Source organism: Methanolobus sp. ZRKC4 (genome assembly GCF_045291305.1).
In the GTDB taxonomy this organism is placed as follows: domain Archaea; phylum Halobacteriota; class Methanosarcinia; order Methanosarcinales; family Methanosarcinaceae; genus Methanolobus.
In genome coordinates this window covers 2,650,247-2,707,917 of the sequence record NZ_CP146983.1, presented here as the reverse complement: position 1 = coordinate 2,707,917, position 57,671 = coordinate 2,650,247, and the positions used below count along the sequence as shown (strand labels likewise).

Below are 57,671 nucleotides of genomic sequence, written 5' to 3'. Positions count from 1 at the left end.
GCAGAAGAACACTAAGAAGTTACCTGAAGAACTTCTGAATCAAGAAGAAGTTATGCGGATGATAGAGGTTGCCCGCAATTCCAGAGATAGAGCTATGGCTGCATGTTGGTATGATGGAGGAGCAAGAGTTGGTGAGAGTGGGAACCTCAAACTTAAGCATGTGATCTTTGACCAGTACGGTGTAGTTGTGATGGTTGGGAAAGAGGACGGTAAGACAGGCATGAGAAGAGTAAGGCTTGTGTTCTCTGCTCCATATCTGGCTGAATGGATAAACGACCATCCGGATAAAAATAACCCGAATGCATATTTATGGATCAACCTGGGAACTAAGAATTATGGTGCTCAGATGAAATATGATTCTATTAGAAGAGCCATTATTAGATTGGCCGAGAGAGCTAATATTGAGAAGCGGGTTTTTAATCATTTATTCAGGCATTCAAGAGCAACGGAATTAGCAGAACATCTGACACAGGCACAGATGGAAGACCATTTAGGATGGATACACGGCTCAGATATGCCGGAAATCTATATTCATATGTCAGGTAAGCAGTTGGATGAACCACTGCTTAAGATGGCCGGTATTATCAAAGAGGAAGATGAAAGCAAGACTTTAAAGCCTGTTATTTGTACGAGATGTAAGACCATGAATGGTCCTACTTGTGATTTTTGTTCTTCCTGTGGGATGGCTCTGACCATTGAAGCATCTAAGAGTATTGAAAAGAGAAGATCAGATATCTCTATGGCCTTGATGGAGCTTGTTGAGAAGGATCCGGAAGTTGCTAAGGTGTTGAGGGGTGTGATAGAATAAAAAAAGTTATATCCAATCTAACTGCATAAGTATATTTTATGCATGTAGTAAAAGATGACCAAAGCAGTGACAAACTAACTAGATATCAAAAACTAGAAATTGTTTTTGCAGTATTTATGATACTATTAACAATTATTGCATGTATAACAGCTTATACCGCTAATGAAAAATCTGATGAAGCTCTTGAATATCAAAAAATGATTGCTGAATCTACCTTAAAGGTGAGTTCTTTAAAGTTTAATAACACTACAATTTCGATGGCTTTGCTTAACAATCAATACGCAGCTTATCCTGCGTATTTGGTTAATGCAAAGGTAACTTTTGAGGGAAACGCAGATCCAATAGCTATTATTCCTATGAATGAGGAAAATCAGATTATAAAACCTGGGGAATATACAAGTATTGATTTATCCCTTAATAATTTAAATGAAGTGTCTGATGATATTTATCATATTCAAATTGAATTTTCCTATTACGATTTTACAGGAGAAAGTAGAGAAACTATCATGAATCCATATTGGATAACTGTTGAAAATCACAATATTACATCTGTTGAAATTGGCTTACCTCTATCTGATATTTAAATCCAACCATAATAAGCACTATATTGAAACTCTGCCTATGCGCTGCCAAAGGCGGGCGCTTGAATCGCTGGTTTTTGCCTAGGCACAGTAGCCGGCATTCTGAAAGGATGTGTAGTTATCGATTTTATTTTGTTATATGATGCGGAAGTATTAAGGAATTAGAACGTAGCAGGGAGTTAGGTTATCTTTGGGAACGGGCAGTTCTTCAACTATTCAAGAGCTTTTGCCAAAAGGTACATTCCGACTAAAATTAATCCAAGTTTGATTAATTCATCAAGAGAATCATTTTGAGCAGATGGTTGATCTTTTACAATTAATCTCTTTAATTCCATTTGTTCTGTAGGAGCAAGGTTTGAGTAATTGGATTTACCTAATAGATATTCCATCCTTTCAAACTCATTTGGTGAAAGCTTCATTCTTTTTTCTCCTTGAACACTTTTTGGACTCTTTCACTACCTACTTCAGAAATAATATTTTTCATAATGTCTAGTGATTTTACTTCTTGTTCAACTGAAATGAGCCTCGGTTCTAATTGTAAAACTGGTTCAAGCTTTGTTTCCATTTTAGATAACCTTGATTCATATTGCACTATAAACAATATAAGTCCAGCCACTATAGTTAAAATTGCTACACCTGCTTCTATTACGCCCACGGTGAGTTCCATCTTATTTATATAAAATAATAATATTATTTAACTGTATTGGTATTAGTAACGTCCCTCAATAACCTCGCAGGTGCACCAAACTTCATCTATTACAAGGGTTCTGGACTTCATCTTGTAGAGAATGATCTGGAAGTTGCGAAAATTTTAAGAAATATAATATGATATTTATATTTAGGTGAAAGTATCTCAAAAAAATATTATCCTAAAAAAAGAAAATATCATTCAAATAAAAAAGAGAATGAATTTATTTATAGAGCATTAGGATTGATTTTAGCAATTTTTGCAATAATGAGTATTGTAGGATATATACTAGAAAACTATTGGCAATATCTAATAATGATAATGTTTTTTTTAGGTGCTTTTGTAATTGGAAGACACATTTATTATAATTTTTTAATTGTCGATGTAAACAATAAAAAACCCCCTGTTTATTATGAATCTTCAAAGAATGAAGAAAATATTAAAAAGGGAGATGATTTTGAAAAATTTGTTGTTAATCTATTTCCTGAAAATAAGTTTACTATTGTGGAATGGACCACAGATAGTATGAGAAAACATAACAGGTATGTTGAAGCAGATACAAGACCTGATCTTTTAATTCGACATAATTTAAGTGGTGATGAATTCTATATTGAATGTAAATATAGGTCTTATGCATTTGAAAATAAAATTACCTGGACAAATAAAGAACAATTGAAAAGATATCAGGATTTCGACAGAGAAAGAGAAGCACCTGTTTTTGTTCTTATTGGACTGGGTGGAAGTCCAGAAAAACCAGATAATTTATATTGGATACCTCTTGAAGATGCTAAATATACTGAGCTTTATATCAGTTATATGAAAAAATTCCAGAAAAGCAGAGAATATTTTAATTAAAATTGTACTCTAATTTTTAATTCAGTTTTGGGTAGTTACCTGCCGCCGCCATCAGGCGGGCGGTTTGTCGCTTGCCATGATGTCGGTGCGGCAGACGGTAAATTAAGTTAATGGGTCAAGTTCTTCAGATGTATCATAGAGGTTCAAAACCTGCGAGACATCAAAGTAATAAGATTTAGGCATGAAATTATAGAAACCCCATTTATCTTTTGTAATTGATTGAACTTCTAACATGAGGGGTTTTCCTGTTTCATCTTTTTGAAAGACTTCGGGGATTAAGATAGCTTGCATTCTGTCACGGAAACGAGAGTCTAAGAGGTCCATGGACTGCATGTTAAGATATGCGTTCATGTCACGTTTTGCAAGTTTTGAGAGGATTACAGAGCCTTTCATGTTGGTTTTTGTACCAAATGCCCGGGAATCGAAAGTATACCATGCTTCGTCCATGACAAAGGTACCGGACTGCATAGAATCCATTTGTTGAATAGATGTTATGCGAGTATGTGGGAATTCAAGATGATAGTTTGAATAGATCGGTATACCTTGAAGATGATCCCGGTAGGCAATAGCAGTCATTAAGGCGGTTTTGCCTGCTGAATACTCACCAATTATTGAGAATCTACCGGTTTTGATACGTCCTGACATTGTTTTATCTCCTTGAGAGATTCTATTGAAATTGAAAATGATAGAAATACCACTATGGAATAAACAACGATCCTATAGGGATCAGGAGTAATTGATAGATATGAATAACTAAAATCAATCACTGCTACCCCGATAAAACCAAAAGCAAAAGCAAGACCTGCAATTGCTTTAGTTAGGTTTTCTTTATGATTTTGCACGGTATCATTTCCCGATTAAACCTTTAACACTTTCAGTAAAGGACCTACCTTGAACAGAGGGATTCAGGGATAAAGTTCCCTGGAAGATATCCCTTATGTCATGCCTGCCGTGTGCATTCTTTGATACGTTTAACTTGATATAATCACGGACAAAATCAAGAATAAAATCACATGTATCAGGAAGGAACATTTTTTTGACAAGAAGAACTTTTGCAAGCTCATCTATTTGAGAATTATTCAGGTTTGAAACTGCGAGCCAGGCATCAGGATCATCCGGGAAGAGTTTTTCTATACTTTCCCTTATGATAATTGCATGGTCATCTACAGGAACCTCTTTTTCCTGCATGTCATGAAGCAGGATATCAGAAAAGGGAACGTTTGAGCTCATAGCATCATCCCTATTAAGAAGAGTGTTGAAACGATGAAAGCAGTAATGGCTATACCAAGTATGAAACCTATGACTGCGAGGGTCATGTTTGGACGGACAACACGATCAAAAAGACCAGCTTTGAGGATACCTTCAACCTGTTCGCCGGATAAATAATCCTGTCCTGATTGGTCAGGCCTTAGAGCAGATGCACGATTATATGATGAAAATATAACTTTTTGTTTTGCCGCTGGGTCAAAATAGGTACCTTTCCTATTAAGGTAAACTGTTTTTGCTATTGCCGGAACTTCAACGCAATCCAAGGAAGCTGAAAACTCACCGTTGTATTTTCGCAGGTTGTTGGAAACATCAAGATACCAGACAGTAACCCGATTATCCTTATCAGCTCTTCTGGCTGAAAAGAGATCCTTAAAGAAATGAGATAGACCTGAAAAACTATAATTCATTCTATCAATCCCTTTATTTTCATGGATGCTTCCATTTTGTCTTTAGCCTGCTTTACAGTCCGACCATGGACGGACATTATTTTATCATGATCTAATCTTAGTTCCATTTTGACACGTTCCATTAGTTCACCTCTTCATAGTGGTAATATTGCATTTGCAAGTGAAATAATTAAATTAATTAAGAATTTAAAAATCTGAATTGGAAGAAGGAATGAATAATACATTCCTTTGAAATAGCCTTCAATCATTCCAAAAGTACCTCTATTAGATTGAAGAATGCCATAGAATAGGCCTACAACATTGGCCAGGATGAAATATGACCATGTGGAAAATAGCATGAATGTAAGCAAGAATGATAGAATATCCCACATGAAAACAACATATGTAAGAGCATTATAAAGGACCATATCAGGGTCCATAAAGCTAATTCTATTATAGAGCCACTGAATCCAACCTGGAAGCTCTTCCCCTTCCTGAGTAAGTTCATCATCTACTACTTTTACAACACAGTATGAAGATGCATTGTTATTAATTTCTGTTAAATCAAAAGTAACCGCAGTAAGCGGAGACATAGTAAGATTTACAGAAGCACCTGTTGTATATTGATTTAAAAAGCTCCGATCAATACGCGATACTTGAAGTTCATTAGGTGTTACGGTAAATCGAGCATAATTGGTATGTAAAGAACTATATGTTTTTGAAACAAGAACATTTGAATTATTATCCTTTATTTCATATGTCATAGAGTCAGTAAAGAAAAAAAGCCAGGACGGATTTTCTTCAAAATCAACAGAAAAAATTAAATCACGCTGACCTTCAGTATACCAAAAAGTAACAGGAAGTTCAAACGAACTATTTGACTTAAAATGAAAATCAAGATACTCATAAACATCATCTGATGAAGTCAAAAAAGTATCATAGTTTGAGTTTGGAATATAATTCTCATCTGAATCTAAAGGAGAAAACCCATAAACAAGACCTGTAGGTTTATAATCAGTCACATCTGCACAGATACCATAATAATCATGGCCTGCGGTATCTTCAAAGGTTAATGTTTCAGCAGATGCAGGGAGCAATAACAAAGCTATTGCAAGTAGAACTAATAGAATTTGTTTCATTTACTCACCTGCGAGATCCTAAAGCAACCATGAAAAAGACCATGAACATTAGGATCCACATGAGAGGACCTAACGTAAGTGACAATTGTTTTGCATCGTCCTGGGTAAATTCCCCATCTCCATCTAAATCTAATAACAGGGGATTGTCTGAAGATGAATCAGACGAATCATTTACGGGTGATGTATAATTAGCATAAAAATACCCACCATATAAACCATCTGATGTATACGTTACCATATTATCGGCATCTTCAGCATAGATTACACCGTTCGATAGCAGAACAATACCAGCTGACCGACTGGATAAAGTATCAATTGTAGAGGATGACCACGAATTGGAATAATTAAGACGCATTAGGTCTTTTTCCATAGTATAATAGACATCCCCGTTTGACGCAACGGCTATTCCAAGTGTTTGCATAGGAGTACTGGTAGATGAAGAAGTATATTTTGTAGATGAGGATCCATCCGAGAATAAACGAATATATTTTGGAGTTGTTGCGGTATATGGATAAGAATCATCGTAAATTATGCCGTCTGGATGCATCCCCACTGTATAAATTGCATAGTTGCCAGATATTCTTTCAAATAACAACGACTTTGAATAATAAGGTGCAGCCAATAGGAACACCTGACCATCAGAGCCTGCCATGTTGTTCACACAAACATAGAGATTATCTGAAGAATCGGGCTTAATTTCAGTAACTTGTGTGTCTGCTAATGTTGTAAGTTTGCCAGAGGGAGTCGGGTCATTTTGCAAAGAATATAAATCAATCGGACTTGAAATCGACTTATGCCAGATTACACCTGTATTATCATCAAATACAATAGTACCGTCTGACAACATGCAGGCAGCATTAACAGTTCCATTATAAATTAGTAAGGTACTGGACTCTTCCTCGACATAATAAACCTTCACTTCTGTACCTGTATATTCATCTGAAGCACCACCTATTAAAAAATTCACACCGTCATAATCGGATACAAATGTAATAGACGATAATCCAAAACCAGATGCAGGAATCGATGTTGCACTTGTCAGAGAAATAGACATCAAAAGCAATGCAATAAATAATATTTGTTTTATAATCTCACACCCTTACGATAGATCAGCACAAGACCAATGACAATAAGAGAGACAAGCATTAACGCAAAGACAACAGGAATATAAGCCATAGTCCAGCGAGCACCCTCTATAGGATCAGTAATTAAAGAAACTGTATTTGGTTTCACAAAAATCTGATAGTTTAAACCAGACTCAAGTAGAAGTGTTTCTGTTGTGTTGAAATCGCCTATGTAAGTTCCATTTGCATCATAAACAGTATAGACATAGGAGTCAAGAGGGTCCGTAAAGGTAACAGAACCCGCAGAAACCACAGGGGAACAACAAACTAAGAGCAAAGCAAATAATGATATTAACCTCATACGGACACCTCAAGATTTTAATTTCATTTACGTGAATAGAGAGAATTAAAGCGACCAAATGAAGACCATTTACTATTTTTCTGACTCTTGCGTTTCACTTTAGAACGCAAAGCAGAAGAAAAAGAAACAGGCTTCCCACTAGGCTTAGAAGCTTTCTTAGGTCGCAAAACACGATACTTTACTAGACTAGATTTAGCCATATTTTACACCTCGAAAAAGAAAGAAAAAGAGTGAATGAATCCACCCTTATCTGAACCTCATACCCTGAAGGATATTATCAAACAGGCCAGTAACGAACCTAATTACAGCCATACCAATTATGACACCAGCTATTGAGATAATAAGAGCCAGTATGTAAGGCATGAGAGTTGCAGCATCCTGAATTATAGGACCCACGTCTGCAATTGAACTGTTTGTTTCTGCGGCTGCTGTGGAGACTGTTGATACAACTGCTGCACCTGCAGCAACTACTTTAGTTTTGTACTCATTGAATTTTGATTTAAGTTCCTGATACATGTGAAACACCACCCTTTAGAGAGGAAAGGATGTCAGGGATCTTCAAGCCAAGAAGCTCAAGATCATCGGCAAAAATCGAGAAGTTCTCATATTCATCTTTGAACTTATTGTATTTGGACAACTGAGCCCACCTGACAGTAGAACCGTCATCTTTTTTCTTTTCAGAAACAGCTACACTTATTCCAGGAAGGCGCACTCTATCGCCTACCTGACGAATCCCATAGTTATTGAAGTCTGACATAGTTATCAATGGGAAGTCTGAAAAAGAGATATTTAAACATTTCAAATTTTTATAAATTTATGCATAAGTTTAAGAATAAAATTATGTATAAAAAGTAGCTCTGAAAATAAGACAGACTGAATTATTGCATAAATCAGCCTTTTAGTAAATGGCTGATGTGTCAATACAACACTGTGCCGCATTCACACTGGGTGAAGAGATTACTTGCAATATTACCTACGAAAACGAGCATACAGCACGCTGGTTGCTGCGCTTCGCTTGCTATTCCGCTATGCGAAAAACCAGCCGTGCGAATTGCTCGCCTTCTGGTGTTTTGGGATTGCCTCTATTGGGGGAAGGGGTATACTATGCATACTGTAGGTTTTCGAGGAACCCCACTTAGTAACAATAAACTTTTTTAGTAAAATTTATGTATTCCAATGGACTCTTAAAAGTTATGGTACGGGTAAATTGGACTAATGATGAACAAATAATTGCATTGTATTACTATTTAAAAGGTGCAAAGGCAGATAAAAATGATAAGCTGGTAAATGAAATATATCATTTGTTGCCAAATGGACATTCTTTGAATTCAGTAGCCCTTAAAGTTGGAAACTTTAGGTATCTGGACCCTTCTAACGAAGGTGGTTTAAAAAATGTAACTAAATCTGATATTGAAACGTGGGACAAATACTTTAATAATTTTGTTGAACTTGAAAAGAAGGCAAAGGAGATTATTGCAACACTAAAAAAGCAAATGTACACTGATCTACCCAACCCCATAGAAGCCGAAGCTATGTTATTACCTGAGGGTTCCAAAACAACCATTTCAGTAAATGTTTATGAAAGAAATCCAAAAGCAAGAAAAGCCTGCATTGATCACTATGGTACAAAATGCCATATCTGTGGTTTTGACTTCGAGAAAGTATACGGATTAATCGGTGACGGGTTTATTGAAGTTCATCATAAAGTTCCGGTTTCTGAAATAGGTGAATCCTACCAGGTAAATCCAATTGAGGATTTGATTCCTGTTTGTTCTAATTGTCATTCAATGTTACATCGAAAAAAAGATAGGACAATGGAAGTGAATGAACTTAAGCAGATCTTAAATCAATAAGATTTTGCAATATTATTTTTATTTTAATTACCATAAACCTCAATTTCCAGTGGATTTGTTCAACTTGAATATCTAGCTAAAAATCGCATTGCATGACAGCCGTGGCACACACGCCTTAATCGTGTACCTAAGGGAACATAGGAAAAAAGCCACGGGCGCCGCGAAGCGGCGCAAATGCTGGGTAGGTTGGGTTTTTTAATTGAAGTACTGTTTTTTAGAAACGCCATCGGCTATTTTCAGAAAAGAAAAAAGAGAAGAAAATAACAGTACCACAATATAGAAAGATTGGAGTAGAAATAATGGAGTAAATAAGATTTATTTTCTTCCGATTAGTCAAACTAATAGGAAATTTATTTCCGCACCTGCAACTGATGTGAGTAAAACCGAGATAGTATAAAAGGAAAATGGCGTTTTTTGAGTGTGTCGTTGGAAGTTGCAAAAGTGTTACTGAATAATACTTTTATACCAGAAGCCGGTTTACTTTCCATACAAGTGTTCTTGAACGACTACCAATAAAATGATATAGTTTACAATTATACAAAGCTGTTAAGTGGTGCTCATGGATTTAAAAAAACTAGTAGCAGTTGGACTACTATTATTAGTAGTAGTTGGGATATTATTAACGGCAGTAGTTGTATTTGTTGGATACGCTTATTTCGGTGAAGTTTCTATATCAAGCAGTACAGAGAGCGCTACCATCCAGAATATATCTGAAAATTTTTCTTTCATGTTGTTCAGGAGCGGGTACTCTTTTTTCAAGTAATGATCCCCTTTCTCCCATATTCATGCTGTTTTTTCCCTTTGATGGGTACGGATTTAAAAAGAATGTATACGCCCAGGATGCTGAAAAAACATTTATAGCAGCTACTAAAAACCACTTTTTACCATCTTTCAAGCTTGTAGCAGCCATTTGCACTGCACTCAAACTATCAGTCAGATATTTTTAAAAGTATATTGGACTAATCCTTCATAGTGTCCTTTATTATGGGTTATCTTCATCCTTGTTACCTTTACTTGGCAGTTTAGGATAACTTATAATCAATAAAAACTTTTAGATATCTATGGACTTAAGCAACAAAGCACTGAAAAAAGTAGCTATCAATTTAATTATATTATTAGCGGCATTTATTTTTATAAATATATTCTGTTTAGCTATAAAACATGCATTATATGGATAACTTCCTTTACTTGGCAATTACGGAATAGTAACTCCACAGGCAATACAATGTAAAATCATTATCAAGAAAATTATAAACGAGATGATTACAATTTGAAAATAATCCCATTTAGGTAATCGGAAGGAAGTAAAAACAGAAACTAATTGCTGCAATCGAGGACTAAGCCATGGCCAGAAAACTAGCAAATAAAGAAGTGCGATCAAGCCAAGAAAACCAATAAGCGAGAAGTAAAAAACAGCTCCATCATCATACATAGTTAACGAATCATTAAAATATCTATATGATGAAGTAACCAAGAAATTACCAATCAAACTAAATAATGCACCTATAGCTATTCCAGCCAAAGCCAAACGTACTTCTTTTTTTGAATCAGAGTTATCCACGTTTCCCATCCAGTGCACTTATGACAGATTCTTATAAATCACTTCCTTTATTTGGCGGTTTAGGATAATGTCAACTGTTAAAAAAACCGCGAGAGTATTTATGTTGACAAATTCTACTTCTGTTGATTCAATATGAATAATACTGATCTTACACTATGGACCCAGATAATTTTAGCATCATCAACAATGGTTTTAGTTGGTATAACTGCATATTATGCAGTGACAACAAATAGAATATTAAAAGAATCAAAGAGAGACAGAAAAGTTTCTTTAATTAAAAACCAGCTTTATGAGTTTTATTACCCTTTAAAATATTTACTGGAATATATGTTTTTCAATGTACCAGAAAAAGGAAAAAATAAGAGAGAGTTGCGAAGAGCCGAACCTATAAACAACAGGTTTCTGATGGGTAACAATCCAATATTCACTACGGTTGTGAAAAATCGAGGACATGCATTGCATACTGAAACACAAAATAGTCTCGATGAAGTTTTAGAAATAATACATAAAAACGAGTCCACTAGGGACGAAGATCATCACAAGCATTACGATAAACTATATGAGTGTGTCAATGAAGATATTAAAAAATTAAAGAATGAACTTGAAAAGGAAATGAATTAAAAACTTCCTTTATTATGGGGTTTAGGCAGTTACACCAGACTGAACAAATTCAGATAATGATAGTTGTTTAGGCACTGGTTGATCTGCCTTATATATAGTTTCCATCTTGAGAGGATATTTTTTAAAATAAGCTGCTGCTCTCGAATTAGCTTTTAATTCATTTCCGATTAGCAGAGCACCATAAACATTAGTGTATCTCTCAAGAACTGAACAAAAACTAGGAATTGGGATCCCATCAAGAGTATGAGCACATCCAGCCGATCTTAAAAAATATCTGACTTCTTCCTCATCCTGACGAGATCTCTTAACCACGTTTCACACTTCCTTTATTATGGGTTCTTGGAAACCCTAAGTTTGTTCATAAATCTATTCAAATCCCATAGCTTACGCTCTTCAAACAACACGACTATACCTCACAGTATTATGATTAGATCTTACAGCAATCTTACGAGTAATGCCAAGGTCTTTAAGTTCCTTTGCAAGTCTTTTAGACTGCTGATAAGTATCAACAACCAAGGGTTCAAGATCAGGATAACGTTTGGGTTTGATAGGTTTCAGGTTCTTATTACGTTCCTTAAAAGGACGAATGACACCAGAATCTACAAAAACATTACCAAATATCTTTTTGAAACCTAGATTTAATGATGAACATAGATTTATAAGAGGGTCTTTAACGGACTCCCATACACGTTTTGTTTTGAAAAATACTTTAGTACAGTGCTCCCGGACAGTATCGAGGATTCCCTCAGTTCGCCAGTAATTGATATAACGCCAGAGGGAACGCTCCGGGATTTCTGTTTGTTCCTGGATGTCGCGGAAGTCTGCGCATCCTTCAGATTGAAGGGCAATAAATGCGAGGGCTTTGATAGCCTGCATATTCTTACCAAAGTCGATGTTCTCATCTTGAGAAGATTGATTATTGTAGTCCCATTTAGGGAGATCATAACGATATTCAAAGACCTTTTCAGAATCAAAGTAATTATCTGATACATATTCGATTGGAGATACGAACTTAAGAAGAGAAAATAAGAGCCGGTCAAGGTCTTTTTTTAGTGATAGAAATTCTGAAATAGAAGGGTTTTGACTTGTAGCTGATTTAAGGAAGACTTCGAGTTTAGGATGTCTTAGAGGGTCCTCAGGACGACGATCAAGGAAATTGAGAATACGGTAGGATTTGACGCTGTGGTGATATTCTGTTTTAATATTGGCTGCTGAAAAATCAGGATCATCCAGTTTATACATGTCGTATTTACCGGATGTTAAATTTTTAACGAGTTTAGAATCACCACGCATGGACGATTCGTTTTCTATTGCCTGAAGGACACCTACCATATCATGCTCATGTCGTTCATGATAACGGACATGGCGAGCCATTTGATAGATACGAGAACGTGAGCGGTCTATCATGTGTTGGAAGCGTGAAGCTCCTAAGAAATCCATGAGTTCAAAGATGATATCAAAGTGTTCGTCAAGGTCAATATAAGAGGACTGGATATGAATCTGAGCACCCACAGAAGGAAGATTAAGAATCTTTCCTGTTTTTGTTTTAGTACCCGGACCAAACAACGGTTTAATAGTGTAATTGCATTTACTTGCACCATCTTTAGCTTTCCACTGAATATAATATTCGAATGCTAATTTTTTAGTTTTGGGATTGATTAACCCACCGGGTTTAGAGAATAATTTGAAATTGCGCTCGCCTATTTTGATATAGTGATTATAGCTATCAGTAACGTTGTTAGAGTAGTAACTAACCATTGTATAATAGAAGTCCAGGTCTGTTATATGGAAGAAACAGCCGAACTCATGAGTAATGGGTTCAGCGAATTTCATCCTTGATCTATAACCGGACGAACTATACCGTATGAGCCGGAATCATCATAGCCAAGCTCGAAACGGACACAATCTACTTTGAGATTACCTTCAAGGTCACGCAGACCAAGGGCAAAGGCAAGTTCAGAGGGAATAGTGACCCAAAGGCCACTACCGTTATTATCCCGAAGGCGATATTTTGCTTTAGCCATGAAGGACCACCGCCGTATTACTTACTGTTGCAAGAAGGCCAATGAAGGACACTGCATAACGGGTAATATTCCAGTATGGACGCTCAGCAATTTTATAGACCTTGTATAGAAGGAACATGAAGCCGAGCTTTAGGGGAATGAGTGAAAGGATACCATAAGAATTGAATAAGTAAGATAGCACTGGATTTCCTTCGTAGAATAGGCCGGTTTGCAGTGCGTAGATAGTGGTGATGGTGTCCCCTATGATAAAAAGGAGAACAGGGAGTTTGATGTCTTTTAGAAATGACATTAAGCAGACACCCCCGTTTTAAGATTAGATTGGAAATATGGAATAACTATTCTATTTCCAGAGGATGTTTTGAAGATGCCAGGAGCAACACAGCAAACAATCTCTTCTTTAGTTGTGGAATCCTGTCCGAAAGGACGAAGGAAAAGACGGGACATTTAAAGGACTCCTGCAAGATGTTGTATAGTCCTTGCTACACGTTTATCCCAATCAGAACCAAACTTTGCATCGTTGTCGATGAGTTCTTTTTCTGAATCGTAAATTATGCCTGCTACCTTACGGGAACAATCTGCAATCAAGAGAGCACCCCCACGGCAGAAAATACACTATGGTTACATTGTAACCTTTGGCCGTGGGGAGAGCTTGCGCTATGGAGTTTATGATCTATACTAAAAACAGTTTCACTTCTTGTATTTTCTTTCATCTTTTATGCACCTTCCTCATTTATTACCCGGTAACTACCCGGATAAGTTCGGTAACTAATCGAACAACAATTAATTGATAAAGTAACTATATATATAAGTTTCTAATTAACTATTAATTAGGCTGTGGTCCTCAAGCCTAACTAACTTGAAACTGCCTTTCATCAGGCAGATGCACCACCACAGCCTAACTCGCTTATTGAGCCTACAGGTAAAATAAGTTAAGCAAGCAAAGTGAAAGTAATAAAAAGAGTTAGATAGATATGTATGGGCTCTCCAGGGGCTTACTTCTTTTTCGGGTACAAAACTCTTTAATTCTTATCTTACAATTTTTTCAGCTATATATTGTAAAATATCCATTACCATGCAGAGCTCATCAGCCTCACGGTTTTAATCTTCAGATAAGATCCACGTAGCTGCCCCAATAAGATCCATATCAGAACCATTAACTAAGAATTTGTCTTCAGAAACACGTTCAACGAGATAAGATCCAAAAAAGTGCTTCTCACCAAATGGAAGTTTGTTCAATTCGCTTATTACTTTATCCATAAAAGTAATATGTATCAAACTTTATAAATATTTGTTCGCCATTTGTACGACAATTACCCTTTATTTTAGCTGGAACGATCTATACTAAAAACAATCCATAAACTCGTATTCCTAAAATAGGTCATGCCTTCAATATCACATTGTTTAACAAACTTTTTGATTAACTGAATATTAGTATCACATCTTTTTCATCAAGCCCAGAAATATTTTTTTGAGATTGTGATTGTAAAGTCCATAGTGCATAATTGATTTATGGGCTTATAGCCTTTAGACAAAAATACTTCAAGAGGCTTACTTTTTTCAATATTGGATATAGCAGAAACTTTGAAATACTGTTTAAGATTGTGATATTATCAAAGACAAAACCAAGACTTTAAAGCCTGTTATTTGTACGAGATGTAAGACCATGAATAATCCTACGTGTGCTTATTGTTATTCTTGTGAAATGACTCTGACCATTGAAGCATCTAAGGATATTGAAAAGAGAAGATCGGATATCTCTATGGATTGAGGGAGCTTGTTGAGAATAATCTGGAATTTGCTAAGGTGTTAAGGAGTGTGATCGGTTTCAAAGATAATCACAGAAGCTCTCAAAGCTTAGATTATGGCCAATTGGTTTCATTATGATTCGAGCTTTTAGCTTCATATAGAAGCCATATGAAAAGAACTAAGTACACCTATTGCAAAATTTGTATACGTAAAGGTTATTGATATGAACGAAACAAAAAATTTTAGTGATATGGAAAAATCATGGAAGAACGTGTTAGAACAACTAAGTCCAGAAGGCAGTGATTTTCTTACGGTTGGCATAAAACCCAGGAAGAATGACAAGTACTTCAATGCTAGAGTTGAAGAACAGCAAATCGTTGTAGACGTTGCCAAGATGCACGAGAAATCATCAGATATTAAGGCAGAGAAACATATCGATTTCAATCAATTCAAATGCGTTGCGAGCAAGTATAACAAATACATATCTGGTGTTAAGGGTATCAGACCACAGATGGTAGATGAATGCGGTCAGAACACTTCGTACCTGATATCACTGATTCATCATCTGTTGTGATATCCAGTTACTTTTTCTTTGCACATTTTGGGCAGGTTTTGTACCACATGAACCATTTCATTATTTCAAATACCTGTTAATCTGCATGTTTTTCAAAATCCTCGCACCACTTTTGCATATCCCTGTACCTTTCTGTCAAGCCTTTTCATCATCCCGCCAAGATTAATTGGCATATAGAATAATGTGCGAACTCTGTCCTTGGTAAATTTCGTGCATATCCATTCTTAATCAAATACTACTTCTGCCCTTATCGCACATCCATCACAATTTACAGATAGAAAGACATACAAACAAACAAAAACACTCATGGAGACCGATGAAATGAATATTCGAAAAATAAGAGAAGAGGATGTAACTAAGATCGAGAAATTTATATCGTTGTGTAAGCCGCTTGATCAGCATTCGACTTTTACTTATTGGGTGCTTGCCAGGTACTTTGATAACACATGTTTTGTTGTAGAAGAAAATAATGAGATTGTGGGATATGTATCAGGAGTAAAGAGTAGTTCAAAACCAGATGTATTCTATATATGGCAAATTGGGATTTCACCAGAGCATAGGAAAAAGAGACTTTCATCACAACTTATTAAAACCGTGGTTGAAGCTGCTGTCAGCTTAGGCAGCAGGTCGATACAGGTGTCAATTGACCCGGAAAACAATTCAAGTTTTGGTGCTTTTTTGAGATTCGCAGGAGATAGCGGGTTGCAAATAAACAAAATTGATGAACTTGAGTTATTTGATCAGGCAAATAAGAAAGACATCCATGAATATATTTATGAAATGTAACTATTCAGCCTACCACAATTAGCCTATTGATACTGATTTAATCAAAACGGAGATGTTTGCTCACTAACAACCTAAGAATCAAAAAAGCAATCAATGGCAACAATCAAAATTAATGATCCTAATAAAATGTAGGTCTCAACTTTTTGTCAAGATTGCTATTGATAGTGTTTTTATCAGGCTGAATAGTTACTATGAAATTAAGATTGAAGATTTGATCGATTCATAATTTTCATGGCTGGAGAAGTCACGGCAGTTCTACCGAGAACCAGCAACCAGCCAGCCAGAGATAATTACCTTTCATCTCATTCGTTAAATACATTTTTGATAAAAATTTGAATAGATAATCTGAAAAATCAGTTTGTATCTGCTTAAAGTAGTAAATAAATGCAAATGATTATTAATTAAAGAATGGTAGTTGTATTTGGAATAAAGAAAATATAATTAATGTTGTGCTTTACAATATGAGTAACTGTTAATCAGTTGAACCACATTATAAAATATGCCTGTCTGAGAAATGGTCACAAACAATGATGGTGCAGTTTACATTCGATTTAATGCCTTAAATAAAAAAATGATCATGCTATAGAACTGATGAACACTAGCCATGAAAGGGGCAATTATGAAAAATGATGAATGCAAACCGACATGTGAAGAAATGAGCAGCAACCCTTCCGGATACAGGGCATTGTTTGAAAATAATCATGCGGCTATGTTGCTGATAGATCCTGTCAGTCTGGACATTGTAGATGCAAATAACGCCGCATGTGACTTTTATGGATGGTCCCGTGAAGAGATTACCTGCAGAAGAATATTCGACATCAGTACTCTGCCTGGACAGGAAGTTATAGCTGAGATCGAAAAAGCAAAAAATGATAATCAGGCTCACTTTTTATCTGAGCACCAGATTGCAGATGGTTCTACACGTAACGTCGATGTTTATACCAACCCCTTAATAATTAAAGAGGATTTCGATATTCCCTCATTTTAGATCATTAAAGTATTCAAACTCAATTATATCCTCTCATTTTTTATCATTTTGTTTATTTCTCTTCATTAATCCTTATTTTTAGTATAGCTCCCGCTATCCTAAATTACTCCTTTGGTTTTTAGTGTCCTCAATTGATGCAGATTAAAACAAAAAGCTGTCATCAACATTTTTGCATTCACTCTTTCTACAGTTGTAACAAGAACCTTTCTGGTTTTAAATATTTCTTTTGTCACTGCATACACTCTTTCGCAAGGGACTCTTTTCACACTTATTCTTTCATTTCTGAGGATATCCATTATTCCTAAAGGATGTCCTCTTACAGCTCGTTGCATTGTTGCTGCAAAACCTTTTGCTATTGCTCCAAAATATCCTTTATCTCTATACACCACTTCACCCTTTTCAGACAGATCAACCTGTGAATCGTGAAGTGATGCAGTTGTTGTCTCAAATCTTCTGATTAGTTCATAATCCTTATCAATAATTGTATGAAGTTTGTATCCAAAGTGAGATTTACCATTTTTCTTAGTCCAGGTTCCATCTTTGCTTCTTCTTGTTTTCGCATCTTTTCCTCTGAGTACATCTGCTTTTGCATGTCCTGGATCTGAGTGAATAAAAGTTGCATCCTGGATCATTCCTTTTTTAATCTTCAAACCAAGAGCATCAAGCTGATTCTGCATTTCATCCCACACCGCTTTTTCTTTACCATTGTCGATAATTCTCTTCCTGAATGACCAGACAGTTGTACTGTCTGGTACATATTCAGGAAATCCCAGGAATTTCCTAAAGGATATCCTGTCAATACACTGCTTTTCAAGCTCAGCATCAGAAAGACCATGCCATTGTTGCAGAACAAGCATCTTGAACATTACAATAACATCAGCTTCAGGCCGTCCGCCTGAAGCTGTTCTGTTTATGTACATTGACTCCAGAATAGGGCGAAAAGGCTTCCAATCTACTAAATATTCAATTTCAGCAAGCTTATCTCCGACAGATTGGAGACGCTTATATTCTTCATTTAAGGCAAAATCAGTAAAAGAATCCATAATAGTAAATTTGCTTTGCTATTATTTATATTTTATTAAATTGTATGGGTATTGATGGTAGTTTATCGAAATCCTCATCTATATGAATTAAGTTGCTTTGAGGGTCAAGGTTATTTGCAAAAATGAAAAAGGTACAGTTAAGACGTTTCGAATGTAATTATCTCATCTCTTTTAAATAATTGGCAAGTTAAATATAGCATTAAACAATTAGTATAGTTTGTAATTTATAATTAAGATTATTAATTTCATGTTTGTATCTAATTTAGCAGGTGTTATATTGTGAATGGTTTTAAGAAAGTACTTTGTATTCTTTTGATAGCTGCACTGTTGGTGGTGGCTGCTGGCTGTGTCCAGTTTGATGACACATCCACAGATGATGATCATAGTGAACAGGTCGATGAAACATTAGATCAAATAATTGAAGACGATCAGAACGAACTATTATCCCAGAAAGAGAACAGGATGTCACTGGTCAATTCTGCTATTGAGTTAATAGATGAAAAAGGAGAGCTGGCATTTGATGATTTCAGGGAAAAGGACAGCCCGTGGTATCACAATGATTCTTACATCACCGTCTGGAATACTGAAGGAATACGTATTGTGTTCCCTCCAAAAGTAAGCGGTGAGGGGGAAAGTGTGCTCGATCTTGAAGATTATAATGGTGAGCCTTTAGGCAGAATGTTCATTGACACTGCTTTAAGCGAAGAAGGAGAGGGATGGGTAAATTACTACTGGCCAAGACCAGGCGAGACTACCCCTTCCAAGAAGTCCGCATTTGTCAAGAGGACTTCTATCGGTAACCAGACATACCTCGTGCATTCCGGTCTTTATGTAGATGACTATGTTTACAGCAACATCCTTGAAGATGGAAGCGATGAACATTTCGTGCGCTTTGGAGATGTTTCTCTTGGTAATGTTCTCCATCCGGCAATGGTTGACAGGGACCTGGATGTGGATTACAGTATTGCTCATGTAATGATAAAACCGGGCGGTTCCATTGAGCTTCACCTGATGAAGAATCCTGAGGTATATTATGTTCTTGCAGGTGAAGGTATGCTCTATATAGAAGATGTACCGTTTGAGCTAAGTGAAGGGCAACTTGTCCTCATACCTGCAAACTCAAAGCAGCATACGGAAAACACCGGGGATGTTGATCTTGAGTTCTTAGCTATAGACCAGCCTGCATGGGCAGCGGAGAATGAGGTAATATTTGAGTGATTTTTCACTCTACTTTTTTAGTGGATTTATTTTGATCTTTATTTGGTGCTATCTTTATTGTGGTCAATTTGATAGCATTTTATTTTATTTTATTTTATTGTAACTATTCAGCCTGGCACGATTTGCCTATTGGTACTGATTTCATCGAAATAGAGATGTCTGCTCACTAACAATCTAACAATCAAAAAAGCAATCAATAGCAACAATCAAAATAAATGATCCTAATGAAATTTACGTTTCAACTTTTTGTCAAGATTGTTATTGATAGCGTTTTTATCAGGCTGAATAGTTACGAATTAAAAAGAGATGTTTCTATAAAAACGGGGTTATAGTCGGAAATATTCCGGCACAGAACAAACATATGGGGTGAAAATATGGCTACAATGCCGATAATGGATAGTGTATACACTATGATAGACCAGTTGATAGCTTTCCTTCCTACTTTAATAGCAGTTATAGTACTGCTGATCATTGGACTGATAGCTGGAAAGGCAATTGGAAAAATAGGATCGAAGATACTTGACAAGATTGGGCTTGACGAACTGATAGACAAGACATCTATAGGAAAAATGATATCACGAACGCAGATCACAACCGTAGAATTCTTTGAAGCTGCCATAAGGTGGTTCATCTACTTGATATTTGCAGTCATAATCATAGATCTTCTAAACATCCAGATAGTTGCAGATTTTATCACAACGATAATACTCTATGTACCACTGATACTTTCTGCGATAGTAATACTTATAATCGGACTGCTAATAGTTGATTTCTTTGCAGACCTTATAAAGAATGTACTGGTTGCATCCGGGCTTGACGAGCATATATCAAAGACAAGTTTTGGAAGCGCAATGAGTTCAAGTAATATGACGATTTCGGGAATCATATCCGGGATCGTAAGGGCATTTGGTTACCTTATATTTATCACAGCCGCTCTTAATATCCTTGAACTTTACATGATAGCAGCAGTTATAGAATCAATCCTGAACTACCTGCCAAATCTCTTTGCAGGAGTAATAATACTGCTGATAGGACTACTGGCTATTGATCTCTTTGCAGACTACATGGGAAGCATGCTTGAGAAAATGAATGTCGAAGGAAGTAACATATGGATTCCGGCTCTTCGCGGATTCCTTGCATTCGTTGTGATAATGCTTGCTCTTGATGCAATGCTCATAGACACAAGCATCTTCTACCTGTTTGTTGGTCCACTTGCCTGGGGACTTGCTGTTGTTGTAGCCTTCAAGTGGGGAATCAAGGAAGCTCTGGTTGAGTATGCAAAAGCAAAGAAGTAGATAAAACAACCATTTAAAAAATAGATACACATTGCTGGCACATTCCTGCCAGCTTCTTTTTTTACCAGTGTTCCTATGTGAACAAAAATCTTTTATTGCTGTGACTCAATCCTGAACTTATAATTCTTAGCAATGATGAGTACCATGTTATCCAGAAAAGTTGAAAACATTCCGCCTTTTTACGTTATGGAGATACTGGAAAGAGCACAGGAACTTGAGAGAGAAGGCAGAGATATAATCCATCTTGAGATCGGGGAACCCGATTTTCCTACTGCACCACATATCTGCGAAGCTGCAACATCAGCTATGTGTACCGGGAACACTAAATACACCCATAGCCAGGGTCTGCTTGAACTAAGGCAGGCTATTGTAGAGAATTACAAAAATAAGTTCGACGTAAATATCACTCCTGAACAAGTGATGATCACATCAGGCACTAGTCCTGCAATGCTTTTACTGTTCATGGCACTTATTGATCCCGGTGACGAAGTCATAATGTCAAATCCGCATTACGCATGTTATCCCAACTTTGTAACAACCGCAGGAGGAGTACCTGATTTCATTTATACCAATGAAGGAAATGGCTTCATGTTACAGCCGGATGAAATTGCCGCACACATCAATCCGAAAACAAAAGCGATACTTATCAATTCACCATCCAATCCAACAGGTCAGGTCCTGCCTGAAGCAACATTTAGAGAACTTGCAAAAGTTGCCGGAAAAGTTCCAATAATTTCCGATGAGATATACCAGGGACTTGTGTATAAAGGAGAAGATCATACAATTCTTGAGTACACAGAAAACGCTTTCGTACTCAATGGCTTCTCAAAACTTTATGCAATGACAGGATGGAGACTTGGATACCTAATCACCCCAAAAAAACACATAAGGACACTGCAGAAAATGCAGCAGAACTTTTTCATATCCACCAATACCTTTGTTCAATATGCAGGAATTGCAGCCCTCCGTGGTCCTCAGGATAATGTAAAGAAAATGGTTTCCACTTATGACAAAAGACGCCGCTATCTTTTAAAAAGGATCATTGAGGCAGGCATGGAAGTCAAAAGCGAACCCAAAGGTGCATACTACATACTTGCTGATGCCCGTAAATTCGGCGAAGATTCCCTTGAACTCAGCCAAAGGATATTGGAAGATACAGGTGTCGCAGTAACACCGGGAATAGACTTTGGCGATGGAGCGGAGGGTTACCTGCGCTTCTCCTACGCAAACAGTCTTGAAAATATAAAAGAAGGCATGGAAAGGTTAGAAGCATATCTTAAAAAGTAGATGAAAGAGGCTTTTCCAGAGATAGTACCCTATAAAATAAACCACACTGTTGGTGAAGAGTATAGACATACTTATATACAACCTATATCTCATTTCACTAACAAGAATAGGCATCCCAAAAAAAGGTAGTTTTTTACATGACAACTGAGAGAACCGAAGATTATCTGAAAGTAATCGAGAAGATAATTGAAAGAAAAGGCTATGCACAGGTTAAGGACGTATCAAGGGAGCTTGAACTTAGTTCACCCAGTGTCACAGGGATGTTCAAGAAGCTCACCAAGATGGGGTATATCAATTACGAGAAATACGGCGGAGTCACACTTACCCCTGAAGGAGAGAAAATTGCAAAATGTACCATGGAAAAACACAGTGTCATCAGGGACTTTTTACAAATTCTCGGTCTAAATGAAGAGATTGCAGACCATGATGCCTGCAAAATAGAGCATGTGCTCACTCCTGAAACCTTTGAGATACTCACCAAGTTCGTCGAATTCATGACTATGAAGGAAGATGGACCGTACTGGCTTGACCACTTCAGCCACTACCGCGAAACAGGCGAGTATATTAATTGTACCCCGGCTGCAAAGGATACCTGCCCGGTTCATGGAAAAAGAAAAGAATAGATCAGAACCGAACTTTACTTATCTGTCATTTTTCGCATAAACTTTTTTATTAGCTGTTCAACAAGCACAATTGAAAGTACACATGATTTATGTTTTTTGCATACAGAAACAAATTAGGTAATGCGAAATTACTAAATATAAAAAAAATGGATTACTGCTATCATCAAAAAGGACAGGGAATAATTTGCTCGATATTCAGGAGACAACACTTGACACGCTTAAACCCGGAGAGAAAGCCAGGATTACAAAGGTGCGTGTGAAAGGGCCTGCCAGAAGAAAACTATTTGATATGGGAATGGTTGCAGGCTCGGAAGTCGAGCTCATTAGAAAAGCACCACTTGGCGATCCTATAGAATTCAGGATAAAGGGATACAACCTTTCAATAAGAAAAGATGAAGCGAGACAGATCTTTATTAATAGACTTTGATCCGGGATCTCTACCGAATCTTTTAGAGATGACGGCACATATATTATAACTATTCTCAGAGGATCGCTCCATGGAAGACAGGGAGATAAAGATAGCCCTTGCCGGTAACCCCAATGTAGGAAAAACAACTCTTTTTAATGCGATTACCGGCTCAAGGCAACATGTCGGTAACTGGCCTGGCGTCACTGTTGAGAAAAAAAGTGGTACCAGAATATACAAGGGTTATGAAATAGAGATCATCGATTTGCCGGGAACATATAGCCTGACAGCCTATTCTATGGATGAGATCGTTGCAAGAGACTTTATCATTGAAGAAAAACCCGATATTGTAATCCAGATTGTAGATGCCTCTAACCTGGAAAGAAACCTCTATCTTACAACGCAGTTGATGGAACTTGAAACAGAGATGATCATTGCTCTGAACATGTGCGATCTTGCCGAGGAAAGAGGAGACCGTATCTACATTGATAAGATGCAGGAGCTTCTTGCAACACCCATAATAAGGACCGTCGCAACCCAGAAAAAAGGTATTTGTGAGCTTCTGGACAAAGTTATCGAACAAAAAGAAATAGAACCGCATCACGGCCATGAAATTGGATATGGTAATGAGATAGAAGACAAGATCCTTGAAATTGAGAAGGTATTAAGTGAGGATGAGAAACGCGATAAAAGATATCCCCTAAGATGGGTAAGCATACGTCTTCTTGAAGGTGATGACAATGTCAGGGAGAAGATTTCCAACAGTCCAGTATATGACAGGACAATAGAGATCATTGATGCAATCGATCAGGAAGAATATGAAGCTGAAATAGCTGACAAGCGTTATCTTGCAATCAATATGATCTTCCCCCAAATGTGTACCAGAGCCAATGATACGTTGACTAAATCCGACATGATTGACAGGGTACTAACTAACAAATATCTTGGCATCCCAATATTTCTAGCATTAATGTGGGGTGCATTCGAACTTACATTTGCCTTTGCGACACCTTTCATGGATATGATAGACATCACGGCCACGTGGTTCGCTAACTACATATCCTCCAGTCTTCAACCCGAATGGCTGGCATCACTTGTGGGTGATGGAATTATTGGCGGTGTCGGGGCAGTACTCGTATTCGTTCCGAATATTTTCATATTATTTTTCCTCTTATCGCTGCTTGAAGGTAGCGGTTACCTTGCACGAGCCGCATTCATCATGGATAAATTGATGTACAAGATAGGCATGCACGGCAAGTCATTCATACCCATGCTTATGGGATTCGGTTGCAATGTACCAGCTATCATGGCTGCCAGAAGTATAGAGGATGAAAAGGACAGGCTTATTACTATACTTATAGTACCGTTCGTTTCCTGTGGAGCCAGACTACCCATATATGTGTTGTTCGCAGGCACATTCTTTGGAAGACAGGCAGGAACTGTCATATTTGCAATGTACATATTAGGTATTGTTATTGCGATCATATCTGCAAAACTACTCAGGAAAACTATCGTAAAGGGGAAACCGGCACCATTTATAATGGAACTTCCCCCATACCGCGTCCCGACCCTTAAGGCAAGTGTTATGCACATGTGGGACAACGGTTTCATGTACATAAAAAAAGCAGGATCCATCATACTCGTGGGTGTTGTGGTTATCTGGGTAATGGCATCTTTCCCGTGGGGTGTGGAATACGGAAGCGAGGATAGTTATGTTGGCAGTCTGGGTCACGCAGTTGAACCATTTCTCAAGCCTCTGGGTTTTGACTGGAAGATATCAGTTGCACTCATATTCGGACTGGTCGCTAAAGAAATTGTTGTGGCATCCATGGGAGTTCTTTATGGATCAGGTGATAGTTCAGAAGTACTTAGTGAGAGGCTCCTGGCAGACTCCGGGATCACTGCGCTCAGTTCACTTAGCTTAATGGCATTCAGTTTGCTATATATGCCCTGTATTGCAACTGTAGGAGTCATCAAAAAAGAAACAGGCTCATGGAAATGGACAGTATTCGCGATAATATACGGAATCGGCGTAGCATGGATCACAGCATTCATAATTTACCAGGGAGGAAGGTTACTTGGCTATTAACAGGGAGAGTGTAAGCGATAAACCAGACACCAGGTCAGCAATGATATTTTCCATGATCACAGGTTCCTTATATATCATTTTAGGCTTGCTTCAGTTGTCAGCAGGATTGGGCAGGATTCTTATGGGCCCGAATACCCACATCCCATTTACGGATGTATTATTCATACCTGCTGACACCATAGGCGCATTTGTCCTGCTGCTAATAGGAACGGTATTCATATACGGCGTTATGGAAATGCGTCAGGGAGTATATGAAGGTGTATCCTATGCCTACGTAGGCGTCCTGATAGCACTTATTTTTGCAACAATATACATGCTTGTAAGCACAGGAAACATGCTTGAAGCATACGTTATTAAAAATGAGGACTACATAGGCTGGACACCTCTAAGCGATCTAAGACCGGGAATATATCTGGCACTCCTTCCACTGCTTGCATTCAGCAAATGGAAAGACATGTTTGAAGGAGGGTTGTTGAAATGATAAGGGAAACACTGGGAAGTCTTTTTGTTGACAACTGCACATTCCAGGAAGCAGCAAAAAAACTTGGTATTGACCAGGGTAGCATCAAAGATAGGCTCATTATGCTGGAACATATGGGTTATATCATTGAAGTCTGCAACAATTCAGGACCAAAGTCATCCACTTGTTGCTCATGCTCTGCGGCATCTGCATGTTCAACCAATAATGGGGACTTTACAGGGAAAGCATACCAATTGACCAAAAAAGGTGAAAAGATATGCCGCAGCTGAATATTCAACAAGTGTCGACTGTATTCTATTATAATGAATGAAGTTGAAGAATCAGGCTGTACCCATTATAGTATTTTCTGATGTTTTTAGATATATTCAATCATAAAGAAAATAGACCATAGTACTGTGGAAATTTAGCGGTTTCGATATGTACTTCAATCAGTTTAAATAATGATAATAAGAGACTAAAATTACCGCAACATATATTTTTAAGTTCGGACACAGATAGTACGGTATTAATTTTTAAAAGGATATAAAAGGGATTCATATGAGAACAGGAGTTGCAATTGATCTAGGAACCAGTGGCATAAGAGCACAGAAAATCGACCTTGACAGCGGGGAAATACATAAAACAGTCATAACCCTTCGTAATCCACTTCCAGGTGCAAACGTAATGGACCATCTTGATTTTGCAATCACATATGGTCTTGAGCGTGCTCATGGACTTCATGTAAATGCCGTGAGAAAAGTCATTGAGGCATTAGGTATAGAAGCTGAAGAACTGCAAAGAATGGCGATCTGCGGTAATCCTATACAGCTTTCAATTTTCCAGGGAATTCCCATAGATGATCTTGCTTACGCCGGGGAAAGGAAAAAAGAAAAACTAAACATCAAGGAAGAGAACAGAGATGCGCGCATCGTTGAATGCTCTGAGATTACCGGTCTTGAAGTTTACCCGAATGCCAAGCTTGTCGTACCGCCTGCCATCAGGCACGAAGTGGGTGCCGATGCACTTGCCCTTATCATAAAATCCGGTTTCCTTGATACAGAGGAAACTGCAATAGCTACTGATTACGGAACCAATGCAGAAATGGCACTGATCCATGAAGGAACAATTTACACAGGCTCCGCTGCAGCAGGCCCTGCACTGGAAGGTCAGCAGATAAAACACGGGAAACTGGCATCTCCATTTGTTATCTCCGATGTAGAGTTCGAGAATAACTACCTGCGTAATTATGTGCTTGATGACGAAATGAACACCGTTAAGGGAAAGCTTGTTGACCCTAAGAGTGGAGACGTGATAGAAGATCACACCATCAGTGCAAAGGGAATCACCGGAACAGGCGTTATTGCAGTTCTTGATGCTGCTATTAAAAATGAGGTAATACAACTTCCGAAGATTAATACCCCGGACCACATATTGTATCTTCAGGACCAGGTGAAGTTCTTCGAGAGTGATGTCCAGGAAGCCGGACTAGCTATCGGTGCCATACGTGCCGGACACCTTGCACTTTGCAACGCTGCAGGCATACAGATGGCAGACGTTAAGAAAGCGTACATGTCAGGTGCCGCAGGAACATATATGGACGCTGTCAAGGCGCACCAGATAGGCATGGTGCCTTTCAATGTTGATGAAGTCATACAGATTGGTAACACTTCACTGATTGTCGCAAAAGAAGTACTTCTCTCGGAAGACAGGTTGTGGGAACTTCAGGAGATAGCTTCAAGAATTGTAAGCAATCACGTCATGTTTGCAACTGACCCTGGTTTCAAGGAAGCATACATACAGGAAATATCTTACTGGACGGAAGGGATGCCTTTCAAGATGCTCAAGAAATTCCTTAAAAAGAAGGGACTTCCTCTGATTGATCTCCCGGAAAAAACTACCAGCGTAGACAAACGAGTGGAGAGAGATATACCCGTTCTTGGTGAAGAAGGACTCGATGTGCTTGAGCAAGTTGGTACCTATCTTACCATGAGAGTTGAATGTCCCGAGTGCCAGAAGTGCGCAAAAGTTTGTCCCACTGATGCCCTCACCGTGGATGATGAAGGTCTTGTTATGATAAGATCAGATCTCTGCGACGGTGCGAACTGCAAGAGATGTATCAACGCATGCCCGAAAGATAAATTCAAGTGGGAGAACCTTACTGTGCTGGAGCAATCAGCATAATTTATTTTTTTTAATTTTTTAAAAGAAGGCAAAAAATATGAAAGTACTTGTAGTAGGCGGATTTTTAGGTAGCGGAAAAACATCAACCATTATACGATTGGGTAAGGAATTCAGTGATGCCGGTCATAAGGTGGCAATCATTGTTAATGAGATCGGTGAAGTAGGTCTTGATGGGGATGTCATCTCCAAGTACGGTCTTGATATGCAAGAAATAACAAACGGATGCATCTGTTGTACTCTTAAGGTTAGTATGAAAGCCACAATGACCCTCCTCTATAGGGATTACAATCCGGATATCGTACTTGTAGAACCTACCGGGATCGCATTCCCTGAAGTCATCAAGAACGATGTTGAGTTAATGGAGCTGAAGGGTGCTACTGTTCAGCCTCTTGTTACACTTATAGATGGTAGCAGATTCAAGCAGTTGATGAAAGAAGCAAAGAATTTTGCCATGCGTCAGATAATCGATGCTGAAATATTGGGTATTAATAAGATAGACCTCATCGATGAGATTCGTATCCCTATCATTGAAGCATCCGTGCAACAACTGAACCCTAAGGCAAAGGTGGTACTGCTTTCCGCATCCAAGAAAGATGAACATTGGGACAACTTTGTGAAACTTGCAATGACCGAGGTCCCTGAAAATCGAGCAATGCATGAATTCCATACTACCAGCCCTGATACCCAAATTATCGATGAGGTAACAGGTAAACCGGTAGAAGAAACACTTAATTCTATTGAGGCATCTGGGATAGCCAGTTATGCCACAGAGTACTCTATAAATGATAGAATTAACACCGAACTTGCACAAAACATTGCAACTGAGATAATGGACACTATCAAATCAAAAGTTATCGAGCTGAGTCCGGAATTTGTGGGTCATATCAAGTTGTTCATAGAATCTGATTCAAATACCGTAAAGACAAACCTTACTGCTTATGATCAGGACGTGACAATGGAAGTGATCGATGTAACTGGAGATATGCCCCGACTTAAAGTGCTCTCCGCGGTTTCGAGCATTGACCATGAAAAGCTTGTAGGTGTAGTAAATGACACTATTTCAGAGAAGCTAAATGACAATAAGATCACTTTCAAGCACAACAAGCCACATAAGCATGATCATGCCCATGGGCACCCACAGCCAATTGACATAATCAATAACAATTGATTACGATACAGGTTTGCTCAAATAAAGCCTGTACCTTCTTTTTTTATTTTTTTAAATTGCGTAGGGATAATTATTCCCTTGTTGATAGATCAAAAACAGGATGGTATTATCAACAAATAGAGGAAATCTGCGCTGCTGTGAAATATTATATAAGTATTACGCATAAACAGATGAAAGGCACATTTTTTGTAGATTTTCTTAAATCCACTATGTATACTTCGACTTTTGACGATACTTAAATCAAACGGTTAACAATTGATTAAGAAATAGTTATGATTCTAAAAATAATGGAAAAACAAGAATAATTAGAAAAGTTATTCCGCATTTTTTACGAATAAATTATATTGTTTCACTTTTTAATTAAATATATTAATAAATACATAAAAAATAGAATAACAAGCAAACTTTACTTACATACAAGAAAATGACAAAAACAACCAGTACTATTTAAAACTAACTGGTACAGTCATGTTTTTTTACCACCTAATTATAAATAAAACAAATAAGTAAAGCATATACTGTATAAATATAATCAGATATTAGAACCATAATACGTAACAAAAACAGAAAACAGGTAGTACTGTGTAAAAATATATACCGCACTTGTATTTGTGATTTATTATAAAATACTAAAACCGTTAAGTTTATATATCTGTCTAGAATAAGTGCTTGTGTGGAAATATGAAGTTAGCCAATGACTAAAGATTAATTAGCAAACAGTTGTGGAGACTTTTGCTATATCATACAAAGTCATAAGCCAACGGATAACCATCTGCTGCTTTACAGCATACTTCACTTGAACGTATGACAAGTGGCAGGAAGTATCTAGATACTAGGAGGTAGAATAGATGGATATAGACCCAAGCAAAATTTTAGTTAGGTACAATGTGCAGAAAGAGAAAGCACAGACACCTGAACAGATGGCAGCTGAGATGTACCCAAGTGCAGAACCAGCAAAATCAATTTCCGCTGCAATCTTTGACGGGGAAGAAGATGACGTAATCGAAGGTCTCGAAAAAGCAATCGAGGGTGGAGCAGACCCAATTGCACTTATCGACGACGTCCTTATGCCAGGTATGAAAATAGTGACAGATTTATACGACCAGGGTGTCATCTTCCTGCCAAACGTCATGATGTCTGCAGATGCAATGCTCGAAGGTATCGAGTTTTGTAAGGACCAGGGCGGATCCGCACCTGAGCCAAAAGGAAAGGTTGTATGCCACGTAGCAGAAGGTGACGTACACGACATCGGTAAGACAATCGTAGCAGCTCTTCTCAGAGCAGGCGGATACGATGTAGTTGACCTCGGTCGTGACGTACCAGTCGATGAAGTCATCGCAGCAGTTAAGAAGGAAAGCCCAATGATGCTTACCGGAACAGCATTGATGACAACAACAATGTATGCATTCAAGGAAGTCAATGACAGACTTCTCGAGTCAGGAATTAAAATACCATTCCAGTGCGGTGGCGGTGCAGTGAACCAGGACTTCGTTACCCAGTACGAACTTGGAGTATATGGTGAAGAAGCAGCAGATGCACCAAAGATGGCAGATGCAATACTGGCAGGCAAAGGCCTTGCACAGCTAAAGGAAATGATGCACAAGCACTAAGAGGTGAGATAAATGGTTAAAAGATACACTGACATGGCATACAAAGCTGCTGACGACATGATTTTCGGAAGCTCAGTCTACCCTGTAAAGGCAGAACTCGGTTTAGAAGTAGGTGCTGGATACGTAACAGCAGAAGTTAACTACGCACCAAGGCCTGAGGCCGGTGTCTCCAAGGAGAAACTCGTTTCAGAATACCGCAGGCTTACAACCGACATCATGGCAAGAGCTGTACAGATCGGTTTCCCAGCAGTATCACTTGAGACAGAACACGTAGAGCAGATGACCAACAACCCTGACTGGGGAGGAGAAGTCGCTCACGTACAGAAGACAATCCTTGAAGAATACCACGAAGAATACGGAATCAAATGTGGTCTCAGACACACACCTGGTGACATCCGTGAAGACCGTGACCTTCTTGCACTGATCGGTGCAAAGTATGACAAACTCATGGAGTCATTCGAAGCTGTCGCTGAAGCAGGTGCTGATTTCCTGTCCATCGAAACCATGGGCGGTAAGGAAATTCTTGACTACGCAATTCTCAGAAATGACATTCCAGGTCTCATTTACGCAATTGGCTGCCTCGGTTCAATTGACATGACCATGATCTGGTCAGACATCAGGAAGATCGCAGACAAGAAAGGCAGAATTGCAGCTGGTGACACAGACTGTGCACAGGCAAACACTGCAATGTTTATTGCAGGTGGTCTCCTCGACAAGAACCTTGCACACACCATTGCAATCATCGCAAGGGCAATCTCCGCACCAAGGACACTCGCAGGATATGAAGCAGGTGCCCAGGGTCCAGGTAAGGACTGTGGATACGAGAACACAATCGTAAAGTCCATCACCGGATGCCCAATCTCACAGGAAGGAAAGACCTCAACCTGTGCACACGCTGATGTAATGGGTAACCTTGTCATGCAGTGCTGTGACCTGTGGTCAAACGAATCTGTAGAATACCACGGTGAATTCGGTGGTACATCTGTCCAGTGCTGGTCAGAGTCCCTTAACTACGATGCAGCAATGCTCAATGTTGCAACCGAGACCGGAAACGCAAAGATGCTCCGTGACATCCTCGTACTCTCTGACAAGTACAGAGACCCACAGGGATACGTCCTTGCATACGACAACGCATACAAGGTAGGAGAGGCAATCGTAAAGGACGGAGACGATCTTTACCTCCGTGCAAAGAACGCAGCAATTGCCAGTGTCGACATTCTCAATGCAGCAGACAACAAGAAACTCGTCATGTCCAAGTTCGAGCTTAATGCACTTGCAGACGCAAAGGCATCACTCGATGCAATGACCGACGAAGCCGACACCTTCATGAGTGACAGTCTCGAGAAGTACAAGGCAGAAGTTGCAGTCTTCAGACCAGACGCAAACTACAAGTTCTAAGCCTAGAACTTGTCTCTTTTTTCTTTTTTTTACTTCCAATAATAAAAATCCATACTGTAAAGTATGCTGTTTTTCAGACTTATATAAAAAAGAAAAATTGTAGTCAAATAAAAAAAGATTACAATATAAACTTCTTAGGATAACCCACACCTGAAATTGTAATTGTGGTTTCAAGAGGAGCATGCTTCCAATCCTCTGGTGAAAAGGTCTTTTTTGTAATTTTGATTTCAAGATTTTCCTTACTTACCCCGCAATCACCCATATATTCAAGGACCATATGTTTCCCATGTTTGTTTGCATATCCTACAGCATCATGATATTTTTCAAAATCTTTCCTTCCAATTGGGGAAAATGCCAAGTAGCCCTCACCGGGATCAGCAATCGAAACCGGCCTTATGAAAATTTCAATCCTTTTTATTCCTTTGCCAAAAAGTGCACCTGCTGCATTCCCAACTTCTGCATGCTCCGGAACAACAATTTCAGCATCAATCACTTTAGAAAGCTCTTCACATAGAGCACTAACTGGCCCTCCCAGCAAAACGACAGGAACATCCATTTTGAATCTTGCGGGAAACTGCCCATCAACTATTTTTTTAATACCTGATCTTTCAACATCATAAAGAATATAGGACATCAGATTGAAAGCCATATTTCTGGCCACAATATCTTTTACCTCATTGCAGAATTCGAGGATTTCCATCTTATAAAGATTCCTAAGTTTATCCGCCCCTACTTTTGATGCTTCAGTATCCCATAAAGTATAATCACCAAGAACATGTAGTGCATCTGTTGGTGTAAAACCGACTGGCTGAATCAACCTTTTATGTATAAGAGAATCTATCATAATAGTAGAGGGATGCTTTTTAGACAAACTGGTGATTTCATTAAAGCTCATTGGCTCATCACCAATTACCTTGTATACCTCAGCTTCCGACTCATTAAGACCAATGGCTTCAAATCCTGACCTCATGAAGAATTTTGTGGGCTGGATATTCCTGTCAAGCACGCTTCTCATAGGAACAACGTTTTTCTTCAATTTTTCCAGGAATCCGGGGTACTTAGAGGAAGCAAGACAAAGAGGTATTACCCTTCTTGGTCCGATATGTATTTTTCTTGAGCATGTCCACACATGACTATCGCCACCCATAGCCGAAGTTTCCATCCTCGTTGCCCGAACCCTTGTTCTCCAGTTACCAACAGTGGCGCCGGCATCTGTTAACTCAGGAACTCCGTCATACACTGCGGAGACATCAGTACTCGTTCCTCCCACATCTATTACAGCACATGTTTCACAGCCTGAAAGGTAAGATGCACCTACCAGGCTTGCAGCCGGACCTGAAAAAATCGACTCTACTGGTTTTTCCAGAGCATCCTTAAGTCCTACAACAGTACCATCGCATTTTAACATAAGCAACTTTGCATCAATATTTCTTCGTTCAACCTCTTCCATCACGGACTTAATGAAGTGATCAGAAATCGGCAACAGTTGTGCATTTAAGGCTGCAGTCACAGCCCGCTCATATGCACCTAAATCCTGTGAAAGCTCATGTCCGCAGACCACAGGCATCCCTGTAAGTTCATGAACAATGTCACGTATGGTATTTTCATGTTCAGGATTACGAATACTGAAAAAAGAAGAAACCGCAAAGGCAGCAACATCGTTTTTGACTTTTGAGTAAATTTCCGTACTGCGCCAATATCAGGTTTTTCAATTTCCTCACCGTTAAAACCGTGACCACCAGGAATTGAAAGCACATGTTCTGCCGGGAATTCGCCCTTAATTGGATGTTCTCCCACAAGAATCAGAGCTACTGGGCTGCCCGTACCTTCCAGCACAGTGTTGGTGGCAAGAGTAGTGGAAACGGATACAAGACTTACCTTTTCAAGATACTGCGAATCAAGTCCATCAATCGCATTCCTGATGCCCACCACAAGATCAGGATATGTCGTAAGCGATTTATTAGAATCTACCACAGAACCATCCGAATCTCTTACCAGAATAACATCCGTATATGTGCCTCCTGCGTCTATCCCAAGACTATAGTGCATAATATATCTCCATTTTAAAATTAAAAATCCAAAGTTAAATTTCAAAAGACGAACTAGTAGCACAAATAACATTTGAGCATTTAGAGATGTGCCTAAGTCATATTAAAACGTTATGTTAACACTGAATAATAAAAACGAAAGCAATGGAATGTAATTAATACAAATCGAATAAAAAAAGAATATAGACATGACCATAGTGAACTATGGTATGTCTGTTTAGAAAAATTATGCGTAGTACTCGTCTCTTGCTGCAACCATTGCTTTAAGGTTTGCAACGGAGGTGTCCGGTGCAATACCACAGCCTGGTGCAAGTACATCGATTCCGTCATCAAGAGCCTTCTTTGAGTCTGCCTTGACTTTGGCTTCATCGCCTGCAAGAAGAGTGAATGGGCTGGAAACATTACCGCAGATTGTTACCTTACCGGCAACTTTTGCCTTTGCGCCCGCAAGATCTGTAACCTTCTCTTCGATACTGATAGATTCAAAGTGGCAGTCTGCCATCATTTCAAGAACCGGGGAAACATCACCACAAACGTGGAGAATCATCGGGCCTTTTACACCATCAGCAAATTTCTGGAGAACTGGTTTAAGGACAGTGTCAAATGTGTCTGGAGCCATAAGATCTGGTGAAGCTACCGGGTCCGGTACACTAATGACATCTGCACCTGCATCAAGAAGAGCATTTGCATACTCGATACATGCATCACATGCGAAATCAAGAATTGTCTGGAAGTCTTCCGGCTTCTTGATAGACCATTTCATGAACTTCTTTACGCTTGCAAGGTCGGATGCAAGGGTTACCGGACCTTCCATACCGGCAATTACAGGTACTTCGCCTCCGGTCTTTTCTTTCAGAATGCCAAGTGCCTCCATTACTGCTGGAATCCTGCCTTCGGCAAGGAGATTGTCTGGCATCTTGAGGTTGTCGACACCCTTTGGATATGGGTGATCTGTTACGGAAGGCTGCCTGTTCTTTGTACCCATGTTGACTTCACAGCCCATAGCTTCTGCAAGTACTGTGAGACAATATGGAGCCCTGACACCTTCAAGACCACATTCTGAATATGATGCGTATGCCAGGTCTGCCATTTTCTGTGCATCACTGTGCGCTTCCGGCCATGCAGCGCCAGTCTTGTCCATTAGCTCAACAATAGCTGTCTGTGTTACAGACAAAACCGGAACTTTGTCAACTTCTTCGCCCTGTAATGCTTTCAAAAACCTTTCTTTCATGTTCATATGAATCCTTCTCTTTATAGTAGATTTTAGTCATTTTGATTTACGTTGCATAAGATATAAAACTATTGGATTAGAATTATTAGATTAAAGCTGAGGGATGCAGAAAACAAGGAAAAATATGCTGGGAGTAATCATCTGATATAAAGCTATTGGATTAAACAAGGAAAAAAATTAAAGCAATTGATTCAAATGAAGAATAATTTGAAAAGTATTATCAACTATTAAATACCTTTTATTACTTTTTCCCATCACTCCAAATCGCAATGATCTTATCAATGGCAATGTGCGTGTACATATCATTGTCCTTTATGGTCAGAACACCATCAGCACATGCTTCAACAACACCATAGAATCTGTCAGGTCCACCACAATAGATATCAATCTTCTTTTGCAGGTAATGTTCAACTATAAACGATTGCATATTTAGCCTCCCATCTATAAATCCATAGGTCAAAAAACCCTACACATTTAAATTTTGTACTTTTTTTTATATTAACATTATCTATCCGAATAGCCTTACAGATAAAAGCAATTTAGCTCCAAAATCTCTTATTTTTTGCATAATTTCTCTCTGCAACAAGTATATCCCTGTAAAATGCCTCTTCATCATGTCTCATCTTCTGTATCACACGTGTTGCCATCTCGGGACCCACACCCCTGCTGGCAAGTGCTATTACAGCCTGTTTTCCATGTGTCATCACAATATTTGCATTCCTGTAAACCCTCTTTACACGTTTGAGATCTTCCTTCGAGCTTAGCTTTTCCTGTTTTCGTACAAGCTTTATCTCATCCTCTTCCCAGGGTTTCAGGGAAGCTATCATCTTCGAATCACATACAGGACAGATGATATCATCATGAACATTTTTTACCTGTCTTCTTGAGGTCCACTTTTTGCAATGTACACAGAAAAGTATGACCCTGTCATTCATAATCCGTCCTTTAAGGGCCATTACTATGGACCTGTCAGCCTTTTCAGGTGCAATAAGATCCCTTTTCATGGAAAAACCGGAACTGCCTATTGGTGTTGAACTGCTGACAACAACAAGAATATCCCCCGAGGAAAGTCTTGTAAGAATCTCCGTAACCCTTTCCAACATCAAGCATCGTATGGAAGATCTCCCTTATAACCTCGTCATACATGGCTGTCCCACGGTATATCTCAAGCAGTTTTTTCATGCTTATCCGGTCATAATCGATATCCTTACTCAGGGCTCCGAACTTTCTGGCAACATGTACCATCTTCCATTTCATAAGAGAGGTGTTCTTCAAGGTCATCTCTATGATAGGTTCTATATGTTCGGGTTGTATATCGCGTACCAATTGCTCGATTTCCCGGGCCTTTATTCTTCTTGGAAGCTGTAATCGTATCCTGTACGGATCAATTTCCTGAGAGACACTGCTCCCGTATCTTGCAGCAAGTAGTGATGTCAGAACCTTTGCAAAAGTTTCATTTGCATTATGACCCAGACATGAATTTATAAGAACTGCATCACCGTCATTCTCGATAACGAACATATGCTGGTCAGGCAATGGATAACCACCCTCGACATGATCTCTCAGTACAGAAAGCAACTCCTCCAGACCTTCAGGTTCCAGAGGGTAAACAGAACAAACCTCCTTTGAGATATACTCATCATCTTTTCCATCATGGACCATACCAGCAACAAAGGAACGAATGTTTGCTACTTCCTGAGCAACTTCAAAAGGTACAGGTATTTCCTCACCTACCCAGCTTGGTATTTCTCCCATTCCACGCACAGGTTCTACTTTAATCCTGTCACGGTCACTGTTCATCTCAAGTACCCTCCACATATCGCCCTTGGTTATGAAAACAGCTCCAGGAGTTACAAAATTGATGACAAAAGCCTCGTCAAGAACACCCACAGTCCTTCCGGTGACTATATCAAATATCTCATACTTTTTCTCATCAGGTATCATGGAAAGGTTATCATAATAGTATTGCCAGCTTTTCCTTCTGCGTGAAAATACATCCGATCCTTCCTCATTCCACACCATCCTGTAATCCAGTATCTGACTGATTACTTTTCTGAGAACCTCTATCCGCAGGTCTTTGAAAGGATATGCACGTTTCAGGATACTGTATATTTTATCTATCCCAACTTCACCAAAATCAAGAACAAGGCCTGATATCTGGTTTGCAACAACATCAAGGGAATTCATATGCGGATCAATAGCTTCCACTTTACCCTCAAGAGCAAGTTTACATATAGCCATGCTCTCTGCCACATCGTCCACTCCCATTGCCAGGATAGTGCCCCTGGAAACCTCATGTATCCTATGGCCTGCACGACCCACACGCTGCAAAAGCCTGGAAACCTGCCTTGGAGAACCATATTGAACTACATGATCCACGTTACCGATATCGATTCCCAGTTCCATTGAAGATGTGCATATAAGACCCCTAAGGTCACCGCTTTTAAAAGATTCCTCAGCCTCTATCCTGGAATCCACTGATAAAGAGCCGTGGTGCACACCAATAGGCAGTTCAAGTATCTTGAAACCGGATGCGAGTGCTTCAGCACTTTGCCTGGTATTCACAAATATCAATGTGGAAACATTATTCAGGACTATATCCCTGACACAACGCAGATGTGCAGCGAACTGAACATCACAGGCCAGCTTCTTTGAAAGTGCCACATCATCTTCTGTTACCTGCGGATTCACTACACTGAACTCCAGAAGCTTGAGCATGGAAACCGAAACTACGGAAACTTCCCTCTCTGACCCTGCAAGGAACTTTGCAACTTCTTCAGGATTGCCTACTGTTGCTGAAAGTCCTATTCTCTGGAACTCACCTGCAAGTTCCACAAGCCTCTCCAGACCGACAGCAAGCTGAGTGCCTCTCTTCGAGGATGCCATCTCATGTATTTCGTCCACCACAACATGAGTCACATACTCAAGGTTCTTACGCAGGCGTGAACCCGTGAACATTGCCTGGAGAGTCTCAGGAGTGGTTATCAAAACATCAGGCGGGTTACGTGATTGTTTTTGTCGCTCGTACTGGGAAGTATCTCCGTGACGTACCCGGACATCAATACCAAGTTCAGCTCCCCACCACTGTATACGTGAAAGCATATCACGGTTCAGTGCACGAAGAGGAGTTATATAAAGTGCGGAAATGCCAGCCCTCTGTTCTTTGCTTTTGGAAAGAATTGCATGAAATATCGGAAGCACGGCTGATTCAGTTTTACCTGAACCGGTGGGAGCCACCAGAAAAGTATGTTCACCTTTAAGTATATGCGGAAAAACCTTTTCCTGTGGTTCGGTGGGAGCTTCAAAACCCTGTTTTTTCAAAGCATCCTGTATCCGGGAGTCAAAAGAGTCAAAGATGTTGCCAAAACTCATTTTATAGCACCCTTTCTTTTTCTTCCTGAGGGACGCATCTTACTCTCTTCCAGTTTTCTTATATTTTTCAGTTTCCCGAGATTTGTTCCGTCCAGAAGATAGGCCTGCGCATTGTCAATATCCACACTTTTTGAAGAAAACAGCGGCCCAAGCAGATCATCATGAAGAGATTCGTTGAATGCAACTCCACCACAGAGTTCATTGAACGACGGTATGACTATCAACTCCGGGTCGTTCCAGTTGCCGTTTTCCTTCTTCAGGTCCTGACTTATGAAATGTCCCTGCAGTGCAGATAAATTCAGATGTGTCCGAATCCAGCTTTGCTCAACTGTGGCATACCCCAGTGAATCAGTTAAACGAATAGTAGGATGATTGTGAGCGGCGATTATGTATTTTGCGCAGAGCAGAGCCGGGTCAGGCCAGGTATGCCCGTGGAAATATCCCACACCCTCTATTACAGAACCACGTACAGGATGTACGGTTATATTCTTCCTTTCCGGCAGCAGGTACTCAATACCACCGTCATGATTCCCTGGAAAGATATCCACCATTGCATGGTCGCAGAGCACTGAAAGGAAATACGGGATCTCGTCCCGCTCCTGCCAGGATATCTGGGGAACATTATGCTTCACATCACCAAGCAGGATTATCCTGTCAGGAGATACTTTTTCAATATAACCAAGGATCCTCTCAAGACCATGTTTCATGCGGCTTGGAATCGAAAAGCCACTTCTGTAGAGATCCCACTCTATCCCTAAGTGCACATCGGCAATTATCAGTGCCTTTGTATCATTGCTTACCACAAGTGCAGGTTCATCAATAAGAGGGTCTATCTCGATTGTCATTGTTGATGGATAATTAACGGTTTTATTTTTCAGCCATGTGATCCATCTTTTTAGACAGCTCAATGACAGCAGTTTTTAGTTCTTCAATATCACTTTCGATGTCCAGCACCTTGTTAAAAAGAGGACTTCTGTCATCCTTGATGGCCTGTTCCTGTGCAAATCGCTGTTTGCTTGGGAACACATACACATAGGTCAGCCACATGCCTATGAATGCAGCAATGAATAATGCTGCAAGGAAGAAGAGGTAATGAGGGAAAAGTGTTCTCATGAAACTGTCCCCTGAACTATAATACTGAAGCCTTGTTATCATCAGGAAATTCAGCAGTGAGAAAAGGAACATTGTCTCCCCCACGATTATCAGCAACCCGCCAACTTTTGTTGACATCTTTCGTTGCTTTGGGACTATCCGATCAACTATAGAACTCATTAAGGAAATATTGGATTCATGTGATATTTAGATTATGTAGTGTGGACAGGGAGATAACTGATTCTTATGTTGGTGAGATATGGAATTCTCTAATGGTACTTTGCGTTATATGAAGAAGAATGCTGAAGTTGAGAAGCTATTTTGTTTGAATGAGCATGTTAGGGAAAGGTTGGAGATACCAGAGTTTAATCATCAAAATAGAATCGGTACATTTTAGGGTAAAGTCTAACTACTTATTCGTTTTTAAGTGACGTATCTTGGGACAATATACTCTTGAGGATTTCGATATTCCCTCATTTTAGATCATTAAAGTATTCAAACTCAATTATATCCTCTCATTTTTTATCATTTTGTTTATTTCTCTTCATTAATCCTTATTTTTAGTATAGCTCCCGCTATCCTAAATTACTCCTTTGGTTTTTAGTGTCCTCAATTGATGCAGATTAAAACAAAAAGCTGTCATCAACATTTTTGCATTCACTCTTTCTACAGTTGTAACAAGAACCTTTCTGGTTTTAAATATTTCTTTTGTCACTGCATACACTCTTTCGCAAGGGACTCTTTTCACACTTATTCTTTCATTTCTGAGGATATCCATTATTCCTAAAGGATGTCCTCTTACAGCTCGTTGCATTGTTGCTGCAAAACCTTTTGCTATTGCTCCAAAATATCCTTTATCTCTATACACCACTTCACCCTTTTCAGACAGATCAACCTGTGAATCGTGAAGTGATGCAGTTGTTGTCTCAAATCTTCTGATTAGTTCATAATCCTTATCAATAATTGTATGAAGTTTGTATCCAAAGTGAGATTTACCATTTTTCTTAGTCCAGGTTCCATCTTTGCTTCTTCTTGTTTTCGCATCTTTTCCTCTGAGTACATCTGCTTTTGCATGTCCTGGATCTGAGTGAATAAAAGTTGCATCCTGGATCATTCCTTTTTTAATCTTCAAACCAAGAGCATCAAGCTGATTCTGCATTTCATCCCACACCGCTTTTTCTTTACCATTGTCGATAATTCTCTTCCTGAATGACCAGACAGTTGTACTGTCTGGTACATATTCAGGAAATCCCAGGAATTTCCTAAAGGATATCCTGTCAATACACTGCTTTTCAAGCTCAGCATCAGAAAGACCATGCCATTGTTGCAGAACAAGCATCTTGAACATTACAATAACATCAGCTTCAGGCCGTCCGCCTGAAGCTGTTCTGTTTATGTACATTGACTCCAGAATAGGGCGAAAAGGCTTCCAATCTACTAAATATTCAATTTCAGCAAGCTTATCTCCGACAGATTGGAGACGCTTATATTCTTCATTTAAGGCAAAATCAGTAAAAGAATCCATAATAGTAAATTTGCTTTGCTATTATTTAAATTTTATTAAATTGTATGAGTATTGATGGTAGTTTCTCGAAATCCTCTCTTATATTTTTTAATCATGTTATCTAGGTCATCTGTTGACGATATTAACATTAAATTACAATTACCCATATTTGCAGCCATTTGCAACTTTTTGAGACTAATCTTACAAAATAGAAGCAAATGTAGTTTGATTAACAAGTTAAGTCCTTTACTTCGTTTTTTTCCATGTTCTAGCCTCCTGAAAAGATCATGATACACAACCCTGACTTTAAAAAGGTACATGTAAGGTATTGATATTATTGAATAAACTACAGGGAACAAAAAACTTTTCAAATAACTAACATATCCAATTGAATGTATTTCACTTACTGATCTATACAAAGAATAAGATAGTATAAAAAACCAAGAATGCATAAAATTATGTTCAGGGATTTTTCTACATTTTTATATAATTCATCGGATTTAGATACGGCGTTCATCAATAATATAAGCCCTATAATCCCGGCTATGAATATCTCAACAACCAATGAAAATGAACTAATAATAATAATAATCTCTACAAGCGTTATTAGTTTTATATTTTTCAGAATTAATCTTTTCCAGAAACCATGTTCTAAGTTATTCATTGCAACAAATATACCAATTGGTAACCCTGAAAAAATAAACCATATTGTTGTTTCTTTAAGGTCACTTATATCCCACAATTCAAAGTAATAAAGGAGATATATAAACAAAGATAGGTAGACGAAATACCAGAAGAAATACGAAAATATTATTCTTTTAAAAAAAGATTTAATGACTTGAAAAAACGAAATTCTTGCTTCCTTTATGGACAAAATTATTATAATGAGTAATATGGATAAAAATATTGATACTATTTCTCTGTTTGTTAAAACATCCATATTTAAAAGTAACTCCTGAGTAGGTTTGCATATTAAGATACAACAACCACGCATAAATATTTTTCACTGTTTATGTCCATGACAAATAGCGTACAAAAAAATAGAGTTCCTATATCCCCTTACCCACATGAAATGTCTTGAATTTGAACCTTGCATACTCTTCCACACAATAAAACAAACAATAGAAGATAACACCCTACTTGTTTTCCTTCAAATAATTTAAAAATACATACATTGCCGAAGAAACCTTAAAGAACATTGTTGCTGTAAAACAGCGTATACAGAGGCTTTCAAAATGGAACATTGTCATTCATATGGAGAAAAACTCCAGGATCCTATCAGACAGGCAAAGATCACTGGGAATATGAGCGTGGACGAACTTGTGTTTGCCATCGATGGCTGTGCCTTCGGTGCGGGCAAATTAGCCGATGCCGCAGACATCTACACCGAGATGCTTGCAAACGGGTCCACCAGTTTTTTCGGGCTCGCAGGTGCAATGGTGCCTGCCGGAATGCGACAGATAGTAACTGATCTCATCTATGACGGTTACATCGATGTGCTTGTTACCACCGGTGCCAACATGGTACATGAGATAGTTGAATCAATGGGACTGCATCACTACAAGGGATGTGCGGAATGTGATGACATCGAACTGAAAAACGATGAGATAAACAGGATATATGATGTCTATCTCCCTGAACCTTATTTTGTTGACTTCGAAGAGAAGATCAAGAGCATACTCTCCGATATCGGTCCCGAGACCATCTCCATAAGGGAGTTCATGACACACCTCGGAAACAATATCGATGACAGGGACTCCATCCTCAGGGCTGCAGCCGACATGAACGTACCAGTCTACTGTCCTGCGATACAGGACTCCATGATAGGACTTCAGGCATGGCTCTACAAGCAGACCAACAAACTCAACGTTGATGTCTTTGCAGACATGAAAGAGATAATCGACATCTGCTACGAGGCAAAAGATCCGGGTGCCGTACTTATAGGTGGCGGTGTTCCCAAGAACTACATCTTCCAGTCAATGCTTATCACGCACCAGGAATTCGAATATGCCATACAGTTGACTATGGACACACCGGAGACCGGTGGTCTGAGCGGTGCAACACTCGATGAAGCACGCTCGTGGGGAAAGGTCAGTGAGACAGCACGCTCCGTAACAGTTCACTCCGATGCCACAATCACTCTTCCCATCCTTGTTGCAGCTGCAAGGAGCAGACTTGCAAATTTGTAAAAAACATATCCAGGAGTAGATCATGGAAAAGAACACAAGACTCATACTTGCACTGGATGTTCTGAATAGGGATGAGGCCATAAAGATAGCACAGGATGTTGCAGGAAATGTGGATGCCATAAAAGTGGGATATCCACTGGTACTTGCAAGCGGACTCGGTATCATTGGGGAGCTTGCAAAGTATGCACACATCATAGCAGACTTCAAGGTAGCAGATATCCCGAACACAAACCGCCTGATATGTGAGCAGGTATTCGATGCAGGTGCAGATGCAGTTATTGTACAAGGATTTACCGGACATGACAGCTTAAAGATCTGTGTTGACCTCGCACGTGAACGTGGAAAGGATGTTTTTGTAGTTACAGAGATGAGTCACCCAGGTGCACTTGACCTAATGCAGGATGCCGGAGAAGCTATTGCAAGAATGGCAGCAAACGCAGAAGCTTCAGGTGTTGTAGCCCCTGCCACGAGACCGGAGAGAGTAAAAGAGATCAGAAGGATAATAGGTGACGAGATTGCCATAATATCACCGGGAGTTGGCGCACAGGGAGGCAGTGCTTCAGATACCATTAAGGCAGGTGCTGACTGGGCGATCGTAGGAAGAAGCATATACCAATCAGATGAACCTGAAATGGCTGCCAAAAAAATAGTTGACGAGATTAAAGAAGTCATCTGATATTTAATTTGAACTTGTGTGCCTGTGATGATAAAACTGTTCTGATCCATGATGAACCCTATGAGTTCTGAGGCACACATATCATCCTATTAATTCCAGATTCTGTTTGAGGATCTGAGAAAATACCTCATTCTTTTTAACATCAGACTTTGCTTCCTCAAGACTCATTTTAAGACCTGAGATCGAGTTTTCAAGACTCTGTATATAGATAGTCTGCTGTTCCATTTTGTTATTGAGCTTCTTGATATCCAGATGTTGACGGTGGATGGTCACATGCGTACCAATTTCCTTGCTTGTGGTCTCAAGAAGTTCTTCAAGCTCCTTACGTTTGGATTCCAGCTCTGCAAGAGTTTTTTCCATACTCCCTTCAAGTCTTGTATTTTCCTCACTTCTAAACCTTAGCTTTTCATCCTCAGCTTCAAGCTCGGTTTTCCTCTCTTTCAGAGCCTTCATCTCATCCTGGAAAGCAAGTTCCTTTTCTTTGTGAAGCTGGATATTTTCCTCATGCTTTAACATGAGTTTTTCATCCTCACCCACAAGCTCGGCTTTCTTATCCTCCAGAGCCTTAACCTCGTTCTGGAAAGCTATTTCCTTCTCCTTATGAGCCCTTACGCCTTCTTCATACTTTAGCCTGGAAGCTTCAAGTTCATCTGTCTTTGGACCAAGTTCAACGAGCTCTGTATGTATGTTTTCTTTTATTATCCCTATTGAAGAACGTTTTTCAGTGAGTAGTGCTTCTTCATCCTCAAGTTCAGACCTGAGTGTCTCAATATCCGCACGCTTGCGATTGAGCTCTTTCAATTCAGAATAATAACTGGACTTTATGGCCTCAACGGCTGCAGGATAAGTAATATCTGACAGCTCAAGGGAGATTTCCTCACCTGCTGAAAGTTTTTCCTCTAAAGACCGGCATTTTTCATCAAGCTCATTTTTCTGCTGCTTGTACTGTTTTAGCTCATTATCGTAGGCCGATCTTAGGGAAGATAATTCTTCCATTTCTGAAGTGTACTCAGCAAGTTCTTTTTCATATCCAATTCTTGAGTCTTCAAACTCTTTAGCCTGAACTTCAAACACAGAACGCTTTTGTTCAAATGCAGTAATCTTCTTTTCGAGTTCTGCTGTCTGCTCAGGAGGGATGGACCTTTCAGCCCTCTGCACAGCAGACTTAATTATCGCGCATTTATTCCTAAGCACTTTTTCCTGTTCGGAAAATTGACTTTTGAGTTCATCAAGTTCTTTCTGTTTTTCCTCATATTCACTGATATCGGATTCATAGCGCGTTTTTATTTCAGAAAGCACAGACTCTTTTTGGACAAGGTACTCTATCTCTGATTCCGGCACACTGTGAACAGATTCCTGATTTGCAGGGACATGAACTGAATTATCCCCTGGCATGTAGTTTTGCGGACTGGAGGAAGATACATCTTGTGCTACCCCCTTTTCCCTATCATCTGTTGCAATGGGTTTTCTATAAATATTCGGAGTGAAAACCTTAGATGATTTTTCAGACTTCTTTTTTCCCCCTGACCAATTAGATGAGTTCATAATATCAATTCCTTATCCTGTTTCCCGGCACGTAGTTGTTGCCAGAATTCCAGCGGCATGTTTCTGGCAAGTTCCAGTGCACCTTCAGAAATACCAAACGTAGAGTCTAAGTCAAGGAAAACTTTACCTCCACCAAGCTCTTTAAGTTCGTGCTCAATAAAGGTACCAAGGCCAGGCAGATTACTTGTACCTCCAAATATGTGGATATTGTTCCGTATGGACTCACGTATCTCAGGATCCACATCGGATAACATCCTGGTAATCCCTGAAACAACATCAGTTAACACAAACTCACATGAGATCTGCATTTCTTCAGCTATTGATTCCTGAATAGTGCCATTTTCAAGGGGAATGTCTACAACACATTGATCTGAACAAGAACCAAGATATCCATACTCTTCTTTCCAACCCATAGCAAGTTCTTCTGTGATCCTTGAATCCGGCCATCTTTCATTGATAAGCTTGACTATTTCACTATCGATATTTTTTCCGGCACATGGAAGGCTCAGGCAATCATCTTCTTGCGGGATATTGCTGTTAATAACGCAAATGTCTGTTTTATGAGAACCTATATCCACTATTAGTCCCCCTTCCAGAAGCGATTTTTTGTAAGCTATGCAAAAAAGTTCATCTACAACCATTGCACCTGAAAATATCTCACTGAAAAGCTCCAGAAGCTTGATTTTGTATTCCCTGCCAGCATTTGAAGGAACACCTATCATTGCATAGGTACTATCTTTAGCAGGATTAACAGCATGTTTATTAAGAAAGTGTTTTAAAAACTTCTTAAAATGAAGAACATCATCTTCTTCTTTCAATTCACTTTTAAGGAAGTATTGGATAGTGCCATTTTCCAATGCCACAGCCTCTTTTCCGGATAGTATGCTCTCTTCAGGGTCTTCACTATCTTTCTGCAAAAAAGCTATTGCAGTTCTCTCAGAGAATTTTTTACCATCGCTGGTGCAAACCGATGTTTTGAACATACCCACGTCTATCCCAAGATACAGGCATCTACTATTGTTGTCAAACTCCTCCATATGATCTACCAGGTTTTAGTTAAGTCCCATGAATTTGAAGTAACTCTATCATGGAATTATTTCCATGCTATGGAATCTTATTAAATCAGTATTTATATATTATGAACATGGGATTTCATTCTATGGCGATGAATAAACATAAAAAAAATAGAGAAAAGGTAAGAAATAGATACTGTCGCCATTAAACAAGCTTTCTAGTTCTATGAACAAAATAAGATATATATTCAGCTGAATTATATATAACTCTCTTTATGCTTTTTGTACAAAACGTGTATGATACCGTCTGCAAGTCCGAGCCGTGGAACATGCATTTGATCGATATGTCCCCATTTCATGACAGAGAAATAGATCTTTGATGCCGGAATAATGACATCAGCCCTGTCAGGCCGAAGACCAAGTTTTGTTATACGCTGCTCCAGTGTAAAACCTTTAAGATATTTATTAAGATCCTTAATATCCTTATCCATTAGAAGAGTACCATCCTTCCTGCCGGACATACGAAAGAGCTTGTTGATATTGCCACCGCTTCCAATAGCATAATCTGGCATGTGATCACGGGTCACACTTTTCACCCAGCGTTTCATCTCATTCCAATCATGTTTTGTAACAATGCCTTCAAGCATTCGAATGGTACCGATATTAAATGACCTGTAGGCAAAAACCTTCCCGCCTTTAAAGAGTATCAATTCGGTACTTCCTCCACCCACATCAACGTGCAGATAGGAAGAAGGATCACCATTGGCAATTATCTTTTCAATGCGATTGGAGTAGATAATCTTTGCTTCTCTCCTTCCGCTTATTACTTTTAAATCGATGCCACTTTCTTCTTTAATTTTCCTGACAATTTTTTCGCTATTCTCCGCTTCCCTCATTGCAGATGTAGCACATGCCATGAAATCTATCGGCTCATAGGCATCCATAAGATGCTTAAAAGCGATCATTGTTTTGACTAACTGACGAACCTTCTCATCAGAGATATGTCCGTGGACAAAGGCATCATCCCCGAGGCGTATAGGCATACGTATCTGAGAAATCTTTTCGTAAATAGGCTCAATACCTTCCGTATCTACTTTTGACAGAAGCAAGCGCACAGCATTAGAGCCCACATCTATTGCAGCAAATTTCATTCGATGTCCTCGTTAACTAATTGTTTTTCAAGGAATGTATAAATGTCTTCCTGGGCACGGTAGGACTTTTTACCGCCTTTCTTGTATTGATTATCCTGGCGATCGTTGATAATCCTTGCTTTTGTATTGTCAAGGAACTGCAGGTTCATATATTCTGCCAATTCGTTTCTTATTGAAGTATCATAGATAGGAGTGGCAACTTCTACACGCCGGTCCAGGTTTCTTACCATCCAGTCAGCTGACGAAATATAATATCTCTCATCGCCATTGTTACAGAAAATAAAAATTCGTGAATGTTCAAGGTATTTGTCAACTATACTCACTACTTCAATATTCTCACTCAGGCCCTTGACACCCGGCACAAGTGAGCATATCCCCCTGACGACCATCTTGATCCTGACACCTGCCTTGCTGGCATCATACAGTTTATTGATCATCTCACTATCCACAAGACTATTCATCTTTGCAAGGATATATGCCGGTTTACCAGCCTTAGCGTTCTCGATTTCATCGTCAATGTATTTCTCGAATGTATTACGCATTTGAAGAGGAGCGACTACAAGATGCTTGTAGTTGTAAATTTTGTAATTGTGAGCGAAAAAATCAAAAACCTTCTCGACTTCGAATGTCAGGTCCGGATTTCTGGTCATAAGCATGTGGTCACAATAGAGTTTTGCTGTGGACTCATTGAAATTACCGGTTCCGATACATGAATAGTGAACAATGTCATTCTCCTCACGCCTGGTGATATGACAGAGTTTTGAGTGGACCTTCAAACCAGGTACACCATCGATTATCCTTGCACCTGCATCTTCGAGTTTCTGTGTCCAGTAAATATTAGACTCCTCATCAAACCGTGCCTGAAGTTCGATAACAACTGTAACACTTTTTCCATTCTTTATTGCATTGATGAGTGCATTGATGACATTGGAATTACGGGCAACCCTGTAAAGAGTGACTTTTATGCTTGATACATAAGGATCAATAGCAGCTTCCCTCAGAAGATCGATGAAATAGTCGAATGACTGGTATGGATAATGAAGAAGGATATCCCGTTCCCTCATGGCAGCAAAAATACTTTTGTGACTCATGAGATCTTTATGAGGCAAAGGAAAAGGATGCTTCTTTTTGTAATAGAAAGAATCGGGACCTATTTTCGGGAAATTCATGAAGTCCTTAGCGTTATGGTACTTTCCCCCGGGAACCAGATTTTCGAATTTCTGTATCTCCAGCCTCTTTAATGTAAAATCGAGCAAATAGTAGGGCATATCCCTGTCATAGACAAAGCGTACAGGCTGACCTTTCTTCCTTTCTTCCAGACTCTGGGATACCTTTTCAAAGAAACTCTTGGTTACATCATCATCGATATCCAGTTCAGCATCTCTTGTCAATTTTATTGTATATGCACTAATGGAATCATACTCGAAGGTTGAAAAGATATCATCAAGACCGAACCGAATAATATCATCCAGCATTATCACGCATTTCCTGTCGCCGGATTCAGGCAGCATAATAAAACGTGGAAGCACATCTGCAGGTACTTCTATCAAAGCAAATTTAGAACTATTTGGATCCCATTTCTTCCGAACGTCGATTATAAGATAGAGAACCTGGTTCTTAAGATATGGAAAGCTTGGAACGTCCTTCAGCATTACAGGAATAAGACGTGGTCTTACTTTTTCCTGGAAATAGGTCTTAAGGAAAGAACTCTGGGTTTCGTCAAGCTGGGTTTCATCGACAATGAAAATGTTATGCTCTTCCAGCTCCTCTGTAAGTTCAGCAAATACCCTGTCAAAATCATCACGTAACCTTAATACTATGTGATGCACCTGTTTCATGACTTTCTTCGGGGAAACACCAACCATTGCCTTGGATTTTACACCTGCATCTATCATACGCTGCAGTGTCCCAACCCTTACACTGAAGAATTCATCAAGATTTGAAGAAAATATCCCAAGGAACTTCAAACGCTCAATTAACGGGACTTCAGGATCTTTTGCTTCCTGAAGCACTCTTTCATTAAACGAAAGCCAGCTGATTTCCCTGTTAACATACTCATCTACTTTGTCGGACATAGAGGTCATATTCCTTGATTGTAAAAACATTAGCTTGCTGTGGCATTTTGATAAAAATACAACAATCCTATTATATAATACTTCATACAGATCCATATATAGTCCTACATAATACAGTGTAGTTATTAGTAGCCTATTGAGACTCAGCAGACATCATTTTCAGGAAGTGTAAATACCTGATATTGCCTGAGAGAACCTAACACTGAAATCATGGTCAATAACCTTTGACCATGCATTCGGAAAAGCCTCAAGCAAATTTTGAAGTTCCTGTTTCCTGTATTCCATGTAGGCATCAACACCCGGATAATCCTGAAGTCCACCGGAACCTGATGACTTCTTCTTACTCACTTCACCCCACGTGCCATATTTTTCAAAGTTTTCCAGAAGCTCGAGCGCAACAACAGTGTCATGCATATCTCCAAGATTGTCCTGAAGGACCTTAAGGTCCTTTATTAGTCCTTTGGACTCGGAACCAAGCACTTCCTTGAAGAACTCAAGCGTGTAACGTAATATCTTAACATCGATCCTTAGCTGATGATACTTTTCCAGAGATGGATCAACTATTGACTCGTCGGAGACAATTTCATCATATGCCCTTACAGTTGCAAACTGTGTGTACAAAAGTACAGGTAATATATCCCTTACCCTGGATGGAATGGGCTCACCATCCTTTTTTACGGATTTCATTTTCCATGACTTTTTATGCAGGAGGTAGCTGGAAAAATTCTTTTTGAATTTGTTATATTTTGAATCATCAAGATACACAAGCATGTTACCTCGATTTTTTGCCCTCTCAATCAGAATGGAATCTGTAAGCGGATCCATTTCCAGTCTTCTTTCAGGAGGCTGCCCTTCAAGATAGTGATCGATCTTCTCAAGGAAAACGTCCAGATCCCGGACTGTCCCAAGGACTTTTCTTGTGGATTTGATGTTCTTGTAATATGAAGACATTTCCTTCATATCAAGATAATCTTCCAGAACTTCAACAACAGAACGCATACGCATTGCGGCAACGCGCATGTCGTGTAGCTCTTCTATGTCTTTCCCAACTTTGGTGCCCCTCTCATGCTCAATCATTACTCCGAAATGAAACATCAGAATCTTGTGCGCTGCTTCACGCATCGTATCAGTTGCCTTGATATTGGTCTTTTCCAGAGAACGGAATTCAGAGAACGGAATAACAGGAACGACTGTAGTTGATAATCCCCTGGTTTCCGTTACAGGCGCAAAAGTCGGCTCAACATTTTCATCTGAACCATCTTCAGGCAGTCCATTGTCCTCTGTTTCCAAAACATCAACTATTTCGGGAAATTGTGTCGTTTCCATAGCTGTTGGTTCATTGAAACTATCATCTTCAAAATGAACATTTTCTTTCATCTCTGCATTAATTGAAGGATTATGAATTGTGTTTTTCTCAGGGATCATAGTTTCCTCAGTTTGTCCCATTATTTGTGGCTCTGGCTGTTTTTCTTCAGAAACTTTATCGTTTACAATAAAATGGTCATATCTTCCATTGGTATCAGTAAGGAAGGAAGGCTCATAGGAACCTGATGTTATATTAGTCACCATAATACCCGCAAAGGTTGCAAGTACGGAACGATCATTAAATTGACTATATTCATTACTGATATCAGGCTTTTGTTTCTGTGCCACTGTTGCTTGCGTTTCTGTGCCTGTAAAGGCCTGCAGGAAGTAATTGACAAAAATATTGATCAGTAACAGAAAAATACCCACTGAATAGAACATTATCACATAGGACACCTTTGGGTATGTCCAGCTTTCAGGGAAAGAGAATGTGAAAATAAGAAGTCCGGTTACAGAGAGCAATATACCTGTTATGAACGAATAACTTCGTGAAAATCGCTGGCGCATGCCCGCAAGAATGATGCCTGCAAGAATGAACAATATCCCGGCCCCCAGAAGGAAGCAAACTGTCAGTATAACTTCCGGACTGGAATTACGACTAAGTCTGCTCACCATAGCAAACAGAAGGCCAGTCATGCAAAATACCAGACCGAACAAAAAACCAAGCGATGCAACTAAGGAGTACTTCTTAACAAGCATGTTCGATGACAACTATCTCCCCTCTTTAACTTATTATAACTTTATGCGTTTCAATCCTTTCATCGTTTCCTGAAGGACCTTCTGCTGCATTTTCAGTTGTCGCATTTGACTTTTAATAAGGCGCTTCTTTGCCTTTTTACTCTTATATCCGGAAAGAGAACTATTTACTGCTTTTAATTTTGATTGAATCTTAAATTTCACTATTTCCCTGTCCTTAAGAATTGCTTTTACAGGGCAGATCTTTATGCATTTTCCACAGTTGATGCATTTTTCGTCTATAATAATGGCTTTCCCTTTTACCATTTTAATTGCATCCACCGGACATTTCTTAACGCACTTTTTGCATGCTGTACATTTCTTTTTATTGACCAATGGCATATTACCCAATCCTAATTAACAATGGGTTAAGCAGGTATAAAAGTATATACAGTGAATATAATATACTATAGAGGATTTCGATAAACTACCATCAATACCCATACAATTTAATAAAATATAAATAATAGCAAAGCAAATTTACTATTATGGATTCTTTTACTGATTTTGCCTTAAATGAAGAATATAAGCGTCTCCAATCTGTCGGAGATAAGCTTGCTGAAATTGAATATTTAGTAGATTGGAAGCCTTTTCGCCCTATTCTGGAGTCAATGTACATAAACAGAACAGCTTCAGGCGGACGGCCTGAAGCTGATGTTATTGTAATGTTCAAGATGCTTGTTCTGCAACAATGGCATGGTCTTTCTGATGCTGAGCTTGAAAAGCAGTGTATTGACAGGATATCCTTTAGGAAATTCCTGGGATTTCCTGAATATGTACCAGACAGTACAACTGTCTGGTCATTCAGGAAGAGAATTATCGACAATGGTAAAGAAAAAGCGGTGTGGGATGAAATGCAGAATCAGCTTGATGCTCTTGGTTTGAAGATTAAAAAAGGAATGATCCAGGATGCAACTTTTATTCACTCAGATCCAGGACATGCAAAAGCAGATGTACTCAGAGGAAAAGATGCGAAAACAAGAAGAAGCAAAGATGGAACCTGGACTAAGAAAAATGGTAAATCTCACTTTGGATACAAACTTCATACAATTATTGATAAGGATTATGAACTAATCAGAAGATTTGAGACAACAACTGCATCACTTCACGATTCACAGGTTGATCTGTCTGAAAAGGGTGAAGTGGTGTATAGAGATAAAGGATATTTTGGAGCAATAGCAAAAGGTTTTGCAGCAACAATGCAACGAGCTGTAAGAGGACATCCTTTAGGAATAATGGATATCCTCAGAAATGAAAGAATAAGTGTGAAAAGAGTCCCTTGCGAAAGAGTGTATGCAGTGACAAAAGAAATATTTAAAACCAGAAAGGTTCTTGTTACAACTGTAGAAAGAGTGAATGCAAAAATGTTGATGACAGCTTTTTGTTTTAATCTGCATCAATTGAGGACACTAAAAACCAAAGGAGTAATTTAGGATAGCGGGAGCTATACTAAAAATAAGGATTAATGAAGAGAAATAAACAAAATGATAAAAAATGAGAGGATATAATTGAGTTTGAATACTTTAATGATCTAAAATGAGGGAATATCGAAATCCTCTATATAATATTAGACAGAGCAGTATTTGATATGTATTCTATCAAGGAGAGATTATTACGATCCAGGTCATCCAATGGGACATCGACCCTGTACATGTTGTTTTCCTGGAAAAGATAATACTTTCATTGATGATAGGGATACTTATAGGCCTTGAAAGAGAACACTGGCGTGCGGACAAAAAGATATTTGCAGGTGTAAGGACCTTTGCAATAACCTGTATAACAGGCACTCTTGCCACTTTCCTCGCTTCATACATTGGTATCTGGATACTTGTTGTAACAACCCTGCTTGCTGCCTTTTCTTCAGCATCCCTCATATATATGATCAACGTACTAAAAGGGAAATCAGGTCTCACAACTGCAATTGCACTCTTCTGTACATACCTTTTAGGAATAATCGTCGCCCAGGGACTATATCTGATAGCAATAGTTACGGCTCTGATACTGACTTTCCTGTTGATAGAGAAAAAACCCCTGCACTCATTTGCAGAACATCTCTCAGAAGGTGACATTAATAGTGCACTAAAATTCCTTGCAGTCGCCTTCGTCCTTTATCCTATCGTTCCGGAAGAACCTATCTATGGGATCATAAGGCTAAAGCAATCCATACTCATCGTTGTGCTTGTATCGTTCATCAGTTTTGTAAGCTACCTGTCCCTGAAGAAGATGGGACCACAAGGAGGTATTCCTTATTCCGGCCTGTTTGGAGGATTCATAAACAGTGAGGCTACAATAGCCGCACTGTCAGGACTATCCAGAAAAAGACCAATACTTAAGGATTCTATCCACATTGGTGCGATGCTCTCTGTTGTTTCAATGATCATAAGCAACACAATAATAGCATTGATAGCGGATCCAAGTGCAAAGACCGCATCAATGATGGCACCACCTTTCATAGTAATGGGAATCATTGCCATGGTTTTTGTAATACTGAAATGGAAGAAGACATTGAACATTGAAGAAAGTATTGAGATCGGATCACCTTTTGCCCTTGGTCCGGCATTCAAATTCGGTGCGGTTTTCACAATACTTCTCATAATTGCAAACTTTGCAAATGAGTATGCAGGAGCAGGAGGAGCTTATGCAACAGCACTTGGTGGAATTGTCAGCAGTTCTGCTGTGACAGCTTCAGTTGCAGCATTGGCATTCACAGGAAACCTGTCGGTCCAGACTGCCGCTGAGACCGCAATACTCGCAGGGCTTGTCAGCACTCTCAGCAAACCACTTTACATAAAGATCAGCGGTTCACCGGAGTTATTCAGGACAGCACTGTTGTCATTCATCGCAATTGTAATTGCGGGGTCAGTTACACTTATAATATGGAGCTTTTACATGAGAGCATATCTGAGTTGATTCACCAATCTCTATAGCCATATATAAATAAGCAGTACTCTTTTTATTGATTAAACATGCTTGAAAATGTAGACCTCTCAAAAAGTATCAGCAAAGAAGAATACGATAATGTAATTGAAAATTTGAAGATACGAATTGGGGAACTGCAGAGAAAAGCATGGAAAATGGACATTCCAATTATAGTCGTCTTTGAGGGATGGCATGCTTCAGGCATGGCAGAAATAATCAACAGGTTCCTCATGCCCCTCAACCCAATGGGATTCGAGCTTTACACCGCTGGAAAACCGTGTGCTCAGGAAGAGAAGAAACCTTTAATATGGCGCTTCTGGACCAAAATACCGAAAAAAGGTGAAATAGCCATCTTTGACAGGAGCTGGTATCGCAGGATAACCGTCGAGCACAGCAGCAAAGGTAAAGCAAATGATAAAATGTCTAAATGTCTTGAAGGATCGAACTATTTTGAAAGACAGTTGACAGATGAGGGATATCTGCTCATCAAATTCTTCCTGCACATAAGTAAAGAAGAACAGGGAAAAAGATATCGTGAGATGAAAAAACAGGGTATACCAATGTTCATCGTTGAAGAAGAAGAAGAAGAACAGGAATACCTGAATGATTATGACAAACACCTGCCTCTGATAGAAAGCATTCTGGAAAGAACAGACCGGACTTCTGCACCATGGACCATTGTAGAATCAGAAGACAAGAACTTTGCAACCATTAAAATACTTGCAAAGGTAATCGAATCTATTGAAAATAAGATACAAAACAACGAAAATGAGATAAAGATAAGTCAAAATCACCATAATGAAAATTGTATCATTCCCAACATAGATTCATCAATACTTGAAAAGACCGATCTGGACAAAAGTCTCACTTATAAAGAATATAAAAAAGAGAAAAAAATATGCCAGAAAAAGATAACGCAACTCCAGTATGAACTTTTTAAGCACCGTATACCCTTAATATGTGTATTTGAAGGATGGGATGCATCGGGTAAAGGAGGAGGAATCAGGAGGCTTGCACAGAAATTAAATCCCAGACTTTATCAGGTAATTCCTGTTGGCGTTCCCTCACAAACGGAGATTTCACACCACTATCTTTGGAGATTCTATAACGAGATACCTGAAGCAGGTCATATAGCTATTTTTGACAGGAGCTGGTATGGCAGGGTTTTGGTTGAAAGGGTAGAGAATCTTTGCGGTGATCAGGAGTGGAAGCGTGCTTACAGGGAGATTAATGAATTCGAGGAGATACTTTCCAACTACGGTACAATCATTATCAAGTTCTGGGTGCACATAGATAAGGATGAGCAGCTTCACAGGTTCAGGAAAAGAGAAAAAACAGCCCACAAAAAGTGGAAGATTACTCCTGACGACTGGCGTAACCGTGAAAAGTGGAACCTCTACAGGGATGCTGCGGATGAAATGCTACAGAAAACAAGCACATCCTGGGCACCGTGGACAATTGTGGAATCAAACGACAAGTATTACTCAAGGATTAAGATATTCCATACTGTTATTGACCGCATAGAAGAGGAGTTAAAACAGAGAGGAATTCAATAGTCTTCCCTGAAATAAACGTCTTTTTCGGCTCCAGTAAATGTAAATTTTGCCTTATTTTGCGTATTCCATAGCATCAACAGACACTATGTTTTAAGATACTTTGATTATTAGCTCAGTAATTCACCTCTAGATGCATCACGACAATCTTAGTTGAACCGTGATAAGTAAAGAACGTAAAGTCCAAATTTAGACCCTTAGCGAGCCACGGAACCCCCTAACACCATAGTAAGAGGGCGCACTGTTGTGATACATGAACACATTGTCGTAGCGTCGATCAGCAAAGAGGGCGCCGCCGAGTTTTCTAATATCAGAAGGTGTTTTCACCCAACTCGACGTCTTCGTATCGAAATTTCCAATTTTCTGCAACTTCTGATATTGTTCCATCGTTAAAAGTTCAATGCCCATGGCAGCTGCCATATCGATAGCGTTATTTTCTGGTTTATGTTCTTTCCTTGACTCCAGCGCTTCACGATCGTAACAAACATTTCTGCGGCCTTTTGGGCTTTCCGCTGAACAATCATAAAAAATATATTCACCCGTCTTTTTATCATGACCAACAACATCCGGTTCACCGCCGGTTCTTTCCATTTCATTGAGTGACCACAGTTTTTCAGTATTAGCTTCCAGCTTTGCTTGTACTTTAGCCCACTGAAGACCTTTATGGCGGTTCATGTTCTTCTCAAAACGGGTTTTCAGCGCTCTGAGTAGTTCTGCGTGTTGTTCTGTTGACAACTCTTTTTTGAGATTGTGCATAGTCATAATATTCATAGGAATATAGAAAAATAGTTCATTCAGAGAGGAATTCAATAGTCTTCCCTGAAATAAATATCTCTTTCAAATAGCAAACGCCACATATCTGCTTTTGTATCTGCTCTGTCTACATCCAATTCGGCTCCTGAACCCTGCACCTTAATTATTATGTCTTCTTTTTGAAGATCAACACCAGTTATCATACTATTCATTCTGCTAAGATCCAGAGCATCTGCAATCCTCAGGATAGCTGCCATTTTAAGAATATCGTCCTGCATCTCAGCAGTTAATCGGGAAAACTTCTTTTTAGCAGACAATTTCAGCAGCTTGTTTTTGTCTATTTTTTTCTTGTGAAGGAACGTTGTCCA

General features: G+C 39.1%; 63 protein-coding genes and 1 pseudogene (2 of these 64 running past the window's edge). 26 read left to right on the top strand and 38 right to left on the bottom strand.

The window, feature by feature from the left end; genetic code table 11:
• Positions 1-808: the 3' portion of a tyrosine-type recombinase/integrase gene (locus V7O67_RS13250; RefSeq protein WP_342304390.1), read on the top strand. 362 nt of this gene lie to the left of the window's left edge; the window shows 808 of its 1,170 coding nt (coding positions 363-1,170); its start codon lies beyond the left edge, outside the window; the stop codon is at positions 806-808.
• Between the two features lie 38 nt (positions 809-846).
• Positions 847-1,392: a hypothetical protein gene (locus tag V7O67_RS13245; protein ID WP_342304391.1), complete on the top strand. Its 546-nt coding sequence runs from the start codon at positions 847-849 to the stop codon at positions 1,390-1,392.
• 209 nt (positions 1,393-1,601) lie between these two features.
• Here V7O67_RS13245 and V7O67_RS13240 read toward each other — a convergent pair whose 3' ends face one another.
• Together V7O67_RS13240 and V7O67_RS13235 are read right to left on the bottom strand one after the other, a co-directional pair.
• The gene (locus V7O67_RS13240; protein ID WP_342304392.1) at positions 1,602-1,808 is read right to left on the bottom strand and encodes a hypothetical protein; all 207 of its coding nucleotides are present in this window, start codon (positions 1,806-1,808) and stop codon (positions 1,602-1,604) included.
• Positions 1,805-2,056 (bottom strand): hypothetical protein, encoded by a 252-nt coding sequence (locus V7O67_RS13235; RefSeq protein ID WP_406670214.1) that lies wholly within the window; start codon positions 2,054-2,056, stop codon positions 1,805-1,807. The genes V7O67_RS13240 and V7O67_RS13235 overlap by 4 nt, the downstream gene beginning before the upstream one ends.
• Before the next feature lie 36 nt (positions 2,057-2,092).
• On the opposite strand from V7O67_RS13235, the gene V7O67_RS13230 reads away from it, so the two are divergent.
• The gene (locus tag V7O67_RS13230) at positions 2,093-2,218 is read left to right on the top strand and encodes a hypothetical protein (RefSeq protein WP_406670212.1); all 126 of its coding nucleotides are present in this window, start codon (positions 2,093-2,095) and stop codon (positions 2,216-2,218) included.
• 102 nt (positions 2,219-2,320) lie between these two features.
• A complete protein-coding gene (locus V7O67_RS13225; RefSeq protein WP_342304394.1) occupies positions 2,321-2,932 on the top strand; it encodes a hypothetical protein in 612 nt (203 codons plus the stop codon).
• A 102-nt stretch (positions 2,933-3,034) separates the two neighbouring features.
• On the opposite strand, the gene V7O67_RS13220 is transcribed toward V7O67_RS13225, so the two are convergent.
• The 9 genes from V7O67_RS13220 to V7O67_RS13180 form a co-directional block, all read right to left on the bottom strand.
• Positions 3,035-3,577, bottom strand: coding sequence for a hypothetical protein (locus tag V7O67_RS13220; RefSeq protein ID WP_342304395.1), 543 nt, complete (start codon positions 3,575-3,577; stop codon positions 3,035-3,037).
• A gap of 201 nt (positions 3,578-3,778) precedes the next feature.
• Positions 3,779-4,162: a hypothetical protein gene (locus tag V7O67_RS13215; RefSeq protein WP_342304396.1), complete on the bottom strand. Its 384-nt coding sequence runs from the start codon at positions 4,160-4,162 to the stop codon at positions 3,779-3,781.
• A complete protein-coding gene (locus tag V7O67_RS13210; protein WP_342304397.1) occupies positions 4,159-4,608 on the bottom strand; it encodes a hypothetical protein in 450 nt (149 codons plus the stop codon). Before V7O67_RS13210 ends, V7O67_RS13215 begins: the two co-directional genes overlap by 4 nt.
• Positions 4,605-4,730 (bottom strand): hypothetical protein, encoded by a 126-nt coding sequence (locus tag V7O67_RS13205; protein WP_342304398.1) that lies wholly within the window; start codon positions 4,728-4,730, stop codon positions 4,605-4,607. The genes V7O67_RS13210 and V7O67_RS13205 overlap by 4 nt, the downstream gene beginning before the upstream one ends.
• Positions 4,731-4,742: 12 nt before the next feature.
• Entirely contained in the window at positions 4,743-5,726 is a 984-nt protein-coding gene (locus V7O67_RS13200; RefSeq protein WP_342304399.1) for a hypothetical protein, read from the bottom strand.
• Between the two features lie 4 nt (positions 5,727-5,730).
• Positions 5,731-6,780: a hypothetical protein gene (locus V7O67_RS13195; RefSeq protein ID WP_342304400.1), complete on the bottom strand. Its 1,050-nt coding sequence runs from the start codon at positions 6,778-6,780 to the stop codon at positions 5,731-5,733.
• A 29-nt stretch (positions 6,781-6,809) separates the two neighbouring features.
• Positions 6,810-7,151, bottom strand: a complete 342-nt coding sequence (locus tag V7O67_RS13190; protein ID WP_406670208.1) for a hypothetical protein — start codon at positions 7,149-7,151, stop codon at positions 6,810-6,812.
• 246 nt (positions 7,152-7,397) lie between these two features.
• Positions 7,398-7,667, bottom strand: a complete 270-nt coding sequence (locus V7O67_RS13185) for a hypothetical protein (protein WP_342304402.1) — start codon at positions 7,665-7,667, stop codon at positions 7,398-7,400.
• The gene (locus V7O67_RS13180; protein WP_342304403.1) at positions 7,651-7,908 is read right to left on the bottom strand and encodes a hypothetical protein; all 258 of its coding nucleotides are present in this window, start codon (positions 7,906-7,908) and stop codon (positions 7,651-7,653) included. The genes V7O67_RS13185 and V7O67_RS13180 overlap by 17 nt, the downstream gene beginning before the upstream one ends.
• A gap of 409 nt (positions 7,909-8,317) precedes the next feature.
• On the opposite strand from V7O67_RS13180, the gene V7O67_RS13175 reads away from it, so the two are divergent.
• Positions 8,318-9,004, top strand: coding sequence for an HNH endonuclease (locus tag V7O67_RS13175; RefSeq protein WP_342304404.1), 687 nt, complete (start codon positions 8,318-8,320; stop codon positions 9,002-9,004).
• Positions 9,005-9,677: 673 nt separating this feature from the next.
• On the opposite strand, the gene V7O67_RS13170 is transcribed toward V7O67_RS13175, so the two are convergent.
• Entirely contained in the window at positions 9,678-9,914 is a 237-nt protein-coding gene (locus V7O67_RS13170) for a hypothetical protein (protein WP_342304405.1), read from the bottom strand.
• Positions 9,915-10,199: 285 nt separating this feature from the next.
• Positions 10,200-10,565, bottom strand: a complete 366-nt coding sequence (locus tag V7O67_RS13165) for a hypothetical protein (protein ID WP_342304406.1) — start codon at positions 10,563-10,565, stop codon at positions 10,200-10,202.
• Between the two features lie 132 nt (positions 10,566-10,697).
• On the opposite strand from V7O67_RS13165, the gene V7O67_RS13160 reads away from it, so the two are divergent.
• Positions 10,698-11,186, top strand: a complete 489-nt coding sequence (locus V7O67_RS13160) for a hypothetical protein (protein ID WP_342304407.1) — start codon at positions 10,698-10,700, stop codon at positions 11,184-11,186.
• 21 nt (positions 11,187-11,207) lie between these two features.
• Here the strand turns inward: V7O67_RS13160 and V7O67_RS13155 are convergent, their stop codons facing one another.
• The 7 genes from V7O67_RS13155 to V7O67_RS13125 all read right to left on the bottom strand — a co-directional run bounded on the left by V7O67_RS13155 (position 11,208) and on the right by V7O67_RS13125 (position 14,467).
• Complete coding sequence (locus V7O67_RS13155; protein ID WP_342304408.1) at positions 11,208-11,498, bottom strand: hypothetical protein; 291 nt, start codon at positions 11,496-11,498, stop codon at positions 11,208-11,210.
• Positions 11,499-11,579: 81 nt separating this feature from the next.
• Complete coding sequence (locus V7O67_RS13150; protein ID WP_342304409.1) at positions 11,580-13,019, bottom strand: hypothetical protein; 1,440 nt, start codon at positions 13,017-13,019, stop codon at positions 11,580-11,582.
• A complete protein-coding gene (locus V7O67_RS13145) occupies positions 13,016-13,210 on the bottom strand; it encodes a hypothetical protein (protein WP_342304410.1) in 195 nt (64 codons plus the stop codon). The genes V7O67_RS13150 and V7O67_RS13145 overlap by 4 nt, the downstream gene beginning before the upstream one ends.
• On the bottom strand, positions 13,203-13,499 hold the full coding sequence (locus V7O67_RS13140; RefSeq protein WP_342304411.1) for a DUF5658 family protein: 297 nt from the start codon (positions 13,497-13,499) through the stop codon (positions 13,203-13,205). The genes V7O67_RS13145 and V7O67_RS13140 overlap by 8 nt, the downstream gene beginning before the upstream one ends.
• Complete coding sequence (locus V7O67_RS13135) at positions 13,499-13,654, bottom strand: hypothetical protein (RefSeq protein WP_342304412.1); 156 nt, start codon at positions 13,652-13,654, stop codon at positions 13,499-13,501. The genes V7O67_RS13140 and V7O67_RS13135 overlap by 1 nt, the downstream gene beginning before the upstream one ends.
• Positions 13,655-13,795, bottom strand: coding sequence for a hypothetical protein (locus V7O67_RS13130; protein ID WP_342304413.1), 141 nt, complete (start codon positions 13,793-13,795; stop codon positions 13,655-13,657).
• A 513-nt stretch (positions 13,796-14,308) separates the two neighbouring features.
• Entirely contained in the window at positions 14,309-14,467 is a 159-nt protein-coding gene (locus V7O67_RS13125) for a hypothetical protein (RefSeq protein WP_406670205.1), read from the bottom strand.
• Between the two features lie 712 nt (positions 14,468-15,179).
• Here V7O67_RS13125 and V7O67_RS13120 point away from each other — a divergent pair.
• The 3 genes from V7O67_RS13120 (at position 15,180) to V7O67_RS13110 (ending at position 17,304) form a co-directional block, all read left to right on the top strand.
• Complete coding sequence (locus V7O67_RS13120; protein ID WP_342304414.1) at positions 15,180-15,530, top strand: hypothetical protein; 351 nt, start codon at positions 15,180-15,182, stop codon at positions 15,528-15,530.
• A 321-nt stretch (positions 15,531-15,851) separates the two neighbouring features.
• Complete coding sequence (locus V7O67_RS13115) at positions 15,852-16,316, top strand: GNAT family N-acetyltransferase (RefSeq protein ID WP_342304415.1); 465 nt, start codon at positions 15,852-15,854, stop codon at positions 16,314-16,316.
• A gap of 604 nt (positions 16,317-16,920) precedes the next feature.
• Entirely contained in the window at positions 16,921-17,304 is a 384-nt protein-coding gene (locus V7O67_RS13110) for a PAS domain S-box protein (protein ID WP_406670204.1), read from the top strand.
• A 98-nt stretch (positions 17,305-17,402) separates the two neighbouring features.
• Here V7O67_RS13110 and V7O67_RS13105 read toward each other — a convergent pair whose 3' ends face one another.
• Complete coding sequence (locus V7O67_RS13105) at positions 17,403-18,347, bottom strand: IS5 family transposase (RefSeq protein WP_342303665.1); 945 nt, start codon at positions 18,345-18,347, stop codon at positions 17,403-17,405.
• A gap of 279 nt (positions 18,348-18,626) precedes the next feature.
• Between V7O67_RS13105 and V7O67_RS13100 the strand changes: the two genes are divergently transcribed.
• From V7O67_RS13100 to mtaB, 12 genes are all read left to right on the top strand, one after another.
• Positions 18,627-19,565 carry a cache domain-containing protein gene (locus tag V7O67_RS13100; protein ID WP_342304417.1) on the top strand — a complete coding sequence of 313 codons (939 nt, stop codon included), beginning with the start codon at positions 18,627-18,629 and terminating at the stop codon, positions 19,563-19,565.
• Positions 19,566-19,939: 374 nt separating this feature from the next.
• Positions 19,940-20,860 carry a mechanosensitive ion channel family protein gene (locus V7O67_RS13095; protein WP_342304418.1) on the top strand — a complete coding sequence of 307 codons (921 nt, stop codon included), beginning with the start codon at positions 19,940-19,942 and terminating at the stop codon, positions 20,858-20,860.
• 144 nt (positions 20,861-21,004) lie between these two features.
• Positions 21,005-22,147, top strand: a complete 1,143-nt coding sequence (locus tag V7O67_RS13090) for a pyridoxal phosphate-dependent aminotransferase (protein ID WP_406670203.1) — start codon at positions 21,005-21,007, stop codon at positions 22,145-22,147.
• 137 nt (positions 22,148-22,284) lie between these two features.
• Complete coding sequence (locus V7O67_RS13085) at positions 22,285-22,770, top strand: metal-dependent transcriptional regulator (RefSeq protein WP_342304421.1); 486 nt, start codon at positions 22,285-22,287, stop codon at positions 22,768-22,770.
• 184 nt (positions 22,771-22,954) lie between these two features.
• Positions 22,955-23,197, top strand: coding sequence for a ferrous iron transport protein A (locus V7O67_RS13080; RefSeq protein WP_406670201.1), 243 nt, complete (start codon positions 22,955-22,957; stop codon positions 23,195-23,197).
• A gap of 70 nt (positions 23,198-23,267) precedes the next feature.
• Positions 23,268-25,265, top strand: coding sequence for a ferrous iron transport protein B (gene feoB / locus V7O67_RS13075; protein WP_406670200.1), 1,998 nt, complete (start codon positions 23,268-23,270; stop codon positions 25,263-25,265).
• Positions 25,255-25,746, top strand: a complete 492-nt coding sequence (locus V7O67_RS13070) for a hypothetical protein (RefSeq protein WP_342304424.1) — start codon at positions 25,255-25,257, stop codon at positions 25,744-25,746. Before feoB ends, V7O67_RS13070 begins: the two co-directional genes overlap by 11 nt.
• Positions 25,743-26,015: a hypothetical protein gene (locus V7O67_RS13065; RefSeq protein WP_342304425.1), complete on the top strand. Its 273-nt coding sequence runs from the start codon at positions 25,743-25,745 to the stop codon at positions 26,013-26,015. The genes V7O67_RS13070 and V7O67_RS13065 overlap by 4 nt, the downstream gene beginning before the upstream one ends.
• Positions 26,016-26,283: 268 nt before the next feature.
• Positions 26,284-27,906 carry a methylamine methyltransferase corrinoid protein reductive activase gene (locus V7O67_RS13060; protein ID WP_406670199.1) on the top strand — a complete coding sequence of 541 codons (1,623 nt, stop codon included), beginning with the start codon at positions 26,284-26,286 and terminating at the stop codon, positions 27,904-27,906.
• A 37-nt stretch (positions 27,907-27,943) separates the two neighbouring features.
• Positions 27,944-29,074, top strand: a complete 1,131-nt coding sequence (locus V7O67_RS13055; RefSeq protein ID WP_342304427.1) for a GTP-binding protein — start codon at positions 27,944-27,946, stop codon at positions 29,072-29,074.
• An 848-nt stretch (positions 29,075-29,922) separates the two neighbouring features.
• On the top strand, positions 29,923-30,684 hold the full coding sequence (mtaC, locus tag V7O67_RS13050) for a methanol--corrinoid protein MtaC (protein ID WP_406657908.1): 762 nt from the start codon (positions 29,923-29,925) through the stop codon (positions 30,682-30,684).
• 12 nt (positions 30,685-30,696) lie between these two features.
• Entirely contained in the window at positions 30,697-32,082 is a 1,386-nt protein-coding gene (mtaB, locus tag V7O67_RS13045; RefSeq protein WP_406657909.1) for a methanol--corrinoid protein co-methyltransferase MtaB, read from the top strand.
• Positions 32,083-32,200: 118 nt separating this feature from the next.
• Here the strand turns inward: mtaB and V7O67_RS13040 are convergent, their stop codons facing one another.
• The 9 genes and pseudogenes from V7O67_RS13040 to V7O67_RS13000 all read right to left on the bottom strand — a co-directional run bounded on the left by V7O67_RS13040 (position 32,201) and on the right by V7O67_RS13000 (position 42,269).
• Entirely contained in the window at positions 32,201-33,649 is a 1,449-nt protein-coding gene (locus V7O67_RS13040) for a hydantoinase/oxoprolinase family protein (RefSeq protein WP_406670198.1), read from the bottom strand.
• The gene (locus tag V7O67_RS13035) at positions 33,610-34,131 is read right to left on the bottom strand and encodes a hydantoinase/oxoprolinase N-terminal domain-containing protein (protein ID WP_406670197.1); all 522 of its coding nucleotides are present in this window, start codon (positions 34,129-34,131) and stop codon (positions 33,610-33,612) included. The genes V7O67_RS13040 and V7O67_RS13035 overlap by 40 nt, the downstream gene beginning before the upstream one ends.
• Positions 34,132-34,356: 225 nt before the next feature.
• Positions 34,357-35,367, bottom strand: coding sequence for a methylcobamide:CoM methyltransferase MtaA (gene mtaA, locus V7O67_RS13030; RefSeq protein WP_406657911.1), 1,011 nt, complete (start codon positions 35,365-35,367; stop codon positions 34,357-34,359).
• A 235-nt stretch (positions 35,368-35,602) separates the two neighbouring features.
• On the bottom strand, positions 35,603-35,788 hold the full coding sequence (locus V7O67_RS13025) for an MM0924 family protein (RefSeq protein WP_342304432.1): 186 nt from the start codon (positions 35,786-35,788) through the stop codon (positions 35,603-35,605).
• Positions 35,789-35,900: 112 nt separating this feature from the next.
• Positions 35,901-38,733 (bottom strand): annotated as a pseudogene (locus V7O67_RS13020) (DEAD/DEAH box helicase).
• Positions 38,730-39,578 (bottom strand): metallophosphoesterase, encoded by an 849-nt coding sequence (locus V7O67_RS13015; protein WP_406670196.1) that lies wholly within the window; start codon positions 39,576-39,578, stop codon positions 38,730-38,732. The pseudogene V7O67_RS13020 and the gene V7O67_RS13015 overlap by 4 nt, the downstream one beginning before the upstream one ends.
• Positions 39,579-39,600: 22 nt before the next feature.
• Positions 39,601-40,005, bottom strand: a complete 405-nt coding sequence (locus V7O67_RS13010; RefSeq protein ID WP_406670195.1) for a hypothetical protein — start codon at positions 40,003-40,005, stop codon at positions 39,601-39,603.
• 400 nt (positions 40,006-40,405) lie between these two features.
• Positions 40,406-41,350, bottom strand: a complete 945-nt coding sequence (locus tag V7O67_RS13005) for an IS5 family transposase (RefSeq protein WP_342303665.1) — start codon at positions 41,348-41,350, stop codon at positions 40,406-40,408.
• A 382-nt stretch (positions 41,351-41,732) separates the two neighbouring features.
• Positions 41,733-42,269, bottom strand: coding sequence for a hypothetical protein (locus tag V7O67_RS13000; protein WP_342304436.1), 537 nt, complete (start codon positions 42,267-42,269; stop codon positions 41,733-41,735).
• A 295-nt stretch (positions 42,270-42,564) separates the two neighbouring features.
• Between V7O67_RS13000 and V7O67_RS12995 the strand changes: the two genes are divergently transcribed.
• Together V7O67_RS12995 and pyrF are read left to right on the top strand one after the other, a co-directional pair.
• Entirely contained in the window at positions 42,565-43,518 is a 954-nt protein-coding gene (locus tag V7O67_RS12995; protein ID WP_406670194.1) for a deoxyhypusine synthase, read from the top strand.
• Between the two features lie 22 nt (positions 43,519-43,540).
• A complete protein-coding gene (gene pyrF, locus V7O67_RS12990; protein ID WP_406670193.1) occupies positions 43,541-44,194 on the top strand; it encodes an orotidine-5'-phosphate decarboxylase in 654 nt (217 codons plus the stop codon).
• Between the two features lie 81 nt (positions 44,195-44,275).
• On the opposite strand, the gene V7O67_RS12985 is transcribed toward pyrF, so the two are convergent.
• The 6 genes from V7O67_RS12985 to V7O67_RS12960 all read right to left on the bottom strand — a co-directional run bounded on the left by V7O67_RS12985 (position 44,276) and on the right by V7O67_RS12960 (position 52,420).
• Positions 44,276-45,739: a hypothetical protein gene (locus V7O67_RS12985; RefSeq protein WP_406670192.1), complete on the bottom strand. Its 1,464-nt coding sequence runs from the start codon at positions 45,737-45,739 to the stop codon at positions 44,276-44,278.
• The gene (locus V7O67_RS12980) at positions 45,736-46,776 is read right to left on the bottom strand and encodes a rod shape-determining protein (RefSeq protein ID WP_342304441.1); all 1,041 of its coding nucleotides are present in this window, start codon (positions 46,774-46,776) and stop codon (positions 45,736-45,738) included. The genes V7O67_RS12985 and V7O67_RS12980 overlap by 4 nt, the downstream gene beginning before the upstream one ends.
• A gap of 233 nt (positions 46,777-47,009) precedes the next feature.
• A complete protein-coding gene (locus V7O67_RS12975; RefSeq protein ID WP_406670191.1) occupies positions 47,010-47,903 on the bottom strand; it encodes a Ppx/GppA phosphatase family protein in 894 nt (297 codons plus the stop codon).
• Positions 47,900-49,978 carry a polyphosphate kinase 1 gene (ppk1, locus tag V7O67_RS12970; RefSeq protein WP_406657926.1) on the bottom strand — a complete coding sequence of 693 codons (2,079 nt, stop codon included), beginning with the start codon at positions 49,976-49,978 and terminating at the stop codon, positions 47,900-47,902. The genes V7O67_RS12975 and ppk1 overlap by 4 nt, the downstream gene beginning before the upstream one ends.
• A gap of 159 nt (positions 49,979-50,137) precedes the next feature.
• A complete protein-coding gene (locus V7O67_RS12965; RefSeq protein ID WP_406670190.1) occupies positions 50,138-52,054 on the bottom strand; it encodes a CHAD domain-containing protein in 1,917 nt (638 codons plus the stop codon).
• A gap of 21 nt (positions 52,055-52,075) precedes the next feature.
• Positions 52,076-52,420 (bottom strand): 4Fe-4S binding protein, encoded by a 345-nt coding sequence (locus tag V7O67_RS12960; protein ID WP_342304445.1) that lies wholly within the window; start codon positions 52,418-52,420, stop codon positions 52,076-52,078.
• Between the two features lie 146 nt (positions 52,421-52,566).
• On the opposite strand from V7O67_RS12960, the gene V7O67_RS12955 reads away from it, so the two are divergent.
• The 3 genes from V7O67_RS12955 to pap all read left to right on the top strand — a co-directional run bounded on the left by V7O67_RS12955 (position 52,567) and on the right by pap (position 56,553).
• Complete coding sequence (locus V7O67_RS12955) at positions 52,567-53,511, top strand: IS5 family transposase (RefSeq protein WP_342303665.1); 945 nt, start codon at positions 52,567-52,569, stop codon at positions 53,509-53,511.
• Between the two features lie 175 nt (positions 53,512-53,686).
• The gene (locus V7O67_RS12950; protein WP_406671487.1) at positions 53,687-54,988 is read left to right on the top strand and encodes an MgtC/SapB family protein; all 1,302 of its coding nucleotides are present in this window, start codon (positions 53,687-53,689) and stop codon (positions 54,986-54,988) included.
• A gap of 56 nt (positions 54,989-55,044) precedes the next feature.
• The gene (pap, locus tag V7O67_RS12945) at positions 55,045-56,553 is read left to right on the top strand and encodes a polyphosphate:AMP phosphotransferase (RefSeq protein ID WP_406670189.1); all 1,509 of its coding nucleotides are present in this window, start codon (positions 55,045-55,047) and stop codon (positions 56,551-56,553) included.
• A 186-nt stretch (positions 56,554-56,739) separates the two neighbouring features.
• Here pap and V7O67_RS12940 read toward each other — a convergent pair whose 3' ends face one another.
• Positions 56,740-57,360: a DUF4256 domain-containing protein gene (locus tag V7O67_RS12940; protein ID WP_342304447.1), complete on the bottom strand. Its 621-nt coding sequence runs from the start codon at positions 57,358-57,360 to the stop codon at positions 56,740-56,742.
• Positions 57,357-57,671: the 3' end of a CYTH domain-containing protein gene (locus tag V7O67_RS12935; protein ID WP_342304448.1), read on the bottom strand. The gene runs 939 nt beyond the window's last position; the window shows 315 of its 1,254 coding nt (coding positions 940-1,254); its start codon lies off the right edge, out of view; its stop codon occupies positions 57,357-57,359. Before V7O67_RS12935 ends, V7O67_RS12940 begins: the two co-directional genes overlap by 4 nt.

Bases quoted from the DNA above. Each gene is read 5' to 3' on its own strand.
- V7O67_RS13245 (WP_342304391.1), top strand. From the start codon at position 847: ATGCATGTAGTAAAAGATGACCAAAGCAGTGACAAACTAACTAGATAT.
- V7O67_RS13240 (WP_342304392.1), bottom strand. From the start codon at position 1,808: ATGAAGCTTTCACCAAATGAGTTTGAAAGGATGGAATATCTATTAGGT.
- V7O67_RS13235 (WP_406670214.1), bottom strand. From the start codon at position 2,056: ATGGAACTCACCGTGGGCGTAATAGAAGCAGGTGTAGCAATTTTAACT.
- V7O67_RS13220 (WP_342304395.1), bottom strand. From the start codon at position 3,577: ATGTCAGGACGTATCAAAACCGGTAGATTCTCAATAATTGGTGAGTAT.
- V7O67_RS13215 (WP_342304396.1), bottom strand. From the start codon at position 4,162: ATGAGCTCAAACGTTCCCTTTTCTGATATCCTGCTTCATGACATGCAG.
- V7O67_RS13210 (WP_342304397.1), bottom strand. From the start codon at position 4,608: ATGAATTATAGTTTTTCAGGTCTATCTCATTTCTTTAAGGATCTCTTT.
- V7O67_RS13205 (WP_342304398.1), bottom strand. From the start codon at position 4,730: ATGGAACGTGTCAAAATGGAACTAAGATTAGATCATGATAAAATAATG.
- V7O67_RS13200 (WP_342304399.1), bottom strand. From the start codon at position 5,726: ATGAAACAAATTCTATTAGTTCTACTTGCAATAGCTTTGTTATTGCTC.
- V7O67_RS13195 (WP_342304400.1), bottom strand. From the start codon at position 6,780: ATGTCTATTTCTCTGACAAGTGCAACATCGATTCCTGCATCTGGTTTT.
- V7O67_RS13190 (WP_406670208.1), bottom strand. From the start codon at position 7,151: ATGAGGTTAATATCATTATTTGCTTTGCTCTTAGTTTGTTGTTCCCCT.
- V7O67_RS13185 (WP_342304402.1), bottom strand. From the start codon at position 7,667: ATGTATCAGGAACTTAAATCAAAATTCAATGAGTACAAAACTAAAGTA.
- V7O67_RS13180 (WP_342304403.1), bottom strand. From the start codon at position 7,908: ATGTCAGACTTCAATAACTATGGGATTCGTCAGGTAGGCGATAGAGTG.
- V7O67_RS13175 (WP_342304404.1), top strand. From the start codon at position 8,318: ATGTATTCCAATGGACTCTTAAAAGTTATGGTACGGGTAAATTGGACT.
- V7O67_RS13170 (WP_342304405.1), bottom strand. From the start codon at position 9,914: ATGGCTGCTACAAGCTTGAAAGATGGTAAAAAGTGGTTTTTAGTAGCT.
- V7O67_RS13160 (WP_342304407.1), top strand. From the start codon at position 10,698: ATGAATAATACTGATCTTACACTATGGACCCAGATAATTTTAGCATCA.
- V7O67_RS13150 (WP_342304409.1), bottom strand. From the start codon at position 13,019: ATGAAATTCGCTGAACCCATTACTCATGAGTTCGGCTGTTTCTTCCAT.
- V7O67_RS13145 (WP_342304410.1), bottom strand. From the start codon at position 13,210: ATGGCTAAAGCAAAATATCGCCTTCGGGATAATAACGGTAGTGGCCTT.
- V7O67_RS13140 (WP_342304411.1), bottom strand. From the start codon at position 13,499: ATGTCATTTCTAAAAGACATCAAACTCCCTGTTCTCCTTTTTATCATA.
- V7O67_RS13135 (WP_342304412.1), bottom strand. From the start codon at position 13,654: ATGTCCCGTCTTTTCCTTCGTCCTTTCGGACAGGATTCCACAACTAAA.
- V7O67_RS13125 (WP_406670205.1), bottom strand. From the start codon at position 14,467: ATGGATAAAGTAATAAGCGAATTGAACAAACTTCCATTTGGTGAGAAG.
- V7O67_RS13120 (WP_342304414.1), top strand. From the start codon at position 15,180: ATGAACGAAACAAAAAATTTTAGTGATATGGAAAAATCATGGAAGAAC.
- V7O67_RS13115 (WP_342304415.1), top strand. From the start codon at position 15,852: ATGAATATTCGAAAAATAAGAGAAGAGGATGTAACTAAGATCGAGAAA.
- V7O67_RS13110 (WP_406670204.1), top strand. From the start codon at position 16,921: ATGAAAGGGGCAATTATGAAAAATGATGAATGCAAACCGACATGTGAA.
- V7O67_RS13105 (WP_342303665.1), bottom strand. From the start codon at position 18,347: ATGGATTCTTTTACTGATTTTGCCTTAAATGAAGAATATAAGCGTCTC.
- V7O67_RS13095 (WP_342304418.1), top strand. From the start codon at position 19,940: ATGGCTACAATGCCGATAATGGATAGTGTATACACTATGATAGACCAG.
- V7O67_RS13090 (WP_406670203.1), top strand. From the start codon at position 21,005: ATGTTATCCAGAAAAGTTGAAAACATTCCGCCTTTTTACGTTATGGAG.
- V7O67_RS13085 (WP_342304421.1), top strand. From the start codon at position 22,285: ATGACAACTGAGAGAACCGAAGATTATCTGAAAGTAATCGAGAAGATA.
- feoB (WP_406670200.1), top strand. From the start codon at position 23,268: ATGGAAGACAGGGAGATAAAGATAGCCCTTGCCGGTAACCCCAATGTA.
- V7O67_RS13065 (WP_342304425.1), top strand. From the start codon at position 25,743: ATGATAAGGGAAACACTGGGAAGTCTTTTTGTTGACAACTGCACATTC.
- V7O67_RS13060 (WP_406670199.1), top strand. From the start codon at position 26,284: ATGAGAACAGGAGTTGCAATTGATCTAGGAACCAGTGGCATAAGAGCA.
- V7O67_RS13055 (WP_342304427.1), top strand. From the start codon at position 27,944: ATGAAAGTACTTGTAGTAGGCGGATTTTTAGGTAGCGGAAAAACATCA.
- mtaC (WP_406657908.1), top strand. From the start codon at position 29,923: ATGGATATAGACCCAAGCAAAATTTTAGTTAGGTACAATGTGCAGAAA.
- mtaB (WP_406657909.1), top strand. From the start codon at position 30,697: ATGGTTAAAAGATACACTGACATGGCATACAAAGCTGCTGACGACATG.
- V7O67_RS13040 (WP_406670198.1), bottom strand. From the start codon at position 33,649: ATGCCTGTGGTCTGCGGACATGAGCTTTCACAGGATTTAGGTGCATAT.
- V7O67_RS13035 (WP_406670197.1), bottom strand. From the start codon at position 34,131: ATGCACTATAGTCTTGGGATAGACGCAGGAGGCACATATACGGATGTT.
- mtaA (WP_406657911.1), bottom strand. From the start codon at position 35,367: ATGAACATGAAAGAAAGGTTTTTGAAAGCATTACAGGGCGAAGAAGTT.
- V7O67_RS13025 (WP_342304432.1), bottom strand. From the start codon at position 35,788: ATGCAATCGTTTATAGTTGAACATTACCTGCAAAAGAAGATTGATATC.
- V7O67_RS13015 (WP_406670196.1), bottom strand. From the start codon at position 39,578: ATGACAATCGAGATAGACCCTCTTATTGATGAACCTGCACTTGTGGTA.
- V7O67_RS13010 (WP_406670195.1), bottom strand. From the start codon at position 40,005: ATGAGTTCTATAGTTGATCGGATAGTCCCAAAGCAACGAAAGATGTCA.
- V7O67_RS13005 (WP_342303665.1), bottom strand. From the start codon at position 41,350: ATGGATTCTTTTACTGATTTTGCCTTAAATGAAGAATATAAGCGTCTC.
- V7O67_RS13000 (WP_342304436.1), bottom strand. From the start codon at position 42,269: ATGGATGTTTTAACAAACAGAGAAATAGTATCAATATTTTTATCCATA.
- V7O67_RS12995 (WP_406670194.1), top strand. From the start codon at position 42,565: ATGGAACATTGTCATTCATATGGAGAAAAACTCCAGGATCCTATCAGA.
- pyrF (WP_406670193.1), top strand. From the start codon at position 43,541: ATGGAAAAGAACACAAGACTCATACTTGCACTGGATGTTCTGAATAGG.
- V7O67_RS12985 (WP_406670192.1), bottom strand. From the start codon at position 45,739: ATGAACTCATCTAATTGGTCAGGGGGAAAAAAGAAGTCTGAAAAATCA.
- V7O67_RS12980 (WP_342304441.1), bottom strand. From the start codon at position 46,776: ATGGAGGAGTTTGACAACAATAGTAGATGCCTGTATCTTGGGATAGAC.
- V7O67_RS12975 (WP_406670191.1), bottom strand. From the start codon at position 47,903: ATGAAATTTGCTGCAATAGATGTGGGCTCTAATGCTGTGCGCTTGCTT.
- ppk1 (WP_406657926.1), bottom strand. From the start codon at position 49,978: ATGTCCGACAAAGTAGATGAGTATGTTAACAGGGAAATCAGCTGGCTT.
- V7O67_RS12960 (WP_342304445.1), bottom strand. From the start codon at position 52,420: ATGCCATTGGTCAATAAAAAGAAATGTACAGCATGCAAAAAGTGCGTT.
- V7O67_RS12955 (WP_342303665.1), top strand. From the start codon at position 52,567: ATGGATTCTTTTACTGATTTTGCCTTAAATGAAGAATATAAGCGTCTC.
- pap (WP_406670189.1), top strand. From the start codon at position 55,045: ATGCTTGAAAATGTAGACCTCTCAAAAAGTATCAGCAAAGAAGAATAC.